53 protein-coding genes (2 of these 53 running past the window's edge) are annotated in these 56,970 nt (G+C 64.0%); 36 read left to right on the plus strand and 17 right to left on the minus strand.

Going from position 1 to position 56,970, the window contains the following annotated elements; translation table 11 throughout:
- The 17 genes from AC1D1F_RS17140 to slmA form a co-directional block, all read left to right on the plus strand.
- Positions 1–496, plus strand: partial view of a glycosyltransferase family 2 protein gene (locus AC1D1F_RS17140; RefSeq protein WP_477676175.1) — the 3' portion only. It extends 251 nt beyond the left edge of the window; the window shows 496 of its 747 coding nt (coding positions 252–747); its start codon lies beyond the left edge, outside the window; its stop codon occupies positions 494–496.
- A gap of 13 nt (positions 497–509) precedes the next feature.
- The gene (locus AC1D1F_RS17145) at positions 510–1,481 is read left to right on the plus strand and encodes a hypothetical protein (RefSeq protein WP_477676176.1); all 972 of its coding nucleotides are present in this window, start codon (positions 510–512) and stop codon (positions 1,479–1,481) included.
- Between the two features lie 2 nt (positions 1,482–1,483).
- Complete coding sequence (locus tag AC1D1F_RS17150; RefSeq protein ID WP_477676177.1) at positions 1,484–2,008, plus strand: hypothetical protein; 525 nt, start codon at positions 1,484–1,486, stop codon at positions 2,006–2,008.
- Positions 2,009–2,100: 92 nt separating this feature from the next.
- Positions 2,101–3,147 (plus strand): glycosyltransferase, encoded by a 1,047-nt coding sequence (locus AC1D1F_RS17155; RefSeq protein WP_477700785.1) that lies wholly within the window; start codon positions 2,101–2,103, stop codon positions 3,145–3,147.
- A complete protein-coding gene (locus tag AC1D1F_RS17160; protein ID WP_477679231.1) occupies positions 3,144–4,379 on the plus strand; it encodes a glycosyltransferase family 4 protein in 1,236 nt (411 codons plus the stop codon). The genes AC1D1F_RS17155 and AC1D1F_RS17160 overlap by 4 nt, the downstream gene beginning before the upstream one ends.
- A gap of 6 nt (positions 4,380–4,385) precedes the next feature.
- On the plus strand, positions 4,386–5,246 hold the full coding sequence (locus tag AC1D1F_RS17165) for a dTDP-4-dehydrorhamnose reductase family protein (RefSeq protein WP_477697530.1): 861 nt from the start codon (positions 4,386–4,388) through the stop codon (positions 5,244–5,246).
- Positions 5,247–5,261: 15 nt separating this feature from the next.
- The gene (locus AC1D1F_RS17170) at positions 5,262–6,272 is read left to right on the plus strand and encodes a polysaccharide biosynthesis protein (RefSeq protein WP_477652862.1); all 1,011 of its coding nucleotides are present in this window, start codon (positions 5,262–5,264) and stop codon (positions 6,270–6,272) included.
- Positions 6,265–7,389, plus strand: a complete 1,125-nt coding sequence (gene wecB / locus AC1D1F_RS17175; RefSeq protein ID WP_477677738.1) for a non-hydrolyzing UDP-N-acetylglucosamine 2-epimerase — start codon at positions 6,265–6,267, stop codon at positions 7,387–7,389. The genes AC1D1F_RS17170 and wecB overlap by 8 nt, the downstream gene beginning before the upstream one ends.
- A gap of 92 nt (positions 7,390–7,481) precedes the next feature.
- Positions 7,482–8,717 (plus strand): hypothetical protein, encoded by a 1,236-nt coding sequence (locus tag AC1D1F_RS17180; protein WP_477700786.1) that lies wholly within the window; start codon positions 7,482–7,484, stop codon positions 8,715–8,717.
- Between the two features lie 13 nt (positions 8,718–8,730).
- A complete protein-coding gene (locus AC1D1F_RS17185; protein WP_477677736.1) occupies positions 8,731–10,176 on the plus strand; it encodes an MATE family efflux transporter in 1,446 nt (481 codons plus the stop codon).
- Positions 10,104–10,730 carry a serine O-acetyltransferase gene (locus AC1D1F_RS17190; protein WP_477697055.1) on the plus strand — a complete coding sequence of 209 codons (627 nt, stop codon included), beginning with the start codon at positions 10,104–10,106 and terminating at the stop codon, positions 10,728–10,730. The genes AC1D1F_RS17185 and AC1D1F_RS17190 overlap by 73 nt, the downstream gene beginning before the upstream one ends.
- A complete protein-coding gene (locus AC1D1F_RS17195; RefSeq protein WP_477677734.1) occupies positions 10,727–12,592 on the plus strand; it encodes an NAD-dependent epimerase/dehydratase family protein in 1,866 nt (621 codons plus the stop codon). The genes AC1D1F_RS17190 and AC1D1F_RS17195 overlap by 4 nt, the downstream gene beginning before the upstream one ends.
- On the plus strand, positions 12,589–13,482 hold the full coding sequence (locus AC1D1F_RS17200; protein ID WP_477677733.1) for an NAD-dependent epimerase/dehydratase family protein: 894 nt from the start codon (positions 12,589–12,591) through the stop codon (positions 13,480–13,482). The genes AC1D1F_RS17195 and AC1D1F_RS17200 overlap by 4 nt, the downstream gene beginning before the upstream one ends.
- A 77-nt stretch (positions 13,483–13,559) precedes the next feature.
- The gene (gene argB, locus AC1D1F_RS17205; RefSeq protein ID WP_477652869.1) at positions 13,560–14,456 is read left to right on the plus strand and encodes an acetylglutamate kinase; all 897 of its coding nucleotides are present in this window, start codon (positions 13,560–13,562) and stop codon (positions 14,454–14,456) included.
- Between the two features lie 121 nt (positions 14,457–14,577).
- Positions 14,578–15,279, plus strand: a complete 702-nt coding sequence (locus AC1D1F_RS17210; RefSeq protein ID WP_436156323.1) for a response regulator — start codon at positions 14,578–14,580, stop codon at positions 15,277–15,279.
- A gap of 106 nt (positions 15,280–15,385) precedes the next feature.
- Entirely contained in the window at positions 15,386–16,816 is a 1,431-nt protein-coding gene (locus AC1D1F_RS17215; RefSeq protein WP_477697060.1) for an ATP-binding protein, read from the plus strand.
- Between the two features lie 161 nt (positions 16,817–16,977).
- The gene (gene slmA / locus AC1D1F_RS17220; RefSeq protein ID WP_477652870.1) at positions 16,978–17,628 is read left to right on the plus strand and encodes a nucleoid occlusion factor SlmA; all 651 of its coding nucleotides are present in this window, start codon (positions 16,978–16,980) and stop codon (positions 17,626–17,628) included.
- A gap of 120 nt (positions 17,629–17,748) precedes the next feature.
- Here the strand turns inward: slmA and manD are convergent, their stop codons facing one another.
- From manD to AC1D1F_RS17255, 7 genes are all read right to left on the minus strand, one after another.
- Positions 17,749–18,960: a D-mannonate dehydratase ManD gene (gene manD, locus AC1D1F_RS17225; RefSeq protein ID WP_477682796.1), complete on the minus strand. Its 1,212-nt coding sequence runs from the start codon at positions 18,958–18,960 to the stop codon at positions 17,749–17,751.
- A gap of 51 nt (positions 18,961–19,011) precedes the next feature.
- On the minus strand, positions 19,012–19,806 hold the full coding sequence (locus AC1D1F_RS17230; protein WP_477678329.1) for an amino acid ABC transporter ATP-binding protein: 795 nt from the start codon (positions 19,804–19,806) through the stop codon (positions 19,012–19,014).
- A complete protein-coding gene (locus tag AC1D1F_RS17235) occupies positions 19,803–20,462 on the minus strand; it encodes an amino acid ABC transporter permease (RefSeq protein ID WP_477678330.1) in 660 nt (219 codons plus the stop codon). Before AC1D1F_RS17235 ends, AC1D1F_RS17230 begins: the two co-directional genes overlap by 4 nt.
- On the minus strand, positions 20,459–21,124 hold the full coding sequence (locus tag AC1D1F_RS17240) for an amino acid ABC transporter permease (RefSeq protein ID WP_477678331.1): 666 nt from the start codon (positions 21,122–21,124) through the stop codon (positions 20,459–20,461). The genes AC1D1F_RS17235 and AC1D1F_RS17240 overlap by 4 nt, the downstream gene beginning before the upstream one ends.
- An 85-nt stretch (positions 21,125–21,209) precedes the next feature.
- Positions 21,210–22,058 carry a transporter substrate-binding domain-containing protein gene (locus AC1D1F_RS17245; protein ID WP_477678332.1) on the minus strand — a complete coding sequence of 283 codons (849 nt, stop codon included), beginning with the start codon at positions 22,056–22,058 and terminating at the stop codon, positions 21,210–21,212.
- A gap of 56 nt (positions 22,059–22,114) precedes the next feature.
- Complete coding sequence (locus AC1D1F_RS17250) at positions 22,115–22,948, minus strand: substrate-binding periplasmic protein (protein WP_477697061.1); 834 nt, start codon at positions 22,946–22,948, stop codon at positions 22,115–22,117.
- Between the two features lie 67 nt (positions 22,949–23,015).
- On the minus strand, positions 23,016–23,756 hold the full coding sequence (locus AC1D1F_RS17255; RefSeq protein WP_477652877.1) for a FadR/GntR family transcriptional regulator: 741 nt from the start codon (positions 23,754–23,756) through the stop codon (positions 23,016–23,018).
- Positions 23,757–23,883: 127 nt separating this feature from the next.
- Here AC1D1F_RS17255 and AC1D1F_RS17260 point away from each other — a divergent pair, with 127 nt between their 5' ends.
- The gene (locus AC1D1F_RS17260; protein WP_477700787.1) at positions 23,884–25,914 is read left to right on the plus strand and encodes an SDR family oxidoreductase; all 2,031 of its coding nucleotides are present in this window, start codon (positions 23,884–23,886) and stop codon (positions 25,912–25,914) included.
- A gap of 4 nt (positions 25,915–25,918) precedes the next feature.
- Here AC1D1F_RS17260 and AC1D1F_RS17265 read toward each other — a convergent pair whose 3' ends face one another.
- The 7 genes from AC1D1F_RS17265 to AC1D1F_RS17295 all read right to left on the minus strand — a co-directional run bounded on the left by AC1D1F_RS17265 (position 25,919) and on the right by AC1D1F_RS17295 (position 33,918).
- Positions 25,919–26,974 (minus strand): malate/lactate/ureidoglycolate dehydrogenase, encoded by a 1,056-nt coding sequence (locus AC1D1F_RS17265; protein WP_477678335.1) that lies wholly within the window; start codon positions 26,972–26,974, stop codon positions 25,919–25,921.
- A gap of 25 nt (positions 26,975–26,999) precedes the next feature.
- Positions 27,000–28,544: a UxaA family hydrolase gene (locus AC1D1F_RS17270; RefSeq protein WP_477697058.1), complete on the minus strand. Its 1,545-nt coding sequence runs from the start codon at positions 28,542–28,544 to the stop codon at positions 27,000–27,002.
- Positions 28,545–28,582: 38 nt separating this feature from the next.
- Positions 28,583–29,977, minus strand: a complete 1,395-nt coding sequence (locus AC1D1F_RS17275; protein WP_477652882.1) for a TRAP transporter large permease — start codon at positions 29,975–29,977, stop codon at positions 28,583–28,585.
- 22 nt (positions 29,978–29,999) lie between these two features.
- Entirely contained in the window at positions 30,000–30,554 is a 555-nt protein-coding gene (locus AC1D1F_RS17280) for a TRAP transporter small permease (protein ID WP_477700788.1), read from the minus strand.
- A 157-nt stretch (positions 30,555–30,711) separates the two neighbouring features.
- On the minus strand, positions 30,712–31,716 hold the full coding sequence (locus tag AC1D1F_RS17285; protein WP_477697151.1) for a sialic acid TRAP transporter substrate-binding protein SiaP: 1,005 nt from the start codon (positions 31,714–31,716) through the stop codon (positions 30,712–30,714).
- 423 nt (positions 31,717–32,139) lie between these two features.
- On the minus strand, positions 32,140–33,102 hold the full coding sequence (locus AC1D1F_RS17290; RefSeq protein WP_477676364.1) for a tripartite tricarboxylate transporter substrate binding protein: 963 nt from the start codon (positions 33,100–33,102) through the stop codon (positions 32,140–32,142).
- 72 nt (positions 33,103–33,174) lie between these two features.
- On the minus strand, positions 33,175–33,918 hold the full coding sequence (locus AC1D1F_RS17295) for a FadR/GntR family transcriptional regulator (RefSeq protein ID WP_477676363.1): 744 nt from the start codon (positions 33,916–33,918) through the stop codon (positions 33,175–33,177).
- A 124-nt stretch (positions 33,919–34,042) separates the two neighbouring features.
- On the opposite strand from AC1D1F_RS17295, the gene AC1D1F_RS17300 reads away from it, so the two are divergent.
- The 13 genes from AC1D1F_RS17300 (at position 34,043) to AC1D1F_RS17360 (ending at position 47,663) form a co-directional block, all read left to right on the plus strand.
- Positions 34,043–34,777, plus strand: a complete 735-nt coding sequence (locus AC1D1F_RS17300) for an SDR family oxidoreductase (protein ID WP_477676362.1) — start codon at positions 34,043–34,045, stop codon at positions 34,775–34,777.
- Positions 34,774–35,520 carry an SDR family NAD(P)-dependent oxidoreductase gene (locus AC1D1F_RS17305; protein WP_477676361.1) on the plus strand — a complete coding sequence of 249 codons (747 nt, stop codon included), beginning with the start codon at positions 34,774–34,776 and terminating at the stop codon, positions 35,518–35,520. Before AC1D1F_RS17300 ends, AC1D1F_RS17305 begins: the two co-directional genes overlap by 4 nt.
- Before the next feature lie 30 nt (positions 35,521–35,550).
- Complete coding sequence (locus tag AC1D1F_RS17310) at positions 35,551–36,402, plus strand: fumarylacetoacetate hydrolase family protein (protein ID WP_477676360.1); 852 nt, start codon at positions 35,551–35,553, stop codon at positions 36,400–36,402.
- Positions 36,403–36,656: 254 nt separating this feature from the next.
- Complete coding sequence (locus tag AC1D1F_RS17315; protein WP_477676359.1) at positions 36,657–37,406, plus strand: TetR/AcrR family transcriptional regulator; 750 nt, start codon at positions 36,657–36,659, stop codon at positions 37,404–37,406.
- Positions 37,407–37,425: 19 nt separating this feature from the next.
- Complete coding sequence (locus AC1D1F_RS17320) at positions 37,426–39,222, plus strand: acyl-CoA dehydrogenase C-terminal domain-containing protein (RefSeq protein WP_477697152.1); 1,797 nt, start codon at positions 37,426–37,428, stop codon at positions 39,220–39,222.
- A 65-nt stretch (positions 39,223–39,287) separates the two neighbouring features.
- A complete protein-coding gene (locus AC1D1F_RS17325; RefSeq protein WP_477676365.1) occupies positions 39,288–39,686 on the plus strand; it encodes a DUF2147 domain-containing protein in 399 nt (132 codons plus the stop codon).
- Between the two features lie 24 nt (positions 39,687–39,710).
- Complete coding sequence (locus tag AC1D1F_RS17330; RefSeq protein WP_477676357.1) at positions 39,711–40,595, plus strand: alpha/beta hydrolase; 885 nt, start codon at positions 39,711–39,713, stop codon at positions 40,593–40,595.
- A gap of 2 nt (positions 40,596–40,597) precedes the next feature.
- On the plus strand, positions 40,598–43,012 hold the full coding sequence (locus tag AC1D1F_RS17335; RefSeq protein WP_477697153.1) for a 3-hydroxyacyl-CoA dehydrogenase/enoyl-CoA hydratase family protein: 2,415 nt from the start codon (positions 40,598–40,600) through the stop codon (positions 43,010–43,012).
- 145 nt (positions 43,013–43,157) lie between these two features.
- Positions 43,158–43,670: a DUF4442 domain-containing protein gene (locus AC1D1F_RS17340; protein WP_477676355.1), complete on the plus strand. Its 513-nt coding sequence runs from the start codon at positions 43,158–43,160 to the stop codon at positions 43,668–43,670.
- A gap of 23 nt (positions 43,671–43,693) precedes the next feature.
- Positions 43,694–44,893: an acetyl-CoA C-acyltransferase gene (locus AC1D1F_RS17345; RefSeq protein WP_477676354.1), complete on the plus strand. Its 1,200-nt coding sequence runs from the start codon at positions 43,694–43,696 to the stop codon at positions 44,891–44,893.
- Positions 44,894–45,087: 194 nt separating this feature from the next.
- The gene (locus tag AC1D1F_RS17350; RefSeq protein WP_477697154.1) at positions 45,088–45,966 is read left to right on the plus strand and encodes an alpha/beta hydrolase family protein; all 879 of its coding nucleotides are present in this window, start codon (positions 45,088–45,090) and stop codon (positions 45,964–45,966) included.
- A 28-nt stretch (positions 45,967–45,994) separates the two neighbouring features.
- Positions 45,995–46,819, plus strand: coding sequence for an acyl-CoA thioesterase (locus tag AC1D1F_RS17355; protein ID WP_477676352.1), 825 nt, complete (start codon positions 45,995–45,997; stop codon positions 46,817–46,819).
- A gap of 46 nt (positions 46,820–46,865) precedes the next feature.
- Complete coding sequence (locus AC1D1F_RS17360) at positions 46,866–47,663, plus strand: enoyl-CoA hydratase (protein ID WP_477700789.1); 798 nt, start codon at positions 46,866–46,868, stop codon at positions 47,661–47,663.
- A gap of 104 nt (positions 47,664–47,767) precedes the next feature.
- On the opposite strand, the gene AC1D1F_RS17365 is transcribed toward AC1D1F_RS17360, so the two are convergent.
- Entirely contained in the window at positions 47,768–48,784 is a 1,017-nt protein-coding gene (locus tag AC1D1F_RS17365; RefSeq protein WP_477676351.1) for a LysR substrate-binding domain-containing protein, read from the minus strand.
- Positions 48,785–48,919: 135 nt separating this feature from the next.
- Between AC1D1F_RS17365 and AC1D1F_RS17370 the strand changes: the two genes are divergently transcribed.
- From AC1D1F_RS17370 to hpaI, 5 genes are all read left to right on the plus strand, one after another.
- Positions 48,920–49,936: a tripartite tricarboxylate transporter substrate binding protein gene (locus AC1D1F_RS17370; RefSeq protein ID WP_477676350.1), complete on the plus strand. Its 1,017-nt coding sequence runs from the start codon at positions 48,920–48,922 to the stop codon at positions 49,934–49,936.
- Between the two features lie 20 nt (positions 49,937–49,956).
- The gene (locus tag AC1D1F_RS17375; RefSeq protein ID WP_477676349.1) at positions 49,957–51,525 is read left to right on the plus strand and encodes a UxaA family hydrolase; all 1,569 of its coding nucleotides are present in this window, start codon (positions 49,957–49,959) and stop codon (positions 51,523–51,525) included.
- A gap of 150 nt (positions 51,526–51,675) precedes the next feature.
- Positions 51,676–52,677: a Bug family tripartite tricarboxylate transporter substrate binding protein gene (locus tag AC1D1F_RS17380; RefSeq protein ID WP_477676348.1), complete on the plus strand. Its 1,002-nt coding sequence runs from the start codon at positions 51,676–51,678 to the stop codon at positions 52,675–52,677.
- Positions 52,678–52,681: 4 nt separating this feature from the next.
- Complete coding sequence (locus AC1D1F_RS17385; protein WP_477696480.1) at positions 52,682–53,641, plus strand: NAD(P)-dependent oxidoreductase; 960 nt, start codon at positions 52,682–52,684, stop codon at positions 53,639–53,641.
- Between the two features lie 54 nt (positions 53,642–53,695).
- Positions 53,696–54,499, plus strand: a complete 804-nt coding sequence (gene hpaI, locus AC1D1F_RS17390; RefSeq protein ID WP_477676346.1) for a 4-hydroxy-2-oxoheptanedioate aldolase — start codon at positions 53,696–53,698, stop codon at positions 54,497–54,499.
- A 23-nt stretch (positions 54,500–54,522) separates the two neighbouring features.
- Here hpaI and amaB read toward each other — a convergent pair whose 3' ends face one another.
- Entirely contained in the window at positions 54,523–56,034 is a 1,512-nt protein-coding gene (amaB, locus tag AC1D1F_RS17395) for an L-piperidine-6-carboxylate dehydrogenase (protein WP_477676345.1), read from the minus strand.
- Positions 56,031–56,970: the 3' portion of an aminotransferase-like domain-containing protein gene (locus AC1D1F_RS17400; RefSeq protein WP_477676344.1), read on the minus strand. It continues 311 nt past the right edge of the window; 940 of the gene's 1,251 nt are visible here — the last part of the coding sequence; its start codon lies beyond the right edge, outside the window; the stop codon is at positions 56,031–56,033. The genes amaB and AC1D1F_RS17400 overlap by 4 nt, the downstream gene beginning before the upstream one ends.

A 56,970-nucleotide genomic window follows, 5' to 3' on the forward strand; every position in this document is an offset into this window, starting at 1 on the left:
CCAGTTTCATTCTTCGGATACGTTGACGAAAATTTTTTCTGTCCCGACTGGAGGCAATACGGTGATCTATGGTGGTGTGGAAATCAGGTATCCGGATTTCAAGCGGATCGAGCAACCCGGAACGCCGGCCAGGCTCTGGCAGGGCATGCAGTTCTCGCATCAGTCGGCGTTTGTCGAGGCCGGCTACCACCGTGAACATTCGTTCAATATCGCGAACCGAATTGCTGCCGACCTGGAGTTTTTTTACCATGCTTACCTTGCGGGTGCCGGTTTCCTGAAGACCGAGCAAATTGTCTCGAGCGTACTGACCGGCGGCTTGTCCGAAGGCAACCGCGTCAGGACGATATTGGCGTCCCGGGATGCCGTGTGCAAGGGGCGGACGCGCCCATTGATCCGCCTTTACTTTTGGGGACGCGTCATCAGTTCGGTGTTCAGGTCGACGATAAAGCGGCTCCTGCCGGCTTCGCTCGTCAAGAAGATGATAATGCTCAAGTGAGCAACGCCCTGCCATGAATAATGCATCCCGATCGGACTGCGAAAGCCAGGAGTTCGTGTGTTTACTGCTGGGTTTCCTGGTCTTCTGCGGAAGCCTAGCCCTCTCCGGTTTTTATACTGAAGCGGACCAGGCCAATTATCACAGCGCTTACAGTATTTTGCCTGGGATGAGTTGGGAGGCCGGCCAGCTAGCATATCAGTCGAGAATATCCGGCGCGGAGGGGGTGCACTACCTGGTTTCCCTATTGGGTAGCACTCTCGAAATCGACAAAAATCTCCTGATGTCGGTATGCAACGGCATCCTGGCGGCATATTCAACGCGGCTGTTTCTGGCCTGGGGTGCCGATATCCGGATTGCCGCCGCAATCGTGGCCACGAACTTCTATGTCTTGGTTCTCTATTTTGCCGCCGAGCGTCTCAAGTTTGGATTTCTGTTGCTGGTTCTGGCGCTGCTGAGCACCGGAAAGCCCGTCCGCATGTTCGTGTTTTCGTTCATGTCGATCTGGTCCCATTTCTCGATGTTCCTCCTATGGCTGGGGGTCTGGTTGTCCGGCTTTTTTGCAAAGGTCGAGAAGGGTGAATTGCATCGGAGTACCTGGCTTAAGCTCGCATTGCCCGTTGGGCTGATTGCAGTGGCCCTCGTATTCAAGTCCAACTACCTGCTCTGGAAACTAAATACCTATATTGCTACGCGCGAGGCATTCAGCTTCACCTCGCTGGTACCCGTCCTGATTCTGTTTGGATTCTCGTGTTTTTATGCGAAAAGGCTGATCGGGCCGATGCTGAGCTTCCTGCCCGTGATGATCGGCATCGCGATCCTGGGCGGCTCGCGCCTGAACATGCTCGGCTACTTCATCTTCCTGTATTACGGACTCAGGGTGAATGGCGGGCTAAACGCCGGCGTCCTGGCAACTCATGTATATCTCGCTTACAAAGCGTTCGGTCTTGTCTCAAACATCATTGTTCATGGCCATGGGTTTCCTTAAAATTGAAATTTCCTGACCTAAAATCACGGTCCCTGTTGGATGTGGCGGCTCTGCTGTCGCTGGTGGTGCTGGTTATCTCCCACCTTCCAGCGGCGTTCGAAAGCCGCCGGATACGCCAGCAAGTGGCCGCCGCGTTGCCATTGGCAGCCAATGTACAGGCGCTGGTGGATAGCAATGCCCTCAAGGGAGTCGCATTCGATGCAACATGGGTGCCGATGGTGCTCAAGAACCAGCTGGCAATCGAGATCGCCGCACCAACAGGAATAATTACATTGACCTTTGCAGAGATCGGTGGCGGAGGGAAAAGCCTGAAGTTCATCCCCATGATTGAAGCGGGCGCGGGGCTGTTGCCGCTCGCCGAGGCGGCAAAGGCGGGCGCTGTCTCATCGCGGAAAATCATTTGGGTCTGCACATCGTCCCTTACACGTTCACGTAACCCCTACGTCATGGCCAACAAGGGCACGCTGGAAAGTAAATACGCGCCTGACGCCTGCCGCCATCGAGCGGCCAGCGCGGACATGCTATGAACATCGACGACCGTCACGTTGCTGAAGCACCGCATCCGCATATCGCAGGTGATGCGTGGCTGCGTGCGCGGTCGCAGGAAGCGTGAACGCAGATGGCTAATCGCCTGATCATTCATGGCCCCAATATCCATGGCGGCGGCGGGAAAACGCTCCTGTCCGCGTTGTTGAGCGCTGTCCGGCCTCCGTTGAATACCGTTGCACAGGTGGATCGGCGCATGGTGCTGCCATCGGGCATGGCTGCCGGCATCGAAGTCCGTAGAGTCCCGCCAACTGTCGCCGGCAGGTTCCTCGCCGAGAAATGGCTCCGATCGAATGCACGCGCGGAGGACGTCGTGCTGTGCTTCGGCAATTTGCCCCCGCTTTTCGCGCTGCGCTGTCCCGTGGTTGTATTTGTGCAGAACCGCTATCTGGTCGAAGCCGTCGGTCTGGGTCGGCTGTCGTTTACCACCCGGCTCAGGCTGCAGTTGGAGCGGCTATGGTTCAAAAGCAAACTTGCCAATGCCGATCTTTATGTTGTGCAGACGGCCTCCATGAAGCGACTCCTGGAGCAGAAGACACGTGGCCGAGTGCCTGTCGAGGTGATTCCGTTCGGCGCAGAGAAAGTCCCATCCGATGTCTTGGCCATGCCGGTTTCTCAGCCGCCTGCGGATTTCGTGTACGTCGCTTCCGGCGAAGCGCACAAGAACCACGGGCGCCTGCTGGAGGCCTGGCGCCTGCTGGCGGAGGAAGGCCTCTTCCCGACATTGCGCCTGACTGTGGATGACGTCGCGTTCCCCAGACTGTGCCGGGAACTGCGCGATTTGTCGACCCGACACGGCTTGCAGATATCGAATATCGGTGCCGTGCCACTCTCTGACACAGATAATCTTTACGTCGGCGCGCGTGCCCTGATCTACCCGTCGCTGCTGGAGTCTTTCGGGCTGCCATTGATCGAGGCGAAACAGCGGGATCTGCCTATCGTGGCCGCCGAGCTCGATTACGTGCGTGATGTGGCCACGCCGCAGCAGACCTTCGACCCGACATCTGCGGTGTCGATCGCGCGCGCGGTGAAACGCTTCCTGGCCGTCTCCGACCTCACTACGCCTCTTCAGACGCCGGAGGCCTTCCTGCGGAACATCCTTGAAACGGCGAAGCGTTGAGAATACTGATCGTCAGCCAGTATTTCTGGCCTGAAAACTTCATCATCAGCGATTTCGTCCGCAAGCTGGCGGAGCGTGGACATGAGGTGGTGGTGGCCACGGGCAAACCCAACTATCCGGATGGCCAGGTATTCCCGGGTTACCGGGCCGGCGGCGTGGCGCGAGAGCGCTTCCTGGACAAAGTGGATGTGGTGCGCGCGCCGATTTGGCCCAGGAGGCGGGGCGGCGGCATCAATCTGACGCTGAATTACCTGTCTTTTGTGGGCTCCGGCCTGTTGTGTTTCCCTTGGCTGTTGCGATCGCGCTCCTTTGACGCCATCCTTGTGTTTGCCCCTTCGCCGATCACCCAGGTGATCCCCGCGATCCTGCTGAAATGGCTGAAACGGGCCCATCTCGCCGTATGGGTGCAGGACATGTGGCCCGAGAGCCTGTCGGCGACCGGTTTTATCCGGAATACCTCGGTGCTAAAGGCTGTTGGCGGGCTGGTGCGCTGGATTTATGCCCGCAGCGACACGCTGCTGCTTCAATCAAGGGCTTTTCAGGAGCCCACAGCCACTTACGCCGACCCCGAAAAATTCGTTTATTTCCCGAACTCCGTGGATCCCGACGTGCCGGCAGGGGCGCCGGACCCGCTGCCGCTGGAACTCTCCAGCCGTTTGGCTCAGAAATTTTGCGTGGTCTTTGCCGGCAACCTGGGAAAGGCGCAGGCGCTCGAAACCGTGGTACAGGCCGCCGTATTGTTGCGGGATGAGCCCCAGATTAGCCTGGTGCTGGTAGGCAGCGGCAGCATGCTGGAGTGGGTCCAGGGCCAAAAAACCCTTTTAAAGCTGGATAATCTGGACTTGCCCGGGCGTTTTCCGGCTGAATCCATGCCGGAACTGTTCCGCCAGGCCTCGGCCCTGCTGGTGACGCTGAAGGGCGGCGGGGTGCTCGCCCATACCGTGCCGAGCAAAATACAGGCCTATCTTGCCGCGGGGCGCCCGATTGTCGCGGCCTTGCAGGGTGAGAGCGGCAAGGTGGTGGAAGATGCCGGGGCCGGCATGGTGTGCGCACCTGAAGATGCGCAGGCCCTGGCCACCTGCATACGCCGCATGCATGCTTTGCCGCTTGCCGCGAGGGAAGCCATGGGGCAAAGGGGGCGGGCTTGGTTCGATGGAAATTTTGATATGAATCGCCAGATTGGACGGCTTGTGGACATACTGCAGGCGCGCCGCTCTGGCTTGAAAGGGTGATGACAGATGCGTGTACTGGTACTCGGCGCAAGCGGCATGCTGGGCAGTGCGGTGTTTCGGGAGTTTGATGGACACGCGCCCCACGAAGTCTGGGGCCTTGTGCGTAACGAAGCCCTCCTGTCCTATTTTTCGCCCGCCCAGCAGCGCCGGATCCTGACCGGTGTGGACGTTCTTGATGAGGCGGCCCTCCGCGCGGCTTTCGAGCGCGTGCGCCCGGACGCGGTCATCAATTGTATTGGCCTGATCAAGCAGAAGGAGCACGTGGAAGACCCCCTGGTGGTGCTGCCCATCAACGCGATGCTGCCCCATCGCCTGGCGTCCTTGTGCGAGCCCGGCAAGGTCCGGCTGGTGCACGTCAGCACGGATTGCGTATTTTCCGGCCGCAAGGGCATGTACACGGAGGACGACCCATCCGATGCCGAGGACTTGTACGGAAAATCCAAATACATCGGCGAGCTGCGCGACGCCGCGCATGCGGTGACCCTGAGAACCTCCATCATCGGGCGTGAGCTCAATTCCAGCCGCGCACTGGTGGACTGGTTTCTGGCCCAGCAGGGTTCGGTTCATGGTTTCAGGCGCAGCATTTTTTCAGGCATGACCGCCATCGAGCTGGCGCGGGTCATGCGCGACGTCGTGTTACCCGATGTTTCGCTGCATGGCCTTTACCATGTGTCGTCCGCGCCCATCAGCAAATTCGACCTCCTGAAACTGGTGGCCGCGCAGTATGGGAAGGCCATCGATGTGCTGCCGGACGACGCGCTGGTGATAGACCGGTCTCTCGATTCATCGCGCTTCCGCCAGGCGACGGGTTACCGGGCGCCTTCGTGGGAAAGCATGGTGCGCGTGATGCATGCGTCGGAAAAATAATATTGAAAGTTTTCCATGTTCAAAAATAAAGTACTTCTGATTACCGGCGGGACGGGCTCTTTCGGCAACGCCGTGCTTCAGCGGTTTCTTGACTCCGATTTCTCCGAAATCCGGATCTTCAGCCGCGATGAGAAGAAGCAGGAAGATATGCGGATTGCGCTGAACAACGACAAAGTCAAGTTCTACATCGGCGACGTCCGCGAATACCAGAGCGTGAACGACGCCTTGAGGGGCGTGGACTATGTGTTCCACGCGGCGGCGCTCAAGCAGGTGCCGTCATGCGAGTTCTACCCGATGGAAGCGGTGAAAACCAACGTGCTGGGCACCGAAAACGTGCTCAACGCGGCCATTGCCAATAACTGCAAACGCGTCGTGGTGTTAAGCACGGACAAGGCGGTCTACCCGATCAATGCCATGGGCATCTCCAAAGCCATGGCCGAAAAACTCACCGTGGCCAAATCGCGCACCATTTCGGCTTCGGGTCCCGTGGTGTGTTCAACGCGCTACGGCAATGTGATGGCGTCCCGCGGATCGGTGATCCCGCTGTTCATCAACCAGATCAAGGCGGGCAAGGCACTGACCGTCACCGATCCCAACATGACACGCTTCCTGATGTCCCTGGAGGACTCGGTCGACCTGGTGCTGCATGCGTTTGAACATGCCCAGCAGGGCGACCTGTTTGTACAGAAGGCCCCGGCCTCCACGGTGGCCGACCTTGCGGCGGCCCTGCAGCAGCTGTTCGGCGACAACAAACCGGTGAAGATCATCGGCACGCGGCACGGCGAGAAACTCTACGAGTCGCTGATTTCGCGCGAAGAAATGGCGAAGGCCGAGGATATGGGGCGCTATTACCGGATTCCCGCGGACAACCGCGACCTCAATTACGACAAGTATTTCGTCGAGGGCGAGGCGCACATTTCCGAGCTGGACGATTACACCTCGCACAACACTGAGCGATTGGACATCGACGGCGTCAAGGCCACGTTGATGAAACTCGCGGAAGTGCGTGAGGCGCTCCATGCTTAAGGTGATGACGCTGGTGGGCACGCGGCCTGAGCTCATCAAGATGAGCCGGGTGATCGCAGAACTGGATGCGCAGGTCAAGCACGTGCTGGTGCACTCCGGCCAGAACTACGACTATGAGCTGAATCAGGTATTTTTCGATGACCTCGGAATCCGCAAGCCCGACCACTTCCTGGAAGTGGCGGGCGAGACGGCCGCCAAGACCATCGCCTCTGTCATTGAAAAGGCCGACGACGTTCTGGTGCTTGAGAAGCCCGATGCGATCCTGCTTTACGGCGACACCAATACCTGCCTGGCCGTCATTGCCGCCAAGCGCCGCAAGGTGCCCGTTTTCCACATGGAAGCCGGCAACCGCTGTTTCGACCAGCGTGTCCCGGAAGAACTCAACCGCAAGGTGCTCGACCATTTGAGCGACATCAACATGGTTCTGACCGAGCATGCCCGCCGGTACCTGATCGCCGAAGGCATACGCCCCGAAACCATCATCAAGACCGGCTCGCACATGTGCGAGGTGCTGGCGCACTACATGCCGCAGATCGAGAAGTCGGACGTGCTGGACCGGCTGGGCCTGAAGGCGCGGGAGTTCTTCGTCGTCAGTGCGCACCGCGAAGAAAACGTGGATACACCGGCAAACCTGCGGGACCTGGTGGATACGCTCAATGCGCTGGCCGGAAAATACAAGATGCCGGTCATCGTTTCCACCCATCCGCGCACCCGCAAGCGGCTGGACCTGCTGGAAGGCGCGAGTTTTGATCCCCTGATCCAATTTTCCAAGGCCTTCGGTTTTTTCGACTACATCAAGCTGCAGATGGGCGCGGCCTGCGTGATCTCCGACAGCGGCACGATCACGGAAGAGGCTTCCCTGCTGAACCTGCCGGCGGTCACCATACGCGACGCGCACGAGCGCCCCGAAGGCATGGATGTGGGAACGCTGGTCATGAGCGGCCTCAGGAAAGAGCGCGTGCTTGAGGCGATCCAGGTCGTCATGTCGCAGCATGCGGACGCGGGTCCCCGTATGCGGGTGGTGGACGACTACCAGACCGGGCCTGTTTCCAAGCAGGTGACGCGCGTGGTGCTCAGCTATGTGGACTACATCAACCGGACCGTCTGGAAAAAATAAGCTGCAGGATTCCTGGGTTCGCGATGGCCCGCGCGCGCGAATTGTTCAGGGCCGTTGATCCCAAAAAAACCATGCCATCCAGAAACAATCCCTTGACTCTCTGGCTTATTGCCATTGCCCTGCTGTTTCCGCTGTTTTTCCAGCTCTCCGGCGGCATTTACTACAACCCGGAAGTCATTACGGACTCGGGTGGTCTGATCAACAAGTTGCCTTTGCCGATATCAATCATCGCCAGCTTGATCGGAATACTCGCCCTTGCGAGGAATTACAAGCAAGCCTTGCCGGCAGCCATGTTCATCGGATCGTTTTCCGCACTGATGCTGGTGTCCCTGCTGTTTGCCGGGGTCGATCAGCCGATGCAACAGAGAAAGGTGCTGATCGCACTGCAATTCCTGCTGCCGACGATGGGGCTGGTTCTCGGGCAATTGGTGACCGACAAGGGGAGCATTGTGCCGAGGGCCTTCATGTGGGTTCTGTTATTGCTTGTGCCAGTGCAGATCCTCGCGGGCTGGTGGCAGAAGACCCTGACCTTGACGCACAACCTCTACCTGTTCAGCATTTACCAGCACTTCCAGTTTGTACCCGTCATTTTTGTGGCGGCGTTCTGTTTCGTCATGGTGCATTTGTGGGACGAGTACCGGGTGGCATTGCGCTTCCTGACAGCGGTCATGGGTATCTATGCCATTGCCAGCGCATCCTTCCTGGCCATCGGGCTTTACAGCGCGTTTGTCATCGTGTTTTTTGTCCGGAAGATGTGGCAACTGAAGACGGGGCGGCTGATTGGCTTCATCCTGTTTGGCGCGGGTATCGTGGCTGCCGGATTGGTAATTGGCCTCTACTACGGCATCGCGAAGAAAAACACCAGCATCATTGATGACAATGGGCAGTACTTGGGGAAATTCCAGACATTGGCCGACGGGAAAATGCCCGTCAATCTGGAACAGCGCCTGGGTGACTGGAAGCTTTTTCGCGACGGGATCAGCGAGAGTAATCACACCATGCTGCTGGGGCATACGGAGCCGCTGCCGCGCGAAGTCAAAACCAGCGCCCACAACTGGTACCTGGATTTTGTCTACAGCTTCGGCCTGGTGCCGCTGGTACCGCTGCTGGCACTGATGGTGTTCACCGCTTGCCTGCTTTACCGCTCCCGAAAAACGCTGCCTGGGCAAACCTGGTGGCTTGCTGCATTGGTGGCGTTCATGGTGCTGGTGGACAGCAATTTCAAGGTGACCTTGCGGCAGCCCTACCCGGGAATTTTTGCGTTCTTTATTTGGGGCCTATTGCTGACGCGCCTGCGTTCGCATTCGGCACCGCAGCGTGGCGGCTGACGCCGGCGCGCCCATGAGCACGCCCTCTCAAAGCCTCAGGGGCGGAATCCTGATCAGCACGGCGGGCGTGTTCGGCTCGGCCTTTTTGTGGCTGCTCAGCTTCAAGGCCGTTGCGCTGTGGATGGGGCCGGAAGGTGTCGGGCTTTTCTCGCAGCTCAGGCAGATGGCGCAGGCTGCCACGGTGGGGGCGACGTTTGGCGGCACGAATTCCGTCGTCCAGGGCTTGTCTGAGCGTTCGGAAGAAGCGGCCCGCAGGCAATTCCGCGCGACGGCGGCCCGCCTTGTCGGTGTGTCCGGCGTCATGGTGGTGCTGGCAATACTCGCCGCCGCGCCTGCGCTGACCCAGTTTTTCCTGTCGTCCAGTACGCCCGCGCTCGTGGCCACGGTGCGCTGGCTCGCGCTGGCCGTGCTGCTCAATGTGGCCGGGACCTATGCGCTGGCGGTGCTCAATGGCTATCGCTCCTATCCCTATCTTGCCCTGGCGCAGATAGCCGGGCCCGCGGCACTCGTGATGCTGCTGGCGCTTGCATGGTGGTGGCGCTTGCCGCCCGATCCCTTTGTGCTGTCCATGTCTTTTGTGGTGTGCTTCGGTATCACCTGTCTCGCGGGCCTGTTCGGGATCTCGCGTTTGCCCCGGCTTGCCGCCGCATTGCCGCCGCTGGCCAAGGCCGAAAGCCGTGTCTTTCTGAGGTTCGCGTTGTCCAACCTTGCGGCGGCGCTTTCCACCACCCTGGCATTGCTGTTGATCCGGTCCTGGGTGATCGAGGCGCGCGGGCTGGCCTTTGCCGGCCTGTTCGATGCGGGGTGGACATTGACCTTTAACTACACCACGCTGTTCCTGACCGCCTGCAGCGCGATTTACCTTCCGCTGCTGACCCGGGCCACCGACGCGCAAAGCCAGAAGGCCTGCATGCTCAAAACCGCCTACCTGGTCATGGCCGGTGGTGTGCTGGTTTGTTATGGCATGGTCCTTTTGAAAGCTCCGCTGATCAAGCTGCTGTACAGCGCGGAGTTCCAGCCGTCCGGGCAGGTCCTCGCCGTGCTGGTGGTCGCGGTGCTTTGCCGCAGTATTTCATGGGTCTATGGAACCATGATTCTTGCCACCCGGAATTCACGCGTATTGCTTCTCTCCGACCTGGCGCTCAACCTCAGCCTCCTCGCGACCGTCAAGTTCGCGCTTGTGGGCTTTTCTTCCCTGGCGGCGCTGGCCTGGGCATTCGTGCTGCCGAACTTTCTTTACCTGGTGTTTGTGGTGGAATATGCGGGATACAAAAACCCGTTGATGCGGCGCAGGCAGATCTGGCCTTTTCTGCTGGCGGCAACCCTTCCCCTGGTGGCACTGGCGTTGACGGGTGCGGGGGCCGCGCAGGACTGGACCATTGCGCAATGGTGTTGCCTGCTGGTGGGGCCGGCGGTGGCCGCCGCATCCCTGGTTGCTTACAAAAGGGTGGTGTTGTGAAAAATCTACGGGCGGACATCGAGCGTTACCAGCGATTTATCGGACATACCGGGCCGGTTTCCACCCTCAGGCTGGTCGGGAGTTGCTTCAACCCGCGCATGGCGCCGGTGGTCTTGATCCGCCTGGCGGAATTTTTCTTTGAGCGGCGGCTGGGGGTGGTGGCCAAACTGTTCACCATGGCCAATGTCGCCATTTTCGGTATCGAATCATCCCCTCAGGTGAGGATAGGCGGCGGGCTGTTTTTGCCGCATACCGTGGGGACCGTGCTGGGCGCCGAAAAGATTGGCGACAATGTCACCATCCTGCAAGGCGTCACCCTGGGCACGGCGGAGCCGGACAACGGTTTTACCGTATCGCTGCGGCCGGTCATCGGCAACCATGTGGTTCTTGGCGCGGGAGCCAAAGTGATTGGCCGCGTCACCATCGGGGACCACGCCAAAGTCGGTGCCAATGCCGTGGTATTGCAGGACGTGCCTCCCCATGCGATTGCGGTTGGCGTTCCCGCCAGAATCATTCTCCGTACTGAAGCAGACAGCGCCCAGGAAAAAAATTGACACGTCTTTCTCTAAGCGCCTCGCTGGTGCTCTACAAACCGGATCTGGCAACACTGGAGCGCACCCTGTTCGCCTTGCAGGAAGCCGGGCGTGTGGCCAGGGATGATCGCGACCTGTCGCTGGAGCTGACGCTTGTCGACAATTCCTGCGACGCTGCCCTGCACCAGCATCTTGGCCAGTGGCTCGAGGCACGCCGCGCCGCCATGCCCGACTGGACGGTGCATCTGCTGCGCTCGCCCGGTAATGTGGGATACGGAAGGGGCAACAACCTCGTCATTGAAGAAGTCCGTTCGGACTATCACCTTGTGGTGAACCCGGATTTGTTTCTGGCACCCGACGCGCTGCGGGAAGCATTGCGTTTCCTAGAAGACAATCCCGAGACGGGACTGTTGACCCCGGCGGTATTCGGCGAAGACGGGGAGCGGCACTTCCTCTGCAAGCGCCATCCCACTTTGCTGGTGATGTTCCTGCGGAGCTTTTCCCCCAAATGGCTGCAATCGTGGTTCAAGCCGACGCTTGCGGAATTTGAGATGCTGGACTGTGACTATGACAAGCCGATCTTTGACGTGGAGTACCCGACGGGTGCCTGCATGTTTTTCCGAACCAGCGTGCTGCGGCAAATCAGGGGGTTTGACCCGGACTACTTCCTGCATTACGAAGATGCGGATATAGGCCGCAGGGCGCTGCAGGTGGCGCGCGTCATCTATGTCCCCAAGGTCAGGGTCGTGCATCAATGGGCACGGGACACCCATCGTTCATGGGGCTCAAGGCTGGTGACCGTCCGCTCTGGTTTTCTTTACTGGCGCAAGTGGGGCGGCGTATTCAGCAGCCGGCCTGATACCGGGCTCGACAAGAGAACCGTGGCAGCCGGCACGGCCCGGCCTGCCGCGCCGGCAGGGACGGGGAAGACTGTTCTGGTGACCGGGGCCAACGGTTTTATAGGAACGGCTGTCTGCCCTGATTTGGCAGCGAGGGCTTATCGGGTGCGCGGAGTTGCGCGGCACAAGCGTGTTGCCTCCGTCGACGGATTCGAATTCCTGTCAATGGACGAAATTGACGAGAATACGGATTGGGCCGAGGCGCTGGATGGCGTGGACAGCGTGGTTCATCTTGCGGCGCGTGTCCATTTGATGCGAGAAGTCGCAGCGGATCCTCTGGCTGAATTTCGCCGGACCAATGTGGCCCTGACCTTGAACCTGGCGCGGCAGGCCGCGGCTGCGGGGGTGCGGCGTTTTATTTTTATCAGTTCCATCAAGGTCAATGGCGAGGTAACGCCTGTGGGCCAGCCTTTCTCCGCTGACGATGTGCCGCATCCCATCGATCCTTATGGCATCTCCAAGTATGAAGCTGAACAAGGCTTGTTAAAGCTCGCCGCCGAGACCGGCCTGGAAGTTGTGATTATCCGCCCTGTGCTGGTATATGGACGGGGGGTGAAGGCCAACTTCCAATCCATGATGCATTGGCTGGTCAAGGGATGGCCCTTGCCGCTGGGCGCTCTGCCCAACCGGCGCAGTTTCCTGGCACTGGACAACCTGGCGGACCTCATCGCGATTTGTGTGCAGCATCCCGCCGCCGCCAACCAGGTGTTCCTGGCCAGCGACGGGGAAGATCTTTCGATCTCAGGGCTGCTGCGCCGCGCAGGGGTGGCGTTGGGCAAGCCCGCCAGGCTTATTCCGGTGCCGGTCATGATGCTCAGGGGCGGTGCCCGGCTGGTCGGCCAGGAGGCCGTCATGCAGCGGCTGTGTGATTCGCTGCAGGTGGACATTTCGAAAACGCAACGCGTCCTGGGATGGATTCCCCCCGTGGGTGTGGATGATGCGCTGAAAGAAACCGCCCGGTATTTCCGGCAGGGCCGCACATGACAAACGCCGCATCGCATGCCGTATTTCTGACGGGACGCACGAGTACCATCGGATCGCTGCTGCTTGCCTTGTTGCTGCAGCGCGGCTTCCAGGTGTGCGCCTTGGGGCGCCAGCCTTTGGCCCAGGAAGATCGCGTGCCGGGTCTGGCCTGGTTCGAGACGGATCTGGCCAAGCCTGAGCAGGAGTTGCCTCCCGTCGAGGCCGGCACCCTGATCCACACCGCCAGCCTGTGGCTGCTGCCGGGCTGGCTCGAGAAGTTCCACGCGCGCGGTGTGCGGCGCGTGATTGCCTTCAGTTCGACCAGCCGCTTCACCAAGCTGGCCTCGGCCAGCCCGTATGAGCTGGAGGTCGTCAACAAGCTCATCGCGGCCGAAGAGCACTTGATGGCGGAATGCGGGCGCCTGGGCATGGCCTGGACGATCTTCCGGCCCACGCTGATTTACGGCGGCGCCGGCGGGGACCGCAACGTGGCCGACATCGCGCGGCTGATACGCCGCTTCGGCTTTTTCCCGCGCTTCGGCCAGGCCCTGGGCCGCCGCCAGCCGGTGCATGCGCGCGACCTGGCGCTGGCCTGCGTGCAAAGCCTGGACGCGCCCGCGAGCTACAACAAGGCCTACAACCTCAGCGGCGGCGAGACGCTTGCCTATGTCGACATGGTGCGGCGTATCTTTGAAACCCTGGGCCGCAGCCCGGTGTTCATCCCCGTCCCGATCTGGGCCTTCCGCATCGCCGTGCGGCTGGCGCGCCTGCATCCGCGCTTTGCGCACCTGACGGCTGACATGGCGCTGCGCATGCAGGCCGACCTGGTGTTCGACCACCAGGATGCGACGACCGACTTCGGCTACCGGCCCGGCCGCTTCGACCCGGCCTACCTGACCACCCTGCGCTGACCCGCCCCGGGTGCCGGCAATGCTGCACAATTGCGCCATCCTCCCTTTTTAGACCTTTGGCCATGAGCGACACTCCCATGACTGATCCTGACCTTTCCCACGTCGGCCCGCGCGACAAGGCCGAAATCCTGGCCCAGGCGCTGCCCTACATCCGCAAGTTCCACGGCAAGACCCTGGTCATCAAATACGGCGGCAACGCCATGACGGACCCGGCCCTGCAGGCGGACTTCGCCGAGGACGTGGTGCTGCTCAAACTGGTGGGCATGAACCCGGTGGTGGTGCACGGCGGCGGCCCGCAGATCGAGGCGGCGCTGAACCGCCTGGGCAAAAAAGGCCACTTCATCCAGGGCATGCGCGTCACCGACGAGGAAACCATGGAGGTCGTCGAGTGGGTGCTGGCCGGCCAGGTGCAACAGGACATCGTCGGCCTGATCAACCAGGCCGGCGGCAAGGCCGTGGGCCTGACCGGTCGCGACGGCGGCCTGATCCGCGCGCAAAAGCTCAAGATGGTCGACAAGGACGACCCGAACAAGGAGCACGATATCGGCTTTGTCGGCGACATCGTCAGCATAGACCCCAGCGTGGTCAAGGCGCTGCAGGACGACGCCTTCATCCCGGTGATCAGCCCCATAGGCTTCGGCGAGGAAAACGAAAGCTACAACATCAACGCCGACGTGGTGGCCGGCAAGCTGGCCATAGTGCTGAAAGCTGAAAAGCTGGTGCTGCTGACTAACACGCCCGGCGTGCTCAACAAGGCCGGCGAGCTGCTCACCGACCTGAGCGCCCGCGAGATCGACGAACTCTTCGCCGATGGCACGATTTCGGGCGGCATGCTGCCCAAGATCGAAGGCGCGCTGGACGCGGCCAAGAGCGGCGTGAACTCGGTCCACATCATCGACGGCCGGGTGCCGCACGCCATGCTGCTGGAAATCCTGACCGACCAAGCCTACGGGACCATGATTAGATCGCACTAGACACCTCGTGACTACATCCCCAGACTCTTCGCAAGCAGCCACCGTGGAACCGGCTTTGCCGGGCCAGTGGTGGCGCCCCCTTGAGGGGGAGGCGCCGAAGGCGCCTCGGGGGGGAGCGTAGGTGCGACTTCTTTTAGTTGAAGACGACGTGATGGTGGCCAGCGGCATCAAGCTGGGGCTCAGCGACGCCGGTTATGCGGTCGACTGGGTCGGCAGCGCCGAACGCGCCGAGGAAGTCCTGCAGGGCGAGACCTTTGACGCCGCCATCATCGACATCGGCCTGCCGCGCATCGACGGCCTGGAGCTGACCCGGCGCTTGCGCCGCGGCGGCCTGACCATGCCGGTGCTGATCCTGACCGCGCGCGACGCGCTGCAAGACCGCGTGCAAGGGCTGGACCTGGGCGCCGACGACTACATGGTGAAGCCCTTCGAGCTGCCCGAATTGCTGGCGCGCCTGCGCGCGCTGCTGCGCCGCTCGCAGGCCGCCACCAGCGCCACCCTGAGCTTCGGCGCGCTTGAACTCGACACGGCCAACCGCGAGGCCCGCGCCAACGGCCAGCTGATAGAGCTCGGCCCGCGCGAGTGGACGGTGATGGAATACCTGTTGATCAACGCCCCCAAGCCCGCCAGCAAGGACAAGCTCCTGCAGGCCATGACCGGCTGGGACAAGGAAATCACGCCCAACGCCATCGAGGTCTACATCTCGCGCCTGCGCGGCAAGCTCGAGCCGCACGGCATCGCCGTGCGCTCGATTCGCGGTTTTGGCTACCGCCTGGAACTGACGGAAGCCGCGCCCGGCATGCCCGGCGCGGGCGCCGAGTAAGCGCCGGCGCATGGACGCCCCCGGCCGTCCCTGGGCCGACCGCCTGAAGGCCCGCCTGGCCGCCCTGGCCACTCGAACCGGCAACAGCCGCCTGGTGCCGCCGGCCATGAAGTCCGGCCTGCAGCGCCGCCTGCTGCTGCTGTTGCTGGTGCCGCTGGGGATTTTTGCGCTGATCAGCGTGTACTTCGATTACCAGACCGCCGGCAACGTCGCGCTGCAAAAAGACCAGCAGCTGGCGCGGCTGATCCCGTTGCTGGCCGATTCCGTGGTGGGGCCCGGCATCACGCCCGGGGGGCGCGAGCCCCTGCTGCTGCTGGCGCCGGCGGTGGACGATTTCCTCAAGGCCCGCACCGGTTCCGCCGGCTTCCGGATTTCCGACGCCCAGGGCGAATTCATGGCCGGCGAGGCCTGGATCCCCGACCTCCTGCCGGCCACACATGAGACCGAATTCCACAGCATCGAACACAAGGGCGCCACCTACCGTATCGCGGCCCAGCGCGTCAATACGGCTGCGGGTGAGCTGATCGTGCAGCTGGCCGACGGCTCCGACCCGCGCCAGCAGTGGGTGCGCTCCGTGCTGATCAAGGTGCTGCTGCCCAACCTCATCCTGGTGCTGGCCGCAGGCTTCGCGCTCAACTGGGCCGTCACGCGGGCGCTCAAGCCGCTGATCGAGCTCAAGGATGCGGTGGAGCGCCGCAGCCCGCGCGACCTGAGCGCCATAGACCCGCAGACCACGCCCGCCGAGGTCCAGCCGCTGGTCAGCGCGCTGAACCGGCTGTTCAGCCTGGTGAACGACCAGGCCGAGGGCCAGCGCCGTTTTGTGGCCGACGCCGCGCACCAGCTGCGCACTCCGCTGGCCGGGCTGCAGGCGCAGGTCGAGGCCTGGGCGCAGGCCGCCAAGGTCGCGCAAGCCGCGGGTTCGGATGGCGCCGTCACGCTGTCGGCCGAAAAAATCATCAAGCTGCGCAACGCGACCCGCCGCACCTCGCAGCTGGCCAACCAGCTGCTGGCGCTGTCGCGCGCCGACGCCTCGGCGGCCGCCGCCCAGCCCATGCAGCGGGTGGACCTGAAGGATTTGTGCGAATCCATCCTTCCGCTGCACCTGGACGCCGCCGCCCGCAAGGGCATAGACCTGGGGCTGGAGGCCCAGCCCGCCCAGGCCACGGGTTACGAATGGCTGCTGCGCGAACTGCTGGGCAACCTGGTGGACAACGCCGTCAAGTACACGCCGGCCGGCGGCACCGTCACCATACGCTGCGGCCCCGGCGCGCCGCCGGACGACAAGCTGGACCCCGGCCAACGGCGCTCCGGGGTGTTCCTGGAGGTGGAGGATGACGGCCCCGGCATCGCGCCGCACGAACGCGCCAGGGCCTTGCAGCGCTTTTACCGGGTCCAGGGCACGGAGGGCGAGGGCAACGGCCTGGGTCTGGCCATCGCCAGCGAAATTGCCCGGGTCCACCATTCCCAGCTGGAGTTGGGCGACGGCGGTACCGAGGCCTCCGGCCCGCGCGGATTGCGGGTCCGCCTGAGTTTGTAGTCCGCCCGCCACAGTGAGCGCTCGCTGTTACGAAAGAGAACGTTGTAGCTTCGCCTCACGCAGTAAAACCCAGGCATCGCAAGCCCTGATCCGTCACTTCCCTGTGCGAGAATCAATTGCAACGATTTCCGGTTTTTTGAAACATTCTCCATCCATCGCCTATGTCCGACTTAGCGTCTGAATCCGAACTGAGCCCCCAGGCCACGCCAGCATCCGCCGAGCCTGCGGTGCGCAAGCGCCCCAAACCGGGGGAGCGCCGGGTCCAGATCCTGCAGGCCCTGGCGACCATGCTGGAGCAGCCGGGCGCCGAACGCATCACCACCTCGGCCCTGGCTGCCAGGCTGGAAGTGAGCGAAGCCGCGTTGTATCGCCATTTCGCCAGCAAGGCGCAAATGTTCGAAGGCCTGATCGAATTCATCGAGCAAACCGTTTTCACCCTGATCAACCAGATCGGCGAACGTGAACCCGACCACTCGGTCCGCACCCGCAAGCTGGTGGTCATGGTGCTGCAGTTCGCCGAAAAAAATCCCGGCATGACCCGCGTCATGGTCGGCGATGCCTTGGTGTTTGAAAACGAGCGCCTGCAGGAACGCATGAACCAGTTCTTCGACAAACTGGAATCCAGCCTCAAACAAAGCCTGCGCGACGCGGCAGCCGCCAGCGGCGCCGCCACCCCCACGGTAGACGCCCAGGTCCGCGCCTCGGTGATCGTCGCCTTTATGGTCGGCCGCCTGCAGCGTTTTGCCCGCTCAGGCTTCAAGCGCTTGCCATCCGAGCACCTGGAAGCCAGCCTCGCAACGATCCTGGCCTAACCCCGCGATTCTTATCTATTAGGGGCCGCGGAACGGGCTTTGCTAGGCCGCAGGCGCCCGTCCCCTGGAAGGGGAAAAGGCGCTACAAGAAGTGAGCGTCCGATAGGGGTAAGTCAATCCCTACCAATTCCACAAAGTGCCGTCGTGCTGCAGCCGGTTCACCGGCAGGTAAGCGCGCTGGTACGGGTATTTGGCGGCCAGCTTCTCGTCGATCTCCACGCCGTGGCCTGGTGTCTCGCCGCAGTGCATGAAACCCTTGTCGAAGCGGTAGCTGTGCGGGAAGACCTCGTCGGTCTGCTCGGTGTGGCGCATGTATTCCTGCACCCCGAAGTTGGGCACCCAGGTGTCGAAGTGCAGCGCCGCGCCCATGCACACCGGTGACAAATCGGTCGCGCCGTGGCAACCGGTGCGCACCTGGTGCATGGAGGCGAAGTCGGCGATGCGCCGCAAATGCGTGATGCCGCCGGCATGCACGACAGTCGCACGGATGTAGTCGATCAGCTGGTTCTGGATCAGGTCCTTGCAATCCCAGATCGTGTTGAAGATCTCGCCCACGGCCAGCGGCGTGGTGGTGTGCTGGCGGATCAGGCGGAAAGCCTCCTGGTTTTCGGCCGGCGTCGCGTCCTCCAGCCAGAACAGGTGAAAAGGCTCCAGCGATTTGCCGAGCCGGCCGGCTTCGATGGGCGTCAACCGGTGATGCGCGTCGTGCAGCAGATGGATGTCCGGGCCCACGGCCTGGCGCACCGCGTCGAACAGTTTCGGCGTGTGCAGCAGGTATTTTTCGCTGCTCCAGTCGTGCTCGCTGGGCAGGTTGCCGTCGGCCGGCTCGTAAAACATGCTGCCCTTGCCCACACCGTAGACTTTTTCGAGGCCCGGCACGCCGCTCTGCGCGCGTATCGCCTGGTAGCCCATTTCCTTGTAGCGCAGCACCTCGTCCACCGTGTGGGCGATGTCGCTGCCGTTGGCGTGGCCGTAGACCATCACGCCGTTGCGGCTGCGTCCGCCCAGTAGCTGGTACAGCGGCAGGCCGGCGGCCTTGGCCTTGATGTCCCAGAGGGCGGTGTCCACCGCGGCGATCGCGCTCATGGTCACCGGGCCGCGCCGCCAGTAGGCGCCCTTGTAGAGGTATTGCCAGATGTCCTCGATCTGGTGCGCGTCGCGGCCAATCAGGCAGGGGATGACGTGTTCGGTCAGGTAGCTCACGACGGCGAGTTCGCGCCCATTGAGTGTGGCGTCGCCGATGCCGGTCAGGCCTTCGTCGGTTTCAATCTTGAGGGTGACGAAGTTGCGGCCGGGGCTGCAGACGATGACGCGGGCGTTGGTGATTTTCATGAAAAGTCAGGGGGTAAGAAAAGAAAAAATGCGGACAAGGGGGGATGGTGCTCAGCCGTTCCATCCCAGATGGCCGAGGAAGTCGCGCGTGCGCGCGACCGTGGGGTTCTCGAAGATCTGCGCGGGCGGGCCTTCTTCCAGGATGGCGCCGTTTTCAAACACCACCACCCAGTTCGCCACGCGCTGGGCAAAACTCATTTCGTGCGTGACGACGATCATGGTCATGCCTTCCTGGGCCAGCTTCTTCATCACGTTGAGCACTTCGCCCACGGTTTCCGGGTCCAGTGCCGAAGTCGGCTCGTCGAACAGCATCACCTCCGGCTCCATTGCCAGCGCGCGGGCAATTGCCACGCGCTGCTGCTGGCCGCCCGAGAGATTGGCCGGGAAGTTGCCGGCCTTGGACTCCAGCCCGACCTTCTCGAGCAGCACCATGGCGCGTTTGCGTGCGTCGGCCTCGCTCATGCCCAGCACGGTGATGGGGCCCATGGCCACGTTGTCCAGCGCCGTCTTGTGCGGGAACAGCTCAAAGCTCTGGAACACCATGCCCATGCGCTGGCGCACCTTGCGCACCTCGGTTTCACGCGTCGGCAGCGGGATGCCGTCCAGCAGCACGCGCCCGCCGTTCAGGGTCTCGAGCGCATTGGTGCAGCGCAGCAGCGTCGACTTGCCCGAGCCCGAGGGCCCGATCAGGCACATGACCTCGCCCTTGTTGACCTGCAGCGAGACGCCGTTGAGCGCCACAAAATCGCCGTACAGCTTGCGCACGTTTTCATAGACCAGCACGGGCGGCTGGTCCGCCCCTTTGCGCGGGGCCGCGGTGATGTCTTGTGGGGTAGCTGATGTCATTCCTTGACTCCGTATTTTTTGTGGATCCAGTCCACGAGTTTTGCCTGGGGGTAGCCCATCAGCCAGTAGATCGCGGCCATGGCGGTCAGCATCTCCAGCACCCGGAAGGTCTGGGCGCGTATCTGCATCGAGGTGTAGGCCAGCTCGCTGACGGCGATCACCGACACCAGCGAGGTGTCCTTGAACAGCGAAATCCAGGTGCTCGCCAGCACCGGCAGGATGCGGCGCGCCGCCTGCGGGATCACCACCTTGAACATGGCCTGTCGGCGCGACATGCCCATGGCCAGGGCCGCTTCCATCTGCCCCTTGCGGATGGAGTTGATGCCGGCGCGGAAGGTCTCGGCGTTGTAGGCCGAGATGTTGAGCACCAGCGCGACCAGCGCCGTCGTGAGCGCGGAGAACTGCACGTCGAAGGCGATGGGCATCACGTAGAAGGCCCAGTAGATCACCAGGATCAGCGGCAGGTTGCGGAAAAATTCCACGAAAGCCAGCGAGGCCGAACTCAGCAGCTTGTTCGACGACAGGCGCATCAGCGCCAGCAATATGCCGCCCGGCACGGCCAGCAGCATGGTCAGCACCGTCAGGCCCACGGTCATGAGCGCGCCGTCCCACAGCGCGCCGCGGTGCGTCCAGATGACGTTCCAGTCGAAGTTCATGAGCGCCCCAGGTGTGCGAGTTTTTGGTACATGCGGTCGACGACGCGGGTGACCGGGAACAGCACCAGGAAGTACAGCACCATGACGGCCGTGAACACCTCCACCGGCCGGTAGCTCTGGCCGGCCACGGTTTCGGCGCGGTGCATCAGCTCGGGCACGGCGATCACGGTGGCGATGGCCGTGTCCTTGATGGCCATGGTCAGCACCGAGCCGAAGGCCGGCAGCATGCGGATGGTGGCCTGCGGCAGGATGATTTTGCGCAAAATCTGCGCGCGCGACATGCCCAGCGCCAGCCCGGCGCGCGTCTGCCCGGGCCGTATCGATTCAATGCCGGCGCGGATGATCTCCGAGGCATAGGCCGCGATGTGCAGCGTCAGCCCCACCAGCGCGGCCCAGAAGGGCGGAAAGGTCACGCCGGCCAGCAGCGGGAAGGCGAAGTAGATCCAGACCAGCACCACCAGGATGGGGATGGCGCGCATGGTGTCGACGTAAAAAACCAGCACGGTGCTGAGCCAGCGTGGGCCGTAGAGACGCAGCAGCGCGATCACCAGCCCCGACAGGATGCTGGTCACCGCGCTGACCACGCTGAGCAGCACGGTGATGCCCAGCCCGCTGGCGAAGAAACGCCAGTTCTCGATGATCGGTGAAAAGTCCACGTCCATGAAAGGTCCGTCCGGGTTGAATGAGGAAGGGCGGCCCGCCTGCCAGGGCAGCGGGCCGCGCTGGCGGCACGGGGCCGGGCCGGATTTACTTGAGGTTCTGCGTCATGCGCACTTCTTCGGCCTGCAGCTGCGGCTCCATGCGTTTTTCGACTTCACGCAGCCAGTCCAGGTAGACCTGCTCGTTCTTGTTCACGCCCATGCCGGTCTTGATCTCGAAGATCTTGCTGTCCTGGCAGTTGTTTTCTTTCGGGAAAACCGCCAGGCCCTTGACCTTTTTGTTGATGTTGGGCCAGAGCATGCGGTTCAGCGGCGCGACGTCCGAGCGGCCGGCCAGCACTTCCTCGATGGGCGCGACCGAGCCGGAGTTGGCGACGCCGCGCAGCTTGGCTTTGGAGAACTGCTCGCGCACCAGCGGTTCCTCGCCGGCGCCCGAGAAATAGGCCATGGTGATCTCGGGCTTGTTGAAGTCTTCCAGCGTCTTGGCGTTGGTGAACTTCGGGTTGTCGGCGCGGCCGAACATGCAGACGCCGGTGCTGGAGAAGGTCACGAAGTCGATGATCTTGGCGCGCTCGGCATTCTGGTTCAGCGGGCCGATCATGATGTCCATCTGGTTGGCGATCAGCGCCGGCACCTTGGTTTCGTGGCTGACCGGGACCGGCACGACCTTCACGCCCAGCAGCTTGGCGAACTCCTTGCCCAGCAGCCACGACGGGCCGGACCAGGGCTCGCCTTCGCCGGTGGTGTTCTGGGCGAGCCAGGGCGGGTTGTTGACCACGCCGACACGCAGCACGCCGGCCTTGCGGATCGCGTCTATGCGCGGGCTGGCGCCGGGCGCGGGCGGCGTCTGGGCGAAGGCGGCGGCCGATACGCCGGTGGCGACGGCGGCCAGCGCGAGATGCCGGCACAGGCGCAGGGAGGAGGTGATGCGGTTCATGGTTTGTCTCTTTCTCTTGGGTGAATGGGTGGCGTTTGCCGGTGCTTTTCCGGTGCTTACTTGAGTGACTCGATCACGCGCTTTTCTTCCGCGGCGAGCTTGGGTTCCAGTGTTTTTTCAACAGCGCGCAGCCAGTCGATGAAGGCTTGCTGGTTCTTGTCGACGGCCAGGCCCACGGGCGAGGCTTTTTCCTTGCTGCCCTGGCAGTTGTTCTCATGCGGGAACACCGTCAGGCCCTTGACCTTCTGGTTCAGGTTGACCCAGGGCACGCGGTTGATGGGTGCCGCGTCGGCGCGTTTGGCCATGATTTCTTCCACCGGCGCGGTGGCGCCTGAACTCGCGACGGCGCGGAATTTGGCTTTGGGGAAGCGTTCCTTGACCCAGTTCTCCTCGGCGCCGCCCGTGAAGTAGGCGATCGTGATGTCGGGGCTGTTGAGGTCGTCCACCGACTTCACCTTGGCCAGCTTGTCATTGCCCGCGCGGCCGAACATGCAGACGCTGGTGGTGGAATAGATCACGAAGTCCACCACCTTGAGCCGCTCCGGCGTTTCGCCCAGTGGGCTGATGGTCATGTCGACCTGGTTGGCGGCCAGCACCGGCACCTTGGTCTCATGCGACACCGCCACCGGCACCAGCTTGACGTTCAGCAGGCGCGCGTATTCGTTGGCCAGCGTCCAGGCCGGGCCGCTCCAGGCCTGGCCGCCACCCGTGGTGTTCTCGAGCAGCCAGGGCGAGTTCTGCAGAACGCCCACACGCAGCTCGCCGGATTTTTTGATCGCGTCTATGCGGGGGCTGGCGCCGGCCGGCGGTGGCGTCTGGGCCAGCAGCGCGGCGCCCGACAGGCCCAACAGCAGGCCGGCCAGGGTGGCTTTGGGTTTCAGTTTTGGCATGTTCATCTTGTCTCTCTTTGTGTTGTTGGGGGGAAGAACTGTCGGGGCTAAAAGCGTGGGGCCGTATCTAGCGCCAGGCTTGGGCGAACTCGCTGATCACGCGCTCGAGATGGGCGCGCATGGCGGCCCGGGCGGCGATGGGGTCGCGCGCCAGCAAGGCCTTGAAGATGCGCTGGTGGTCCGCGTGCGAAGCCAGGCGCAGCTCGGGCGTGTGGAAGTGGTGTTCGATCTTGGTCCAGACCGGGCCCTTGGCCTGGGCCCACATGGCGCTCACCATCTGCAGCAGCACGCTGTTGCCGGTGGATTCGGCGATGCGCAGGTGGAACAGCTGGTCGGCCGCCTCGTTTTCTTCCTTGTTGTCGATGTGCTCGCGCATGTCGCTGAGCGCCGTGAAGATGCGGTCCAGGTCGCCGTCCTTGCGGGTTTCCGCCGCGACCGAGGCGATTTCCGATTCGATCAGGCAGCGTGCGCGCAGCAGTTCAAACGGGCCGGGGCCGGTTTCCGACATGAAAGGCGAGGAGGCAGGGTTGCCGCGCACCTGCGTCACATAAATGCCCGAGCCGCCGCGCACCTCGACCACGCCCTGCAGCTCGAGCGCGATCATGGCTTCGCGCACCGAGGTACGGCTCACGTCAAACCGCTCGGCCAGCGCGCGCTCCGAGGGGAGCCGTTCGCCGAGCTTGAACTCGCCCTGGGCGATCAGCGCCAGCAGCTGCGTGGCCAGGCGCTGGTAAGAGCGGTCGGACAGTGCCCGGGGTGGGTTGGACGCGTCGTCCGGGGAGGCCGGCTGGATGAGTTGAAGTGCCATGGTGGCTCCAAAGTGGTTGGACCAATTATGGGATTTCAAGGCAATAAAGGCCAATAGTGGTTTACCACTATGGCTAACTGGTTGGTCCAGTTGTTCAATAAAGTCCTTTCATCGGCTGACACTAGGCATGCGCTCACTCTCTCAAACCGTGCTGGATAACGGGGCGGTTCCACCTTCCCTGCATCTCCCCGATTACCCGCGAAGCGCCCTGGCACCCGGCGTGCTGCACCTCGGCCTGGGCGCGTTTCACCGCGCCCACCAGGCGGTGGTCTTCGACGCCTTGCTGCAGGCCGGCGACCCGCGCTGGGGGGTGCTGGGCGTGGCCATGCGCAGCACCGGGCTGGCCGATGCGCTGGCCCGCCAGGACGGGCTTTACACCCTGCAAATCGCGAGCGCGGAAGGGCGGCGCTGGCAGCTGGTCGGCTCGGTGCTGGACACCTGTGTCGCGGCGCGCGAGCCGAACCGTGTCACCGCCGCCCTCGCCGCGCCGGCCACCCGCTGGGTCACGCTGACCGTGACCGAAAAAGCCTACGGCGCCGAGCTCGCGGCGCAACTCGTGGCCGGCCTGGCCGCGCGCCATGCGGCGGGCCTGAGCGGCCTGACCATCGCCTCCTGCGACAACCTGAGCGGCAACGGCGGCAAGCTGCGCCAGCTGTGCCTGGACGCCGCGGCGGCGCAGGACACCGTGCTGGCGCAGTGGATAGAGGACAGCTGCGCCTTTCCCAATAGCATGGTGGACCGCATCGTCCCCGCCGCCACCGCGCAGCACCGGGATGACGCCGCCCGCGTGGCCGGCCTGGACGACGCCTGCGCCCTGGGCACCGAGGCCTTCTGGGAATGGGTGATAGAACGCCACTTCGTGGACCCGGCCGACGGTGCCGCGCTGGCGGCCGCGGGCGTGCAGGTGGTCGAGGACGTCAGGCCGTTTGAAGAGGCCAAGCTGCGCATGCTCAACGGCAGCCACACCGCCATTGCGCTGATGGGCGCTGTCATGGGCCTGCCCACGGTGGCCGATTGCGTGGCCAACGCCGACATCCGCTGGTTCATCCATCACCTGATGACCGACATCGTGATGCCGCAGCTGCAGCGCCCCGGCCTGCCGGCCTACCGCGATGCGCTGCTTGCGCGTTTCGCCAACCCGGACCTGCACCACAAGGTGCACCAGATCGCCTCGGACAGCTCGCTGAAGATTCCCTTGCGCTGGCTGCCCACGCTGCAAACCCGGCTGGCGGCCGGCGCCGACGTCGAGCCGCTGGCCTTCGCGACCGCTGTCTGGATGCGCTACCTGCTGGCCGAAGACGGGCAGGGCCGGCCTTATGCGATTTCAGACCCGGCCGGCGAGCGCCTGCAGGCTCCGGGCACGCGCCCAAACCTCAACCCTGAACACGGAAACATTTCAACCATGATCCCCCAACATCCTCCCATCCGAGATCAGGTCGCCCTCGTCACCGGCGCCAATGCCGGCATGGGCCTGGCGACCGTGCGCGCGCTGCTCGACGCGGGTTACCGCGTTGCGGCAACCGACCTGCGCACGGAAGCTGTGGCCAGCGAACTGGCCCACCACGGCGACCGGCTGGCCTGCTTTGTCATGGACGTGAGCGACTATGCCCAGGTGCATTCGGCCTGCGATCAGATCGAAAAGCATTTCGGACGCATCGACGTTTGCGTCAACAACGCGGGTTTTTTGCAGTACGCCAACTGCGAGCAGACCACACCCGAGCTCTGGCATAAAACGCTGAGGATCAACCTGGACGGCGTGTTCTACGTGAGCCAGCGCGTGGCCCCGGGCATGAAGGCGCGCGGCTTCGGCCGCATCGTCAACATCTCGTCTTTCGGCGCAAAGACCGGCGGCCTGTCGCCGCTGCCCGCCTATGCGGCCAGCAAGGGAGGCGTCACGTCCCTGACCTTCAGCTTTGCGCGTGAATACGCGCCCTTCGGCGTGACCTGCAACGCGCTGGCCCCCACCTTTGTAAAAACCCAGATGCTGACCGAACAGGTCAGCGCCGAGCGCCAGGCCGAGTTGCGGCAAAAAATCCCGGTGGGCCGCTTCTGCGAGCTCGAGGAGCTGGCCCACAGCGTGCTGTTCCTGGCCCATCCGCTGAGCGGCTTCATCACCGGCGAAGTACTGGACTTGAACGGCGGCCTGCAGTTCGACTGAGGCTTCAGTTCGCCAGGCCGACCTTGGCGGCGGCGCCGACGATTTCTTCCCAGGTGCTGGCGTCGATCTCGATGCCATCCCGTTCGCGCTCCACGCGCGCGCGGCGTTCGGGTTCTCCGGCGATCTGCACGGCTTGTATGCCGTCGGCCGGCGGGCTTTTGCGCAGCCATTCGACAAAGGCCAGGGCCTCGGTTTCCATCGCCGATTGTGTGCCCAGCTTGCCGGGGTCAATCAGGATGGTCAGCATGCTGTTGTAGACGGCGCGTGTGCCCACTGTCGGGTGGTGCCAGGTGCCGCCGCCGGTCAGCGCGCCGCCCAGCAGCTCGCAGGCCACAGCCAGGCCGTAACCCTTGTGCTCGCCGAAAGGCATCAGCGCGCCAAAAAAACCATTGGCCTGCGGCACCACCACGACGCCCGGGTCGGTGGTCGGCTGGCCGTGCTCGTCGATCAGCAGGCCGGGCTGTACTGACTTGCCCTGGTTGTGCGCGACGCGCATCTTGCCCTGGGCCACGCGGCTGGTGGCGAAGTCCAACACAAAGGGCGGGCTGTCTTTCAGCGGTATGCCGATGCAGCAGGGGTTGGTGCCGTAGCGGCCGTCGGCACCGCCCCAGGGCGCGACCACCGGCCGCGTCATGACGTTGACGAAGTGCAGCGACACCAGGCCCTGGGTCACGGCCATCTCCGCGAAATGGCCTATGCGCCCCAGGTGGTGCGATTCGGCCAGCGCCAGGATGCAGCTGCCTTGTTCCTTCGCGCGGGCCATGCCCAGCAGCATGGCCTGCTCGCCGACCACCTGGCCGTAGCCGCGCTGGCCGTTGAGGCTCAGCAGCGCGCCGGCATCAAGTACCGTCTTGACCTGCGCGTTGGGCGTCAGGCCGCCCTCGAGCACCGCATCTACATAGCGCGGCAGCATGCCAACGCCGTGCGAGTCATGGCCGCTGAGGTTGGCCATCACCAGGTTGGAGGCGACTTTTTCGGCTTCTTGCGCCGAGCTGCCGGCAGCGGCAAGGATGCGGGCGCAATGGGCCCGCAGGTCTGAGGCTTGGATGTTTTTTTGCATGGGGCTGCGGGGATGGGAAGGAGGTTTACATCACGGCGCCGACTTGCCAGGGCACGAACTCGTTCTGGCCGTAGCCGTGTTTTTCGCTCTTGCTGGGTTCGCCCGAGGCAGTGGCCAACACCATGTCAAAAATGCGTTGCCCCATCTCCTGCACTGACACGCCGCCGTCGATGATCTCGCCGCAGTTGATGTCCATGTCCTCTTCCTGCCGCTTCCACAGCGCCGAGTTGGTGGCGAGTTTGAGCGAAGGCGAGGGCGCGCAGCCGTAGGCCGAGCCGCGGCCGGTGGTAAAGCAGATGATGTTGGCGCCGCCGGCCACCTGGCCCGTGGCACTGACCGGGTCGTAGCCGGGGGTGTCCATGTAGACAAAACCGTGCGCACCCACGGGCTCTGCGTATTCGTACACCGCCTCGAGGTTGGAGGTGCCGCCCTTGGCGACTGCGCCCAGCGATTTTTCGAGGATGGTGGTCAAACCGCCGGCCTTGTTGCCCGGCGAAGGGTTGTTGTTCATTTCGCCATCGTTGATCTGGGTGTAGTGCTCCCACCATTTGATGCGCGAGATCAGTTTCTCGGCGATCTCGGGGCGTACCGCGCGCCGCGTGAGCAAATGCTCGGCGCCGTAGATCTCCGGCGTTTCGCTGAGGATGGCGGTGCCGCCGTGAGCCACCAGCAAGTCCACCGCCGCGCCCAGCGCCGGGTTGGCGCTGATGCCCGAATAACCGTCGGAGCCGCCGCACTGCAGGCCTATGGTGATGTGGGCGGCGCTGCAGGGCTCGCGCTTGACGGCATTGGCCTGCGGCAGCATTTCCTTGATCATGGCGATGCCCTTGGCCACGGTCTTGGCCGTGCCGCCGGTGTCCTGGATGCTGAAGACGCGCAGGGTTTCGCCCTCGCGCAGGCTGCCGTGGGCCAGCCAGGCGTTGATCTGGTTGGATTCGCAGCCCAGGCCCACCACCAGCACGCCGGCGAAGTTGGGGTGCGTGGCATAGCCCGTCAGCGTGCGCTGCAGGATCTGCAGGCCCAGGCCGTCGCTGTCCATGCCGCAGCCCGTGCCGTGCGTGAGCGCCACCACGCCGTCGACGTTGGGAAAGTCTTTCAGCGCCGACGGGTTGTTCTGCCGCGAAAAATGGTCGGAAATCGCGCGCGCGGCCGTGGCCGAGCAGTTCACGCTGGAGAGGATGCCGATGTAGTTGCGCGTGGCCACGCGGCCGTCGGGCCGCTTGATGCCCATGAAGGTCGCCTCCCGTTTGGCCGGCGCCGGCTTCACGTCGGCGCCGAAGGCGTAATCGCGCGCGAAGTCGCCCTTGTCGGGGCCCATGTCCAGGTTGTGCGTGTGCACATGCTCGCCAGGCGCGATGGGCTTGCTCGCGAAACCGATGATCTGGTTGTAGCGCCGTATCGGCTCGCCGGCGGCCAGCGCCCGCGTGGCGATCTTGTGGCCGGCGGGGATCAGGCCGCGCACGGTGATGCTTTCTACCTGGGTGCCGCCCACCAGCTGGGCGCGGGCAATCAGGACGTCATCGGCGGGATGCAAGCGGATAAAGGGCGTGGCGGGGGTCGTGGTCGTCATGGAAGTCATCGTGAAGTTATGGGACGGTTGTACCCCAATCAATAAAACATCTTCGGTAGCCAGAGTACTGCTTTCGGGAAGTAGGTGATGATGCCCAGGCTTAGCAGCAGCGGCACCAGCCAGGGCAGGATGGCGATGGTGGTGCGTTCCACCGACAGGTTCGCCACGCGCGCCAGCACAAACAGCACCATGCCCATGGGCGGGTGCAAGAGGCCGATCATCAGGTTGAGCACCATGACCAGGCCGAAATGCACCGGGTCTATGCCCAGTTGCGCGGTGATGGGCAGGAGGATGGGCACCAGGATGGTGATGGCGGCGGTGGGTTCCAGGAAGCAGCCGACGAAGAGCATCAGCAGGTTGGCCAGCAGGAGGAACACCCAGGGGCTCTGGGTAAAGCCGAGCACCCAGGCGGCGATCGCCGTGGTCACGCCGGTGGCCGTCAGCATCCAGCCGAAGATGGACGCGGCCGCCACGATGAAGAGCACGGTGGAGGTGGTTTCAACCGTATCCAGGCAGACCTTGACGAACATCTTGAATTTGAGCGCCTTGTACCAGAAGAAGCCCAGTACCATGGCCCAGACGCAGGCCGCAATCGCGCCCTCGGTGGGCGTGAAAAGGCCTGTCGTCATGCCGCCTATCAGCAGCACCGGCGTCATGATGGGCAGCACGGCCTCGAATTTAAAAATCTTGTCGAGCACGAACAAGGCGATGAGCCCGGCAATCACCGTGACCTGCGCCGGTGCGCCGGCCTTGCTGATCAGCAGCCACAGCACCAGCGGCCAGGCCGCGACCACGCCGAGCTCTATCAGGGCTTTGCCCAGCTTGCTGGCCGAGAACTTGATATCGGCGCCCCATTTGTTCTTATGCGCGAAGTAAGCCACGGTCAGCATCATCAGCACGGCCATCAGCAGGCCTGGCAACAGGCCGGCCAGGAACAGCGCGCCAATCGACACGTTGGCCATCATGCCGTAGATCACAAAAGGCAGGCTGGGCGGGATGATGGGGCCCAGCGTGGCCGATGCCGCCGTCACGCCGACGGCGAATTCCGAGGAGTAGCCGTGCTCCTTCATGGCCTTGATCTCGATGGTGCCCAGGCCGGCCGCGTCGGCGATCGCCGTGCCGCTCATGCCGGCGAAGATCACCGAGCCCAGCACGTTGACGTGGCCCAGGCCGCCCTTGAGCCAGCCCACCAGCGCCAGCGCGAAGTTGTAGATGCGGGTGGTGATGCCGGCGTTGTTCATCAGGTTGCCGGCCAGGATGAAGAAGGGCACGGCCAGCAGCGGGAAGCTGTCTATGCCCGACACCATGCGGTGGATCACCACGAACGGCGGCAGGTTGCCGGTGACCAGGATGTAGACCAGCGAGGCGCCCGCCATGGCGATGGCGACCGGGATGCCGGCGCCCATGAAGATCAGGAAAAATATTTTGAGCATGATGGTGAGGGGTGCTTCGCGTTCAGCGGTCTTCCATGGTGGATTCGGGGCGTTCCAGCACGCTGTAGCCGCGGCGGTAATGAATCAGGGCGACCTGCAGCGAGCGCACCAGCATGGCGGCAAAACCGAGCAGGCACAGGCCGTAAACGATGTTCATGGGCAGGTCGACGATGGTCATGCGGGTCTGGTTGCCGATTTTTTCCATCATCTGCACGGTCATGAACACGGCCGCGCCGTAAAAGGCGATGCGCAGCACGTCCGTCACGGTCGACATGACGCGGCCCATCTTCGCCGGCATGTGGCGGTAGAAAAAATCCACCTGGATGTGGTTGTTCTTGGCCACGCCGATGGCCGCGCCTATGAACACCACGGCGATCAGCTCGTAACGCGCGATCTCCTCAGTCCACGCGGCCGAGTCGTTGAAAACATAACGCGTGATGAACTGGTACAGCACCGTGGCGCCCAGCACCCAGAAAAACGCCAGGGCCAGCCAGCCCTCGACGGTGGTGGAAGACAGGTCCACCGCCTCATCCTCGGTGTGGAATGAACCGTCGTCGCTGATGATTTTTTCAGTCATCGTGTCTCCTTCATTTTTGTATTCAGCAAGGCGCCGGTAGTCGCCCGAAAAGCGTAGCGAGCGGTCCGAGGTCGCGTCGAGAAGCGCAGTCGTACTCCGGTACGGCGAGCATCACAGGCGCGAGATCGGGCCGCGCAGTAGCTTTACGGGCGGCTACTTACTTGAGGTTGATGATGCGGTCGTAATCGGCCTGGCGGTAGCCCTGGTCAGCCGGCGAGGTGTTCTTCAGCACCGCCGCGCGGAAGGCGTTCTTGTCGACCGTGATCACGTTGTTGCCTTTTTTCTTGAACTCCTCGACCAGCCGGGCTTCCGAGGCGATGATTTCGCGGCCGGTTTTTTCGGCGGCTTCCAGCATCACGTCGCTGAAGATCTTTTTCTCGTCGGCGCTGAGCTTGCCCCAGAGCTGGCCCGAGACCACGGTCAGCAGCGAGTCGACGATGTGGCCGGTCAGCGAGATGTTCTTCTGCACCTCATAGAATTTTTTCGCCTCGATGGTGGGCAGCGGGTTCTCCTGCGCGTCCACCGTGCCGTTTTGCAGCGCCAGGTAGACCTCGGCGAAGGCAATCGGGGTCGGGTTGGCGCCCAGCGCCCTGGGGAAAGCCATATAGGCCGGTGCGTCCGGCACCCGGATCTTCAGGCCCTTCATGTCTTCCGGTTTGGTGATGGGGCGCGCGGCGCTGGAGGTCACGTGGCGCGCGCCGTAGTAATTGAGCGCGGTGATGTGGTTGCCGCTTTTCTGGTCGTAGCCGGCGGCGAGTTCCCTGAACACATCGCTGTTGGCGAACTTGAGCTGGTGCTCGGCGTCGCGGAAGATGAAGGGGAAATAGCCGATCGCCAGCGGCTGGTAGGTGCGGCCGGCAAAACTCGCGCCCGTGAGGATGATGTCCACCGTGCCCAGGGTCAGGCCCTGGTTGATGTCGGCTTCCTTGCCCAGCGTGGAGGCCGGGAACACCTGGATCTCATACTTGCCGTTGGTGCGCTTCTTGATCTCGTCGCCGGCCCAGACCGACCACTTGTGGAAGGGCTCGGAGGTTTCATAGACGTGCGCCCATTTGAGCTTGGTCTGCGCCGAGGCAATGCCGGAAAAGCCCAGGGCCCCCGCCATCAGCGCGCAGGCGGCGATGGCTTTGACGGCGAATCGTTTGTTGTGGAATGCATTCATGGTTGTCTCCTCAAAGGGTGTTGCTGGCATGAAAAGGGAAAACCGGCGCGCGCGCCAGCACGCACGCCGTGAAGCCGGGGTCTAAGAGCCTGTTCAATGTCTAAACGAGGCCGCGTTGGGATGCAATCGGGATGAGTGGGCCGACCGGGCACGCCGCATGGGCTCATGCCCATGCAAGTGACCGGGTGGCTCAATCGCCCGACCGCCCAGCCGGCCGGCTGGGCGTCGTGCAGCTGCCCCAAGGGGGATGCAAACGCGACCGCGTTTGCGTCATCCCAACCCGTAGGGCAAGTGCCTTCTCGGGCGGTCTGCGTCGTTGCGGCGCTAGCCCATAGCCGGGCTATGGGCGTCGCACCGCGCCTTGCATCCCATCCCGAGAAGGTACTTGCGCGGCCTCGTTTAGACATTGAACAGGCTCGTCGCTCAGTTCTTCAGGTTGAGCTTGGTCACGAGTTGCTTGAAGGTGTCGTTGTCGCGCACCATCTGCGCCTTGAAGGCGGGGCCGTCGGCATAGGCGTAGCCCAGGTTGAGCTTGTCCATGACCTCGCGCATGATGGGTTCGTCGGCGGCCTTCTTGCTGAAGGCCCGGATGGTTTCCACGACTTCAGGTGGCGTGCCCTTGGCCACGCCCAGGCCGCGCCAGGTGCCTATGGACAGGTCTATCTTGCGTTCCTTCATGGTCGGCACGTTCTCGAAACCCTTGACGCGCTGGTCGGCCATCACGCCGAGGATCTTCAGCTTGCCGGCGGCCACGTGCACCGCGACTTCGGCCGGGCTCACGCCCACGGCGTCCACATGGCCGCCCAGCAGGGCCAGCACGGCGGGGCCGGCGCCCTGGAAGGGGATGTGGTTGAATTTGGCGCCGGTTTTTTCTTCCAGCGAGGCGGCGGCCAGGTGCCAGATCGAGCCGTTGCCGGCATTGCCGACCTTCACGTCGCTGCCGGTCTTTTTGGCGGCGGCCAGGAAGTCTTCAATCGTGTTGTAGGGCGAGTCCGCTTTCACGGTGATGGCGGCCGGGTCGGCGTTGAGGCGGGCGATCGGGATGAAATCGTCCTGCGTGATCTTGGTGATGCCCATGTGCGGCAATATGGTCACCTCGACGAAGAGCATGGCGATCTTGTAGCCGTCGGGCTTGGCATTCACCACGTCGGCCAGGCCGATGGCGCCGCTGGCGCCCGGCTTGTTGTAGACCACCAGCGATTGTGTGGTGTATTTTTTGGCCGCCTCGGCGTAGGCGCGCGCCAAAGAGTCGGTGCCGCCGCCGGGCTGGAAGGCCACCATCACTTCGATCGGCTTGTTCGGATAGGGCTGGGCCCAGGCGCCGCCGCAGAGGCCGGTGAGCAGCAGGGCCGCGGCCAGCCGCTTGGTGTGGGTCAGGAAGTTCATGCGTGTCTCGCTTTCTTTTTTGTAAGGGTCAAGTTGCTGTTGAGGGAAATCTCGGGTTCGGGATGCTTCTTCTTATTTTCTGGGTGCTTTTGATTGTTTGGTGGTCCGGCGCCAGCTCACGCTGAAGCGCTTGTGCGACTGGTCCATGTGTTCGTGCATGGCGGCGCGCGCGGCGTCGGGATTGTGGTTGCGCACCGCCTCAAAAATCGCTTCGTGCTCCGCGATCGCCGAGCGCCAGGAGTCCACGGTCTCAAAATGGCCGCCCAGGCGCTCGAACAGCGGGCCGCGCCGCGAGTCCCAGAAGCGCTGTATGGTTTCAATCAGCACCACGTTGCCGCAGGACTCGACGATGGCGCTGTGAAAGGCGCGGTCGCCATTCAGCGGCAGCACGCCGCGGTCGGCATCCAGCTTCATGCTGGCGATGGCCTTGTCCATGGCGTCGATATGCTTGCGCTTGGCCTGGGTGGCTGCCATGGCGGCGACCTCGCCTTCGACCACGCGGCGGGCGCGTATCAGCTCCAGCGGGCCCCATTCATCGGGCGGGACCTGCTCGGCGCGGCTGTTGGCATGGCTGGGCGCGCCGCTGCGGTCCAGCACGTAGACGCCGGAGCCGGTGCGCACCTCGACCCAGCCCTCGACCTCCATCGCGATCAGCGCTTCGCGCACCGAAGGCCGGCTCACGCCCAGCTGCCGTGCCAGGTCGCGCTCGGCCGGCAGGCGCGCGCCCACGGCCCATTCGCCGGCGGAGATCAGCGTGCGCAACTGCTCGGCGATCTGGCGGTACAGGCGTTGCGGTTCGACGGTCTGCAGGGGCATGGGTGGAAAAAGCGGAGGGGAGGAGCGGCTTAAGGGTTAGCCAGAATTGGACAAGTGGTCAGGCCAATTGATAATCCCATGAAACCCCCGGGCCAACATCCGGCAAAACCCTGTAGGAGCACTGATGAGACTTGAAGGAAAAAAAGCACTGGTCACCGCGGCGGGCCAGGGCATTGGGCGCGCCAGCGCGCTGGCGCTGGCGGCCGAAGGCGCGCAGGTCTGGGCCACCGACCTGAACCCCAAGCTGCTGGAAAGCTACCAGGGCGTGGCCAACATCACCGCGTTGCCCTTGAATGTGCTCGACAAGGCCGCCATCCACAAACTGGTGGGCGGCCTGCCGGCGCTGGACGTGCTGTTCAATTGCGCGGGTTTTGTGCACGGCGGCACGGCGCTGCAGGCCACCGACGAAGACCTTGAATTCGCCTTCCAGCTCAATGTGCGCGCGCAGTTCTGGATGATCCAGGCCGTGCTGCCGAAAATGCAGGCCCAAAAACGCGGCAGCATCATCAACATGGCCAGCGTTTGCGGCAGCATCAAGGGCCTGCCCAACCGTTTTATCTACGGCACGACCAAGGCCGCGGTGATCGGCCTCACCAAAAGCGTCGCAGCCGACTTTGTGGCCGACGGCGTGCGCTGCAATGCGATCTGCCCCGGCACCGTCGACACGCCCTCGCTGCAAGACCGCATCAACGCCAACGAGGACCCGGTGGAGGCGCGCAAGGCCTTTATCGCGCGCCAGCCGCTGGGGCGCCTGGCCCAGGCGCATGAAATCGCGCCGCTGGTGGTGTTCCTGGCCAGCGATGAAGCCGCCTTTGTGACCGGCCAGGCCTACAACATCGACGGTGGCATCACCATATGAACCAGCTTGACCTGAAGGGGCGGCACGCCGTCGTGACAGGTGGTGCTGTGGGCCTCGGCTTTGCGGTTGCGCAGCGCATGCTGGCCTCGGGCGGCACGGTCACCTTGTGGGACATCAATCCCGAAGCGCTGGCCAAGGCCAAAGAGGCGCTGGGTGCGGGTGTGCACACCGTGGCCGTCGATGTCAGCAGCCATGCCAGCGTGGTGGAAGCGGTCAAACAGACGGTTGCCCACAACCCGGCCATTGATGCCCTGGTCAACTCGGCCGGCATCACCGGCCCCAACGTCAAGCTCTGGGACTATCCGCCCGAGCAGTGGATGCAGGTGCAGCAGGTCAACCTCAACGGGCTGTTCTTCTGCTGCCGCGAAGTGGTGCCGCACATGCGCGCGCGCAACTACGGGCGCATCGTCAACATCGCCTCGGTCGCCGGCAAGGAGGGCAACCCGAATGCCAGCGCCTACAGCGCCAGCAAGGCCGCGGTGATCGCCCTGACCAAATCGTTGGGCAAGGAACTCGCCGACACTGGCGTGAGCGTCAACTGCGTCACGCCGGCCGCCGTCAAGACGCCGATTTTTGAGCAGATGACGCCGGAGTTCATACAGTTCATGCTGTCCAAAATCCCCATGGGCCGCTTCGGCACGCCCGATGAGGTGGCCGCCATGGTGAGCTGGCTTTGCACCGAAGAGTGCTCTTTTTCCACCGGCGCCGTCTTCGACCTATCGGGCGGACGTTCTACTTATTAACCTTCACCTGATTCATCAAAAGGAAAAACCATGAAACTCGTTCGTTATGGCAACCCCGGCAAGGAAAAGCCCGGCCTCATCGATGCCAATGGCAAGCTGCGCGACCTGAGCGCCGTCATCAAGGACATCGGCCCCGAGCAGCTCGGCGACGCCGCGCTGGCCAAGCTCGGCAAGCTCAAGACCGACAAGCTGCCGCTGGTCAAGGGTTCGCCGCGCTACGGCAGCCCGGTCACCGGCACGCGCAAGTTCATTGCCATCGGCCTGAACTACGCCGACCACGCCGCCGAATCGGGTTTGCCGATTCCGGCCGAGCCCGTGGTCTTCATGAAAGCCACCAGCTGCATCCAGGGCCCCAACGACCCCATCATGCTGCCCAAGAATTCGGTCAAGACCGACTGGGAAGTCGAGCTCGGCGTGATCATCGGCAAGCAGGCTCGCTACGTTTCGCAAAAAGAAGCGCTCAACCACGTGGCCGGCTACTGCACCATCAACGACGTCAGCGAACGCGAATTCCAGATCGAGCGCGGCGGCACCTGGGACAAGGGCAAGGGTTGCGACACCTTTGGCCCCCTGGGCCCCTGGCTGGTCACGCGCGACGAAGTGCCGAATCCGCAAAAATTGTCGATGTGGCTGGAAGTCAACGGCAAGCGCGTGCAGAACGGCAGCACCAAGACCATGATCTTCAGCGTTGCCAAAATCATCAGCTACGTGAGCCAGTTCATGACCCTGGAACCCGGCGACGTCATCACCACCGGTACGCCTCCCGGCGTTGGCCTGGGCATGAAGCCGCCGGTTTTCCTGAAGAAGGGCGACACCATGTCGCTGGGGATTGAGGGGCTGGGCGAGCAGCACCAGACCGTGATCCCGTTCAAGCTTAAATAGAGCCCCCACGCTCCCCCACTGCGTGTGGGTCGCTGCCCCCCCGAGGGGGCCGCTGCGCCTGCGGCCCGGCAAAGCCGGTTCCGCGGCCCCTGCTGGTGGGGAAGGAGCGCCTCTGCGGCCATCCGTGGGTGGGTTTACCCTATCCACGGTTAGAACTGGGTCCCTATAAGCAGGCAGCCAACAACCCCGGCTTGCCCATGGTCATCAAAGTGTTGCAAAATAGAACGACCGTTCGTTTTATTTTGTAGCACCCCATGCCCGTCACAGAACTCCCCGCCAAAGCCGCCCGCGTCCTTGCCGCGGGCAGCGCCGTGGCCAAAAGCCAGCAAAAAGGCCAGCAGACCAAGGCGGCCATTGTGGATGCGGCCCTGGGCCTGGCGACGCAGATCGGGCTGGAGGGCCTGAGCATAGGCGCGCTGGCCGAGGTCATGCGCATGAGCAAGTCCGGTGTGTTCGCCCATTTCGGCTCGCGCGAGGAACTGCAGATCTCGGTGATCCGCGAATACCACGTGCGTTTCGAGGAAGAAGTCTTCTTCCCGGCGCTGCAGCAGCCGCGCGGCCTGCCGCGCCTGGCGGCGCTGTTCCACAACTGGATGAAGCGCACTTCGCTTGAAATCGACTCAGGCTGCCTTTACATCAGCGGCGCTGTCGAGTTCGACGACAGGCCGGGCCCGGTCCGCGACGCGCTCGCGGGTTCGGTACGCACCTGGCTGGCCGCCATGTACCGCGCCGTGGTACAGGCCAAGGAGGCCGGCCACCTGCGGCCCGACGCCGACGAGCACCAGATGGCCTTTGAAATCCACGGCCTGATCCTGGCGCTGCACTACGAGGCCCGCTTCCTGAAGACGCCGGGCTCCATGGACCGCGCCAACACGGGTTTTGCCAACATCCTGGGGCGTTACGGCGCTGACGCCGCCGCGCCTTTCACCTCTTCCAACTCTTCCACCTCTTCCGCTTCGCCCAAAAAAGCTTCGGGCAAAGCTTCCTCTTCCAAACCGGTTTAACGCTAAAGGACCCACCCCCATGCCACAGTACAGCCCGCCCCTGCGCGACATGCAATTCGTCATGCACGAAGTGCTCAAGGTCACCGACGAATTCAAGGCCATCCCCAAGCACGCGGACGTCGACGTCGACACCATCAACGCGGTGCTCGAGGAAGCCGGCAAGTTCGCCGCCGAGGTGACCTTTCCGCTGAACATCAGCGGCGACGAAGAGGGCTGCAAACTCGACAAGACCACGCACGAAGTCACGCCGCCCAAGGGCTTCAAGGAAGCCTATGCGCAGTACGTCGAAGGCGGCTGGGCCGCGTTGAGCTGCGACCCCGAATACGGCGGCCAGGGCCTGCCCTTTGTGCTGAACCAGTGCTTGTACGAAATGCTGAACTCGGCCAACCAGGCCTGGACCATGTACCCGGGCCTGTCGCACGGCGCCTATGAGGCCCTGCATGCCCACGGCACCGACGAGCAGAAAAAGCTCTACCTGCCCAAACTCACCAGCGGCGAATGGACCGGCACCATGTGCCTGACCGAGCCGCATTGCGGCACCGACCTGGGCCTTTTGCGCACCAAGGCCGAACCGCAGCCCGACGGGACTTACCGCCTGACCGGCAACAAGATCTTCATCAGCGCCGGTGAGCACGACATGGCCGCCAACATCGTGCACCTGGTGCTGGCCCGCCTGCCGGATGCGCCCCAGGGCAGCAAGGGCATCAGCCTGTTCGCCGTGCCCAAGTTCAACATCGGCAAGGACGGCGCCCTCGGTTCGCGCAACGGCATCTACTGCGGCGGCCTGGAGCACAAGATGGGCATCCACGGCAACGCCACCGCGCAGATGGTGCTCGAAGACGCCGTCGGCACCATGGTGGGTGCGCCCAACAAGGGCCTGGCCGCGATGTTCGTGATGATGAATGCCGCCCGCCTGGGCGTGGGCAACCAGTCGCTGGGCCTGACCGAAGTGGCTTTCCAGAATGCGCTGGCTTATGCCAAGGACCGCATCCAGATGCGCTCGCTGTCCGGCGTCAAGGCCAAGGACAAGCCCGCCGACCCGATCATCGTGCACCCCGATGTGCGCAAGATGCTGCTGACGGCCAAGGCCTATGCCGAAGGCGGCCGTGCGCTGGCGATCTACTGCACGCTGCTGCTCGACAAGGAACTGAACCACCCCGACGAGAAGGTGCGCAAGGACTCCGGCGAAATCGTCGCCCTGCTCACGCCCATCGTCAAAGCTTTCCTGACCGACAACGGCCACATCGCCACCAACGCCTGCATGCAGGTCTTCGGCGGCCACGGCTTCATCAAGGAATGGGGCATGGAGCAGTTCGTGCGCGACAACCGCATCAACATGATTTACGAAGGCACCAACACCATCCAGTCGCTGGACCTGCTGGGCCGCAAGGTGCTGGGCAACAACGGCGCCACGCTGAAAAAATTCGGCAAGGTGATTGGCGCGCTGATCGCCGAGGAAGGCGTCAACGAGAAGATGGCCGAGTTCATCAACCCGCTGGCCTACCTGGCCGACCAGATGACCAAGTTCACCACCGAGCTGGGCTTCAAGGGCTTCCAGAACCCCGACGAAGTGGGCGCCGCCGCCGTTGATTACCTGCGCGTGGCCGGCCACCTGGTGTTCGGTTACTTCTGGGCGCTGATGGCACAAACCGCACTGCGCGAGATCGCCGCCGGCAACACCGACAAGTTCTACGTGGCCAAGCTGCAGACCGCGCGCTTTTACTTCGCCAAGCTGTTTCCCGAGACCGCTACGCTGATGCGCACGGCGCGCGCCGGCAGCAAGGCACTGATGGAAACCGACGAAGCGCTGGCTTGATTTTTTTGAACAGGACAAGGGGAGACACCGTGAAACACCCACTGCTCGCATTGACCCTGGGCTTGATGGCCATTCCGGCGCTGGCCCAGAACACGCCGGTCGGCCTGTGGCGCGGCTTCGACGAAAAAACCGGCGAGCCCAAATTCGAGGTCCGCATCGTTGAGAGCAGCGGCGTGTTGAACGGCAAGGTCGAAAAGCGGCTGTCTCCCGGCGTCAAGCCGGACGATGTCTGCACCGAATGCACCGACGACCGCAAGGACAAGCCGCGGCTGGGCCTGGAGATCATTCGCGGCGCGAAGAAGTCGCCCGACGCCGACGTCTGGGAAGGCGGCAAGATCCTGGATCCGGAAAACGGCAAGAGCTACAACCTCAAGATGACCCCGGTTGAGGGCGGCAAGAAGATGGACGTGCGCGGCTCTTTTGGTCCTTTCGGCCGAACCCAGACCTGGACGCGTCTGCAATGAACGCAACGCACATGAGGGCCAGCCATGGGTGAAGCGATTTCCCGTCTGTGGTCACGGCCCTTTGGCGCCAGTGGCAGCATCCCGCCGGCCGCACGCCGCTGGTACGGCCACCATCTGCTCAAGAAGCCGTTTTTCGGCCGCTTCATGAAACCCTGGCGCTGGCCGGCGGACGTGCCGCAAGAAGGCTGGGAACGGGTGCGTATCGACAGCCGCAGCAGCAGCCGGCTTGAAGCCATCGTGGCACGCACGCCGTTGGCCCCGCGCGGTGTGGTGGTGTGCGCCCATCCCATGGGCTTTGCCTGCAAAGGGTTCTGGTTGCGCCACGGCCATGCCCAGGCGCTGCTCGATGCGGGCTTTCATGTGGTGGCTTTCGATTTCAACGGCTTCGGTGAAAGCCCCTCGACCAATTTCGACTTTCCCGGCGACGCACTGTCGGTAGGCCTCTGGGCGCGCGCCGCGTTCGCGGGCCTGCCGGTGCATGCGCTGACGGCGTCTTTCGGCGCCATCAACACGCTGAGCGCCATCGCCGAAGCGGATTTCCCTTACGACAAAGTGGTGGCTGAAGGCTGCCCGCCCACGCTGCCCGATTTCTGGAAGGCTTATCCTTTTGCCCATGCGGTGCTCAATGTGATCCGGCGCATCAGCCCGCAAGGCGAGTTGCATCTGCGGCCCGTCCACCACCTCGCCAATATGCGCGACGTGGACGTGCTGCTGATCCACAGCCGGGGCGACCGCTGGACGCCGGTGCATTTCGGCGACGCGCTGCAGCAGGCCGCCTCGAGGCCCGAGCGCATCCAGCGCGTGATCCTCGACAAGGCCGACCACACCCACGGCATGCGCGACGAGCCGCAGCGCTACTGGAACGCGGTGCTCGAATTTTTCAACCAGTCATCTCCCACAAGGTCTTAACCATGTCACGATTCCAAGTCAAAAAAGTCGCCGTGCTCGGCGCCGGCGTCATGGGCGCGCAGATCGCCGCCCACCTGGCCAACGTCAAGGTGCCGGTCATCCTGTTCGACCTGCCGGCCAAGGAAGGCCCGAAGAACGGCATCGTCATCAAGGCGGTCGAAGGCCTCAAGAAGCTCAAGCCGGCACCGCTGGGCGTGCCCGAAGACGCGGCACTGATCCAGCAGGCCAACTATGAAGAAAACATGGAGCTGCTGCGCGAATGCGACCTCGTCATCGAGGCCATCGCCGAGCGCATGGACTGGAAGACCGACCTGTACCACAAGATCGCGCCTTTCATCGCCGAAGGCGCCATCGTCGCCAGCAACACCTCAGGCCTGTCCATCACCAAGCTCAGCGAGGCGCTGCCTGAATCCATCAAGCCGCGCTTCTGCGGCATCCACTTTTTCAACCCGCCGCGCTACATGACGCTGGTCGAACTGATCAACACGCCGACCACCGAACCCAAGGTGCTGGACGACCTGGAAGCTTTTGTCACCAGCGCACTGGGCAAGGGCGTGATCCGCGCCCACGACACACCCAATTTCATCGCCAACCGCGTCGGCATCGCCAGCATGCTGGCCACCATCAAGGAAGCCGAAACCTTCAAGCTCAGCTACGACGTGGTCGACGACCTGACCGGCAAGAAGCTGGGCCGCGCGAGCTCGGGCACCTTCCGCACCGCCGACGTGGTGGGCCTGGACACCATGGCCCACGTCATCAAGACGCTGCAGGACAACCTCGGCCCCGGCAAGGTGGAAGACCCGTTCTCCGACATCTACGGCACGCCGCCCGTGCTGGCCAAGCTGCTGGAATCCAAAAGCCTGGGCCAGAAGACCGGCGCTGGTTTCTACAAAAAACAGGGCCGCGACATCCTGCGCCTGGACCCGGAAAGCATGGAATACGTGCCGGCGGGCGCCAAGGCCAATGAGGTCGTGGGCCGCATGCTCAAGAAGCCCGCGGGCGAGCGTCTGAAGCTCTTGCGCGAAGCCGAGGGCGCCGAAGCGCGCTTCCTCTGGGCCATCCTGCGCGACCAGTTCCACTACGCCGCCGTGCACCTGGAAAGCATCGCTGAAACCGCGCGCGACATCGACTTCGCAATGCGCTGGGGCTTTGGCTCCAAGCAAGGTCCCTTCGAGCTGTGGCAACAGGCCGGCTGGAAACAGGTCGCGACCTGGATCCAGGAAGACATTGACGCCGGCAAGGCGCTGTCCAAGGCGCCGCTGCCCGAGTGGGTGTTCAAGGGCCCGGTGGCCGACGCCGGCGGCGTGCACACCGAGCAGGGCTCGTGGAGCGCATCCGCGAAGAAATTCATTCCACGCCGCAAGCTGCCGGTCTACGAGCGCCAGTTCTTCCCCGAGGACGTACTGGGCTCGAAAGCGCCGGCCTTTGAAACGGCGGGCACCACCTTGCATGAAGACGACGCCATCCGCCTCTGGACGCTGGGCGGCGCGAACGACGACGTGCTAATCGCCAGCATCAAGACCAAGATGCACGCCATCAGCCCCGACGTGGCCGAAGGCCTGGCCATGGGCGTGGACCTGGCCGAGAAAAGCTACAAGGGCATGGTCATCTGGTCCAACGACGAGATGTTCTCGGCCGGCGCGGACCTGCAGGCCATGCTGCCCGCCTTCATGATGGGCGGCGCCAAGGCGATCGAGGGGGCAGAGGCCGAACTGCAGAATGTGATGCTCAAGCTGCGCTACGCGGCCGTGCCCGTGGTGTCGGCCATCCGCGGTATCGCGCTGGGCGGTGGCTGCGAAATGGCGGTCTACTCGGCCAAGCGCGTGGCTGCGATGGAAAGCTACATCGGCCTGGTCGAAGTCGGCGTGGGCCTGGTGCCCGGCGCCGGCGGCCTGACCTATATCGCGCGCCGTGCCGCGGAAAATGCGAGCACGTCGACCAACAAGGACATCCTGCCCTTCCTGACCGAAGGCTTCACGGCCGCCGCGATGGCCAAGGTCGGCACCAGCGCGATTGAAAGCCGCAAGATCGGCTATTTGCTCGACAGCGACGTGATCGTGCCGAACAAGGATGAGCTGCTCTTCGTCGCGCTCAACGAGGCGCGTGCGCTGTTCAACTCGGGCTACCGCGCACCGCACAAGCGCCAGTTCCCCGTTGTCGGCCGCAACGGCTGGGCCACCATCAAGGGCCAGCTGGTCAACATGCGTGACGGCGGCTTTATCAGCGCCCACGACTTCCACATCGCAGGGCTGATCGCGGGTGTGGTCTGCGGTGGTGACGTGGATGCGGGCACGCTGGTAACGGAAGAGTATTTGATGACCTTGGAGCGCAAGGCGTTCTGCTCTCTTCTTGAGCATCCAAAAACTCAGGAACGCATCATGGGCATGATGAGCACCGGCAAACCGGTTCGTAATTGATAAAGCTACTGCGGAGCCACCATGCGTCGTTGCAGCCCAAAGAAAATCCTCACGACCTTCAAGGTCGCTCCGGTTTTCTTCGGGCGCCCGCGCCTAGCCTGATGGCTCCTCGCTACGCTTTCTCAATCACGAACCCTTTATCTTTATGACCACCTCTACCCATACCCCCAACCGCCTGGAGCGGCAACTGGAACGGCTCACCGAAGTGCCGGCCTTTGCGCGCCCCTGGTTCCGCAATGTGGTGCTGCGCCGAGCCGTTCCGTTCACCGGTACCGCCGGCCTGGAGTTCGTCGAGATGACGACGGGCCGGGTCGAGATCGGCATCCGGAACGAGAAAAGGGTGCAGAACCACATAGGCGGCGTGCATGCCTCGGCCATGAACCTGCTGGCGGAAACCGCCACCGGCATGGTGGTGGGCATGAACGTGCGCGACGACTGCATCCCGCTGGCCAAGGAATTAAAGATGGCGTTCAAGAAGCGCGCCACCGGGGCCCTGCGCGCCGTGGCCATGCTGAGCGAGGCTCAGCGCGCGGCCATGCTGGCCAGCGACAAGGGTGAAGTCACCGTGCCGGTCACCGTGACCGATGAAGCCGGTGTGAACCCGGTGGAATGCGAATTTGTCTGGGCCTGGATTCCCTCCGGCCCACGGAAAAGTTAACCGAGAAATTGAAGGAAACCATCATGGCCAAACAAGTCCAGGAAGCCTACATCGTCGCCGCCACCCGTACGCCCATCGGGCGATCGGGCCGCGGCTATTTCCGCAACATGCGGCCCGACGACCTGCTGGTCAAGGCGCTGCAGGCCGCGCTTGCGCAAGTGCCGTCGCTGGACCCCAAGGCGATTGAAGACATCATTTGCGGCTGCGCGATTCCCGAGGGCCCGCAAGGCCTGAACGTGGCGCGCATAGGCGCGGTGCTGGCCGGCCTGCCGACCAGCGTGGGCGGCATCACCGTCAACCGCTTCTGCGCTTCGGGCCTCTCGGCCATCCAGATGGCGGCCGACCGCATCCGCGTGGGCGAGGCCGACGTGATGGTTGCCGCCGGCACCGAGAGCATGAGCATGGTGCCCATGTCGGGAAACTCGCCCTCGCTCTCGCCCAGCATGTTCATGAACGACGAGAACGTCGGCATCGCCTACGGCATGGGCCTGACGGCCGAGAAGGTGGCCCAGCAGTGGAAGGTCTCGCGCGAGGCGCAGGACCAGTTCGCGCTCGAGTCGCACCTCAAAGCCATCAAAGCCCAGCAGGCCGGCGAGTTCAGCATGGAGATCACGCCGGTCGAAGTGACCGACCGCACGGCCAACCTGGAAACCGGCGAAGTGGTCGCCAAGACCCGTACCGTGAGCCTGGACGAGGGCCCGCGCCCCGACACCTCGCTCGAAGGGCTGGCCAAGCTCAAGACGGTGTTTGCCGCGCGCGGCTCTGTCACCGCCGGCAACAGCTCACAGACCTCCGACGGCGCGGGCGCGCTGGTGCTGGCCAGCGAAAAAGCGGTCAAGCAGTTCGGCCTCAAGCCGCTCGCACGTTTTGTGAGCTATGCCGCCAAGGGCGTGCCGCCTGAAATCATGGGTATAGGCCCTATCGAGGCGATTCCCGCGGCCCTTCGTTACGCCGGCCTCAAGCAGGAAGACATCGACTGGTTTGAACTGAACGAAGCCTTTGCCGCGCAGTCGCTGGCTGTCATCAACACGCTGAAGCTGGATGCCTCCAAGGTCAACCGCATGGGCGGCGCGATCGCGCTGGGCCATCCGTTGGGGGCTACGGGTGCGATCCGGGCGGCTACGGTGATTCATGCGCTGCACAGGCATCAGCTCAAGTACGGCATGGTGACGATGTGTGTAGGGATGGGACAAGGCGCAGCCGGCATCTTCGAGCGGGTGTAGTCATTGGCTACTGCGCGGGCGATCTGCGGCGTTGGTCCGGTGCTCCCCATCCTCACGTACCTGAAGTACGTTCCGGTGGGTCCGCTCCGTCCGCCTTGCATCTCATCCCGCTCGCTACGCCCTTGAGGCCGTTGTGGCTGGGGCCGTGACCGGGTTAGTTGATGGTAATTGCTGATAACTTTCAGGAGGCATCCATGCAGATCCAGACTCTCGATACCGGCACGGCGCAGCTCTCGCTGCGGGTTTATGACGCAACCCTGGCTGCCCACACCAGTGTGGTGATTGGCGGGGCCATGGGGGTGCGGCAGCATTACTACGCGTCTTTTGCGCAGTGGCTGTCGAGCCAGGGCTTTCGGGTCACCACTTTTGACTACCGCGGCTCGGGGGATTCGTTGCCGGGAACGGCCAAGGGCGGCCTGCGCGGCTTCAAGGCCGACCTGCTGGATTGGGCCAGTGACTATGAAGCCGTCGTCGATGCCGCCAAGGCGGCCTTGCCGGATGCACCCTTGTATTTGTTGGGCCACAGCCTGGGCGCGCAACTGCCGGGCTTCCTGAAGAACCAGGAGAAGATCAACGGCCTGGTCAGCATCGCGGCGGGCAGTGGCTACTGGCGCGACAACGCGCCGCAACTGCGGCGCATGATTTTGTATTTCTGGTACGTGCTGGTGCCGCTGGCAACGCGGCTCTTCGGCTATTTCCCGGGGCGCAGCCTGCGCAAGGTCGGCGACCTGCCGGCCGGCGTGATGATGCAGTGGCGCAAGTGGTGTTTGCACCCGCAGTACAGCGTGGGCGCCGAAGGCGAAAGCGCGCGCCTCAGTTATGGGAAGGTCAGCTTCCCGGTCACGGCGCTGTCCATCACCGACGACGAACTCATGACCTGGCGCGGCACGCAAAACCTGATCAACCTCTATACCAATGCGCCGCGCAGCTTTGAGCGCATCGCGCCGGCCGACCTCAAAGTCAGGCGCATCGGCCATTTCGGTTTCTTCCGCGAGCAGTTCAACAACACCCTGTGGCCGCGTGCCCAGCAGATCATCGAAGGCATGGCCGGCGTCGCCAGGAAGACCGCCTGAACCGCAAAGCTGCTGCACACTTGCCGACATGAGCAACCCCCACTCCTTTGACCAGGCGCTGCGGCTCGAAGCCGCCGGCGCCGACAGGCCCGACACCTGGCTGGGCCACAGCAGCCCCGATTACTGGAATATGGTGGGGCCCTTCGGCGGCACCACGGCGGCCACGGCCTTGCGCGCCATCCTGCTGCACCCGGCCCTGCTCGGCGAGCCGGTCGCCCTGACGGTCAACTATGCGGCGGCCATGGCCGAAGGGCCGTTCAGCGTCACGGCCAAACCCGTGCGCACCAACCGCTCGACACAGCACTGGACGGTGGAGCTGTCGCAGGGCGGCGACACCGGCGGTGCCGTGATGACAGCCACCGCTGTGACCGCCGTGCGCCGCGAGACCTGGAGCCTCAACGACACGCCCATGCCCGCAGTGACGCTGGCCGATGCGACGGGCCGGCTGCGCTTTGCCACCTCCGCCTGGACGAATCGTTACGACATGCGGCCGGTGCGCGGCGTGATCCCGCAGGTCTGGGACGGTAGCGGGGTGGACAGCCTCACCCAGCTCTGGGTGCGCGACGACCCGCCGCGTCCGCTGGACTTCCCGGCGCTGGCCGCCATGTCCGACGTGTTCTACCCGCGCGTCTGGCTGCGCCGCGCCACGCGTGTGCCGGCCGGCACGGTTTCCATCACGACTTATTTCCATGCGGACAGCCGGCAGCTCGCGGAATGCGGCGAGGGGTTTTTGCTGGGACAAGCGAAGGCGCAGGCTTTTCGCAACGGATTTTTCGACCAGAGCGCGCAGCTGTGGAGCGAGGCCGGCGTGTTGCTGGCCACCAGCACGCAGATCGTTTATTACAAGGAATGAGAACGCCTCGCAGGCCCCTACACTTGGCGTCTCAACGGAAAACACCATGAACACTCCCACCCCAATTTCCACCGGCAGCATCCCCGAAATCCTGAGCCACATCGACGCGGGCGTGATGACCATCACACTGAACCGCCTGGACAAGAAAAATTCCATCACCTCCGCCATGTACGGCGCCCTGGCTGACGCACTCGAATCGGCGAATCACGACGCGGCAGTGCGCGCGGTGGTGATACAGGGCCATGAAACGATTTTTTCGGCCGGCAATGACATTGCCGATTTCCTGAACAAGCCGCCCGCAACCATGGACTCGCCGGTGTTCCGCTTCCTGCGCGGCATCAGCAGCTTTCCCAAGCCGCTGGTCGCCTCGGTGTGCGGCCCGGCCGTCGGCATAGGCACCACGCTGCTGCTGCACTGCGACCTGGTGTATGCGGGCGACAACGCCGCGTTCTCGATGCCCTTTGTGAACCTGGGCCTGTGCCCCGAGGCGGCGTCCAGCTTCCTGGTGCCGCAGCTCATGGGCTACCCGCGCGCGGCCGAAGCGCTGTTGCTGGGCGAGCCTTTCATGGCCGAAACGGCACTGGAGATCGGCCTGATCAACCGCATCGTGCCGCCCACCGAAGCCAATGCGCTGGCACAAAGGCAGGCGCAAAAACTGGTGGCCAAGCCCCTGAGCGCGCTGATGGAAACCAAGCGGCTGATGAAAAAAGGCAATGCCACCCTCGTGGCCGAACGCATGGCCGAGGAGGGCGCGAGCTTCGGCCGCATGCTGGGTGAACCGGCCGCGAAAGAGGCCTTCTCGGCCTTTATGGACAAGCGCCGGCCGGATTTCAGCGCAGTCTGAAGGACGTTGAGCTTCTTGCTCCTTCCCCCGCTGGGGGAAGGCTGGGATGGGGGCCTCGGCTTTATTTTGAGCCGCGATGATTCGTACGCCGCGGGCCCCCATCGCTACCTTCCCCCAGCGGGGGAAGGAGTCACACGCACTTGCACCGGCTTGCGGTTCTTGCGAATCTTGGGCTGTGGATCAAATTGCCGCGTGGATTCCGCCGTCAGGCGCAGGCAGGCCATCAGCTGCTCGCTGCTGGGTGTCAGCCGCCGTCCCCGCACGGTGATGAGTCCGACAGGTGGCAGTTCAATCGGAACCTCGATCGGCAGGACATCCAGCAGGCCTTCCCGCTGGAAGTGCAGGCCGACCGAGCGCGCCAGGAAGCCGGCCGCGTCGCGTTGCTGCACAAAGGTGCTGAGCGCCAGGAAAGACGATGTCTCGATGATGTCGCTGGGCGGATTCAGGCCATGGCGAAAGAAGGTCTGCTCTATCTTCACGCGCAGCGATGCCCAGGGCGGGGGCAGCACGCAGGGTATTCCGGCCAGATCGTTCCAGCCTGGATTCTTTTTGCGCATGAGCGCGTGGCCGTGCTTGACCACGACCACCATGGGTTCGTCGAACAAGGCTTCCGTCACCAGGTCGGGAGCTGCATAGCCGGGCTCCAGGCGGCCGACGAACAGGTCCAGCTCGCCCATGCGAAGCCGGGGCAAAAGCCGCGTCAGGTCGCCTTCCTCCACCAGCACCGTCGCCAGGGTCGAGCGCTGCTTGAGCAGTTTGACGGCGCCCGCCAGCAGCACCGGCATCGCCACCACCATGGAGCCCACGCGCGTGCGTCCCGCCGCGCCGCTGGCCACGGCCGAAATTTCGTCGCGTGTGCGTTCGTACTCGGCCAGCACCGAACGGGCAAACCGGACGATGGCTTCGCCGCTGGAGGTCGGCTCGGTGCCGCGGGTGGAGCGGTCAAACAGGGCCAGCCCCAGCATGCTCTCGACTTCGGTCAGCATTTTCGACACGGCGGGCTGGCTGACCGACAGGAATTCCGCGGTTCGGCCCAGGTGGCGGAACTGGTCGAGCGCCACCACCAGTTGCAGGTGGCGCAGCTTGATGTTGGAACGCAGGACACGGTCGATCTGGGTCATGCTTCATGTTAACCCAGAGGCTATGAAGCGATTCCAATAATCGATTAGGTTGTTATGAAGAAGCTGGCAAGAATCGGGGAACAAGAAATGCGGCAAAGCCGCAGCACGGCATCCACCCAGAGGCAGACAAACCCCATGACAACTTCCCCCCAGGTTCCCAATTTTCCTTTCAACGCCGGGCGCCGCAGCCTGCTCATCGCAGGCGCCGTGGCCGGTGCCGGCGCATTGGCAAACCCTTTGCGCGCGCTGGCCCAGGGCTATCCCGAACGCCCCATCACCTTCATCTGCCCCTGGCCCGCGGGCGGCACCGCCGACCAGTCCATGCGCGCCCTGTGCCAGGTCGCCTCGCGCGTGCTGGGCCAGTCGATCGCGGTGGAAAACAAGGCGGGTGCTTCCGGCATGATAGGTACCCGGGCCCTGGCTTCCGCCAAGCCCGACGGCTACACCATCGGCCAGATTCCCATTTCCGTCACGCGCTTTTCGCAGCTGGGAACCCTGCAACTCGACCCGCTCAAGGACCTGACCTACCTGGCCCGCACCTCGGGCCAGACTTTCGGCATGGCCGTCCCAGCGGACTCGCGCTTCAAATCGTTGCAGGAGCTTGTGGCCTTTGCCAAGGCCAATCCCGGCAAGGTGACTTATGCGCACGCGGGCGTCGGCGGCGCCACGCACGTGGGCATGGAAGAGTTCGCGCTTGCCGCCGGCATCCAGTTCAACCATGTCCCCTACAAAGGCGGCGCCGAGGCGCTGCAGGCCGTGCTCGGCGGGCATGTGGACCTGCTGGCCGATTCCAGCTCCTGGGCGCCGCATGTCGATGCGGGCAAGCTCAGGCTGCTGGCCACTTGGGGCGAACGCCGCGCCTCGCGGTTCAAGGACGCGCCCACGCTCAAGGAGCTGGGCTACAACGTCGTGGTGGATGCGCCCAATGGCATAGGCGCACCCAAGGGCCTGGACCCGGCCGTCGCGATGAAGCTGCGCGAGGCCTTCCGTGTGGCCGTGGCCAGCCCCGAGTTCAAGCAGGTGGCCGACAGGATCGATGCGCCGGTGCTTTACCTGGACGGCCCCGACTATGAGAAATACGTCGCCGCCATGTACCAGAAAGAAACCACCCTGATCGACAAGCTCAAGCTCAAGGAGCTGATGAAGAGCTAGGACCTGACCTGAACGGAACCATGACCGCCATTACCACCGCCACTACCACAGCCTTCACGGCATCCCCTGCCGCCAGCCCCCTGATCCGCCTGCACGCCAACGACAACGTGCTGGTCGCCAAAACCGCGCTGTCGCTGGGCCAGGAACTGCCCGGGACCGGCGCACGCGCGCGAGCGCAGGTGCCGGCGGGGCACAAGGTCGCGGCCTGCCGCATCGCGCAGGGCGAGCGCATCCTGAAGTACGACACGGTGATCGGCATGGCCGCTCGCGACATCGAGGCGGGCGACTACGTGCATTCGCACAATATGGCGCTGGTGGACTTTGAGCGCGACCCGGCCTTCGGCCGGGACGTGCGGCCGGTGGACTATGTGCCGGAAGCCGAGCGCGCCACCTTCATGGGTTTTGTGCGTCCGGACGGCCGCGTGGGCACCCGCAATTTCATCGGCATCCTGTCGTCGGTCAATTGCTCCGCCACCGTCATCAAGAACATCGCGGCCCACTTCACGCCGGAGCGGCTGGCGGCTTTCCCCCACGTGGACGGCGTGGCGGCTTTCGCGCAAACCAGCGGCTGCGGCATGTCTTCCCCCAGCGAACATTTCGACGTGCTGCGCCGCACCCTGGCCGGCTATGCGCGCCATCCCAACCTGGCCGGCGTGCTGATCGTCGGTTTGGGCTGCGAGCGCAACCAGGTCTCGTCGCTGGTGGAGTCGCAGGGCCTGGAGACCAGCAAACTCATGCGCACCATGGTGATGCAGGAGGTCGGCGGCACCCGCGCCACGATTGAAGCCGGCATTGCGGCCGTGCTTGAGATGCTGCCCGAAGCGAATGCGGCCAGGCGCCGGCCTGTGCCGGCGAGCCACCTGAAGATCGGCCTGGAGTGCGGCGGCTCGGATGGTTTTTCGGGCATCACGGCCAACCCGGCGCTGGGCGCGGCCATGGACATCCTGGTGTGCCACGGCGGCACCGCAATCCTGTCGGAGACCCCTGAAATCCACGGCGTCGAATACATGCTGACCCGCCGCGCCGTCACGCCCGAAGTGGGACAGAAGCTGCTGGACCGGCTGGCCTGGTGGGAAAAATACACGGCGGGCCACAACGCCCAGTTCAACGGCGTGGTCGGGCACGGCAACCAGGCGGGCGGGCTGGCCAACATCTTCGAGAAGTCCCTGGGCTCGGCCATGAAGGGCGGCACCACGCCGCTGCAGGCGGTCTACGAGTATGCAGAGCCGATCACCCAGAACGGTTTTGTCTTCATGGACTCGCCCGGCTACGACCCGGTGGCTTCGACCGGCCAGATCGCCAGCGGCGCCAACCTGATCTGCTTCACCACGGGCCGGGGCTCCATGTTCGGCTCCAAGCCGGCGCCCACGATCAAGCTGGCCAGCAATACACCCATGTTCAAGCGCCTGGAAGAAGACATGGACATCAACTGCGGCGCCATCCTGGACGGCGAGCTGGACGTCGCGCAGATGGGCCGGCGGATTTTTGAGGAGATCCTGCGCCATGCCTCCGGCGAGCCGACCAAGAGCGAGGCGCTGGGCCTGGGCGACCACGAATTTGTGCCCTGGCACCTGGGCATCGTCAGCTAGGGCCTTGAAACAAGCGCTGTTGGTGCTGGGCCCGCGCACCAGGTATCTCTGCCCGGGCCAGCCCGGGTGATCGGCCCGAAAAGGCCCTCAACGCTCTCGACCGCTTGAACCGTTTGAACCGTTTGAAAAATACATAAGGAGACAATGACCATGCCAACTTTTCCTCCCACCATTCGGCGGGCCACCCGCCGGATACTGCTGCTTGCCGCCCTGGCAGCTTGCGGGCTGAGCCCCGCGGCCTATGCGCAAAGCGACTATCCCAACAAGCCGCTGACCCTGCTGGTGCCTTACCCGGCCGGCGGCGCCAACGACGCGGTGGCGCGCCTGGTGGGGCTGAAGATGGGCGAGATCCTCAAGCAGCCGGTCATCATCGACAACCGCCCGGGCGCCGGCACCACCATTGGTACGGCGGCGGCGGCCAAGGCGGCTCCCGACGGCTACACGCTGGTGCTGGGCTCGCTGGCGAGCCACGCGGTCAGCCCTCACCTCTATGCCAAGCCCGGCTATGACGCCATCGCCGACTTCACCCCTGTGGGAACCATCGGTGTCGTGCCCATGGTGCTGATCGTCGCCAAAGAATCGCCTTATACCGACCTGCGTTCGCTGGTCGACGCCGCACGGCGCCAGCCGAACGCACTGAACTATGGTTCCGCCGGTAACGGCTCCCCGCTGCACCTGGCGGCCGAGCTGTTCAAGCAAAGCGCGAATATCCAGATCAACCATGTGCCCTACAAAGGCGGCAATGCCCACACCATGGACCTGATGGGCGGCCGGCTCGACATGATCCTGGATACCTTGACCAGCGCCGCGCCGCTGATCAAGGGCGGCAAGGTCCGGGCCCTGGCCGTCGCGGCATCCGCCCGGCTGTCCGAGCTGCCAGGCGTCCCCACCTTTTCGGAGGCGGGCTATCCCGGCTTTGAAGTCAACGCCTGGTATGCGCTGTACGCGCCCGCCAGGACCAGCAAAGAAGTCGTCGGCCGCCTCAATGCGTCGCTGGTGGCCGTGCTCAAACAGCCCGACGTCCTGGAGAAGTTCGGCAACCTGGGCGTGCGGACCCAGCCCGGCTCGCCGCAAGACCTGGCCCGCTTTACCCAGGACGAATGGAGCCGCTATGGCAAGGTCATTGCCGCCAACGGCATCCGCATAGACTGAAGGCATGGACTCCATTTTCCAGGTTCTCGTCACCGCTGCCCACTGGGCCCCGTCCGCGCAAGACATCGTGCGCGGCGCGGGCGGGCAGATCACCTTTTTACCCGACCCTGTTACCGAAGACGTGCTGGCCGCGCAACTGGCGGACACAGGCGCGCAGGCCGTGGTGTTGCGGGGCTCCAAGCCCATTTCGGCACGCGTTCTGGCTGCCGCCCCGGCGTTGAAGATCGTCGCCAAGAATGGAGCGGGCGTGGACAGCGTGGACCTGGCTGCCGCCCGCCAGCGCGGCGTGGCCGTCGCCGTGGCGCCCGCCGCCAATGCCGATGCCGTGGCCGAGCACGCGCTGGCGCTCATGCTCGCACTCACGCGGCAGTTGCCTTTGCTCGACGGCATGGTGCGCGGCGGCCGCTGGGCCGACAGCAGCTGGCAAGGGCGTGATTTCCGCGGCGCCGTGGTCGGCATTGTGGGTTACGGCAGCATAGGCCGCAGCACGGCGCGGCTCGCCGTCGCGCTGGGCGCCCGGGTGCTGGTGCTGCGCCCTCACGGGCAGGCCGACAGCCATGCGACCGAGCCCGACCTGGACCGCTTTCTGGCGCAGCTCGACATCCTGAGCCTGCATTGCCCGCTGACCGAACGCACGCGCGGCCTGATAGGCCGGCGCGAGCTGTCGCTCATGCGGCGCGGCAGCCTGCTCATCAACACGGCGCGCGGCCCCGTCGTGGACGAAGCGGCGCTGCTGGAGGCCTTGCAATCCGGCCACCTGGAGGGTGCCGGGCTGGACACCTTCGATACCGAGCCCCTGCCGGCCGGCCACCCGCTGCTGGCGCTGGCCAATGTGCTGCTCACGCCGCATGTCGCGGGCGTCACCCGCAACGCGGCGGCGCAAGTGGCCAACATCACCGCGCGTAACATCGTGGACTACCTGGCCACCGGCACCTTGCCCGCCCACCATCTGGTGGCGGGCTGAGCCGGCCCGGCGACTTCCTCTTTCATGGACTCTCCTGGACCCAACACTTGCGCCATGCCCGCCAATAATCCCTTCAAAACCGCTCTCGCCGCCCGCCGGCCCCAAGTCGGCTTGTGGCTTTCCATGGCCGATCCCTATCTGGCCGAGGTCAGCGCCACGGCCGGCTTCGATTGGCTGCTGATCGACGGCGAGCATGCGCCCAACGATTTGCGCAGCACGCTGGCTTCGCTGCAGGCCGTGGCGCCCTATCGCGCGCAGCCCGTGGTGCGCGCGGTGGCCGGCGAAGTGCCGCTGATCAAGCAGTTGCTGGACATAGGCGCGCAAAACCTGCTGATCCCCATGGTCGACACGGCCGAACAGGCACAGGCCATGGTCAGCGCTACGCGCTATCCGCCGCTGGGTATTCGCGGGGTCGGCAGCGCCGTGGGGCGTGCTTCGCGCTGGAGCGCGCGCACCGACTACCTCGATACGGCCGACGGCGAGGTCTGCCTGCTGGTGCAGGCGGAAACCGTGACTGCCCTGGGCAACCTGGAAGCTATCTGCGCGGTGGAGGGGGTGGACGGCGTTTTCATCGGCCCCGCCGACCTGGCCGCTTCCATGGGCCACCGCGGCAAGCCCGGCCACCCGGAGGTGCAGGCCGCGATCGAGCAGGCCATGAAAACCATCATCGCTTCGGGGAAGGCGGCCGGCACGCTGACTTCCGACCCGGCGCTGGCCAGGCGTTACCTCGCCCTGGGCTGCACTTTTGTGGCCGTCGGCGTTGACGTCCTGGTCTATGCCAACGCCGCCAGGCGCCTGGCTGCAGACCTTGTGCCCTCCGGTGCCGCGCAGCCGGCAGCACCCGGCGCGGCCTACTGAGGCCGCCCCTTGGGTTCTGACGCCTAGATCTCGAAGCGGATTCCCTGCGCCAGCGGCAGGCTGGATCCGTAGTTGACAGTGTTGGTGGCACGGCGCATATAGGCTTTCCAGGAATCGGATCCCGATTCACGTCCGCCGCCGGTTTCTTTCTCGCCGCCGAAGGCGCCGCCGATCTCCGCGCCGCTGGTGCCGATGTTGACGTTGGCAATGCCGCAGTCCGAGCCGCGCGCCGAGGTGAAGATTTCGGCCTCGCGCAGGTCCTGCGTGAAGACGGCCGACGACAGGCCGTGCACCACGGCGTTGTTCATCGCGATGGCATCCTCGAAATTGTCATAGGGCACGACGTAGAGGATGGGCGCGAAGGTCTCGTGCAGCATGGGGCCGGCCTGTTCCTTCAATTCCACGATGGCGGGGCGCACATAGTGGGCCGAACCTTCGCCGGGCTGTTTGTCGCCGAAGTGCACGGTGGCGCCCAGCTTCTTGGCTTCGGTCAGTGCCGACTGCATGGCCTCAAACGCGCGGCCGTCGATCAGCGGACCGACCAGCGTGCCGTCTTTGAGTGGATTGCCGATGGGCAGGCGTTCAAACACAGAGACCAGGCGTTTGACCAGCTCAGGATAAATGGAGCGATGCACGATGAGGCGGCGCAGGCTGGTGCAGCGCTGGCCGGCGGTGCCGGCCGCCGCGAAGGCCGCGCCGCGCACCACGAGTTCCAGGTTCGCCGAAGGGCAGACGATGGCCGCGTTGTTGCCGCCCAGTTCCAGCAGCGAGCGCTTGAACAGGCCGGCGCAGGCGATGGCCACGTTCTTGCCCATGGCGGTGGAGCCGGTGGCGCTGACCAGCTTGACGTGCGGATGTTTCACCAGCGCCTCGCCGGTGGCGCGTTCGCCGATCAGCAGCTCGCTGAGGCCTTGCGTCGCCAGGCCCAGCTCTTTGGCCGTCTGCAGCAGCAGGCCGTTGAGCGCGATGGCCGACAGCGGCGTCTTTTCCGAAGGTTTCCAGGCCAGCGTGTTGCCGCAGACCAGCGCCAGCGCGGCATTCCAGGCGAACACCGCCATCGGGAAGTTGAAGGCCGAGATGATGCCGACCACGCCCACGGGGTGCCAGGTTTCCAGCAGCTTGTGGTCGGGGCGCTCGCTGGCGATTGTCAGGCCGTAAAGCTGGCGCGACAGGCCGACCGCGAATTCGCAGATGTCGATGACCTCCTGTACTTCGCCCAGGCCTTCCTGCAAAATTTTTCCGGTCTCCAGCGAGATCAGCTGGCCCAGTTCGGCCTTGTGGCGGCGTACGGTTTCACCGAAGGCGCGCACCAGTTCACCGCGTTTGGGCGCGGGCACGTTGCGCCACTCAAGGAAACGCTGGTGCGCAGCGTTGAGCGCGCTGTCCACCTCGGCGGCGCTGTGCACGGCCACACGGGCCAACTGGCTGCCGTCGATGGGCGTGGCCACCGAGATGGCCGCGGTTGCCTTGCTGCCCAGCTCGGCGCTGAGGCCCAGGGCCTTGAAGAGGGATGAAACGTCGTTGGCGTGACTCATGATGAAGTCCTTTCGTGGGTGTCTTGAAATCCGTGTTGGGTGGCGAGTTGGCGCAGTCCGCGGCCCAGGCGTTCCGCGCCTTGCCGCAGTGCGTCCGGCGTGGGGTTGGCAAAACTCAGGCGCAGCCAGGGCTGAGCGCTGTTGCTGATGCTGAAGGCGGCGCCCGGCACCACCAGCACCTGGTGTTGAAGGCCGAAGTCCACCCAGGCCTGCGTGGGCAGCAAGGGCAGGGCGGCGCTGAGTTTTGCCCATATGAACATGCCGCCTTGCGGCTTGTCAAACTCAAGCAGGCCATCGCAGTGCGCGCGCAAGGCCTGGTCCAGCGCCCTGCCTTTGGCGGCATAGGCTGGGCGCAGATCCGCCAGGTGCGATGCCAGACGACCGGAAGCCAGCATGGCCGCCAGCGTCAATTGCTCCAGCGAACCGCTGTGCACGTCGGCCGCCTGCTTGGCCAGCACCACACCGCGCGCGATCTCGGCCGGCGCGAGCAGCACGCCCAGGCGCAGGGCCGGCGCGACCACCTTGGAGTAGCTGGTCATATACGCGACCTGTGCGGGCGAGCCGGCCTGCTGGTTCAATTGCGCAAGCGAAGGCGGCGGCGCTTCCTCAAACCAGAGTTCGCCATAGGGATCGTCTTCGATGAGGGTGACGTCGTACTGCGCGGCCAGTTCCAGCAGGCGCAGGCGCCGCGCCAGCGGCATCACGGCGCCGGTCGGGTTCGCGAAATTGGGCACGACGTAGAGCACGCGTGGGCGGTCGGCCTGCAGGATGGCTTCGAGCTTGTCGATGTCCATGCCTTGCGCATCGGTCGGCACTTCGACGAGGCGCGCGCCAGCGAAACGGAAGGCCTGCAGCGCCGCCGGGTAGTTGAAGGATTCCACCGCCACGCCTTCGCCGGGTTCAACCAGCACGCGCGCGAGCAAGTCGATGGCCTGC

This window comes from Polaromonas sp. P1_H6, from assembly GCF_056405195.1.

Coding starts and splice junctions, on each gene's coding strand:
- AC1D1F_RS17145 (WP_477676176.1), top strand. CDS start 510: ATGAATAATGCATCCCGATCGGACTGCGAAAGCCAGGAGTTCGTGTGT.
- AC1D1F_RS17155 (WP_477700785.1), top strand. CDS start 2,101: ATGGCTAATCGCCTGATCATTCATGGCCCCAATATCCATGGCGGCGGC.
- AC1D1F_RS17165 (WP_477697530.1), top strand. CDS start 4,386: ATGCGTGTACTGGTACTCGGCGCAAGCGGCATGCTGGGCAGTGCGGTG.
- AC1D1F_RS17170 (WP_477652862.1), top strand. CDS start 5,262: ATGTTCAAAAATAAAGTACTTCTGATTACCGGCGGGACGGGCTCTTTC.
- wecB (WP_477677738.1), top strand. CDS start 6,265: ATGCTTAAGGTGATGACGCTGGTGGGCACGCGGCCTGAGCTCATCAAG.
- AC1D1F_RS17185 (WP_477677736.1), top strand. CDS start 8,731: ATGAGCACGCCCTCTCAAAGCCTCAGGGGCGGAATCCTGATCAGCACG.
- AC1D1F_RS17190 (WP_477697055.1), top strand. CDS start 10,104: ATGGTGTTGCCTGCTGGTGGGGCCGGCGGTGGCCGCCGCATCCCTGGT.
- AC1D1F_RS17200 (WP_477677733.1), top strand. CDS start 12,589: ATGACAAACGCCGCATCGCATGCCGTATTTCTGACGGGACGCACGAGT.
- argB (WP_477652869.1), top strand. CDS start 13,560: ATGACTGATCCTGACCTTTCCCACGTCGGCCCGCGCGACAAGGCCGAA.
- AC1D1F_RS17215 (WP_477697060.1), top strand. CDS start 15,386: ATGAAGTCCGGCCTGCAGCGCCGCCTGCTGCTGCTGTTGCTGGTGCCG.
- slmA (WP_477652870.1), top strand. CDS start 16,978: ATGTCCGACTTAGCGTCTGAATCCGAACTGAGCCCCCAGGCCACGCCA.
- manD (WP_477682796.1), bottom strand. CDS start 18,960: ATGAAAATCACCAACGCCCGCGTCATCGTCTGCAGCCCCGGCCGCAAC.
- AC1D1F_RS17230 (WP_477678329.1), bottom strand. CDS start 19,806: ATGACATCAGCTACCCCACAAGACATCACCGCGGCCCCGCGCAAAGGG.
- AC1D1F_RS17235 (WP_477678330.1), bottom strand. CDS start 20,462: ATGAACTTCGACTGGAACGTCATCTGGACGCACCGCGGCGCGCTGTGG.
- AC1D1F_RS17240 (WP_477678331.1), bottom strand. CDS start 21,124: ATGGACGTGGACTTTTCACCGATCATCGAGAACTGGCGTTTCTTCGCC.
- AC1D1F_RS17245 (WP_477678332.1), bottom strand. CDS start 22,058: ATGAACCGCATCACCTCCTCCCTGCGCCTGTGCCGGCATCTCGCGCTG.
- AC1D1F_RS17250 (WP_477697061.1), bottom strand. CDS start 22,948: ATGCCAAAACTGAAACCCAAAGCCACCCTGGCCGGCCTGCTGTTGGGC.
- AC1D1F_RS17255 (WP_477652877.1), bottom strand. CDS start 23,756: ATGGCACTTCAACTCATCCAGCCGGCCTCCCCGGACGACGCGTCCAAC.
- AC1D1F_RS17260 (WP_477700787.1), top strand. CDS start 23,884: ATGCGCTCACTCTCTCAAACCGTGCTGGATAACGGGGCGGTTCCACCT.
- AC1D1F_RS17265 (WP_477678335.1), bottom strand. CDS start 26,974: ATGCAAAAAAACATCCAAGCCTCAGACCTGCGGGCCCATTGCGCCCGC.
- AC1D1F_RS17270 (WP_477697058.1), bottom strand. CDS start 28,544: ATGACGACCACGACCCCCGCCACGCCCTTTATCCGCTTGCATCCCGCC.
- AC1D1F_RS17275 (WP_477652882.1), bottom strand. CDS start 29,977: ATGCTCAAAATATTTTTCCTGATCTTCATGGGCGCCGGCATCCCGGTC.
- AC1D1F_RS17280 (WP_477700788.1), bottom strand. CDS start 30,554: ATGACTGAAAAAATCATCAGCGACGACGGTTCATTCCACACCGAGGAT.
- AC1D1F_RS17285 (WP_477697151.1), bottom strand. CDS start 31,716: ATGAATGCATTCCACAACAAACGATTCGCCGTCAAAGCCATCGCCGCC.
- AC1D1F_RS17290 (WP_477676364.1), bottom strand. CDS start 33,102: ATGAACTTCCTGACCCACACCAAGCGGCTGGCCGCGGCCCTGCTGCTC.
- AC1D1F_RS17295 (WP_477676363.1), bottom strand. CDS start 33,918: ATGCCCCTGCAGACCGTCGAACCGCAACGCCTGTACCGCCAGATCGCC.
- AC1D1F_RS17300 (WP_477676362.1), top strand. CDS start 34,043: ATGAGACTTGAAGGAAAAAAAGCACTGGTCACCGCGGCGGGCCAGGGC.
- AC1D1F_RS17305 (WP_477676361.1), top strand. CDS start 34,774: ATGAACCAGCTTGACCTGAAGGGGCGGCACGCCGTCGTGACAGGTGGT.
- AC1D1F_RS17310 (WP_477676360.1), top strand. CDS start 35,551: ATGAAACTCGTTCGTTATGGCAACCCCGGCAAGGAAAAGCCCGGCCTC.
- AC1D1F_RS17315 (WP_477676359.1), top strand. CDS start 36,657: ATGCCCGTCACAGAACTCCCCGCCAAAGCCGCCCGCGTCCTTGCCGCG.
- AC1D1F_RS17320 (WP_477697152.1), top strand. CDS start 37,426: ATGCCACAGTACAGCCCGCCCCTGCGCGACATGCAATTCGTCATGCAC.
- AC1D1F_RS17325 (WP_477676365.1), top strand. CDS start 39,288: ATGGCCATTCCGGCGCTGGCCCAGAACACGCCGGTCGGCCTGTGGCGC.
- AC1D1F_RS17330 (WP_477676357.1), top strand. CDS start 39,711: ATGGGTGAAGCGATTTCCCGTCTGTGGTCACGGCCCTTTGGCGCCAGT.
- AC1D1F_RS17335 (WP_477697153.1), top strand. CDS start 40,598: ATGTCACGATTCCAAGTCAAAAAAGTCGCCGTGCTCGGCGCCGGCGTC.
- AC1D1F_RS17340 (WP_477676355.1), top strand. CDS start 43,158: ATGACCACCTCTACCCATACCCCCAACCGCCTGGAGCGGCAACTGGAA.
- AC1D1F_RS17345 (WP_477676354.1), top strand. CDS start 43,694: ATGGCCAAACAAGTCCAGGAAGCCTACATCGTCGCCGCCACCCGTACG.
- AC1D1F_RS17350 (WP_477697154.1), top strand. CDS start 45,088: ATGCAGATCCAGACTCTCGATACCGGCACGGCGCAGCTCTCGCTGCGG.
- AC1D1F_RS17355 (WP_477676352.1), top strand. CDS start 45,995: ATGAGCAACCCCCACTCCTTTGACCAGGCGCTGCGGCTCGAAGCCGCC.
- AC1D1F_RS17360 (WP_477700789.1), top strand. CDS start 46,866: ATGAACACTCCCACCCCAATTTCCACCGGCAGCATCCCCGAAATCCTG.
- AC1D1F_RS17365 (WP_477676351.1), bottom strand. CDS start 48,784: ATGACCCAGATCGACCGTGTCCTGCGTTCCAACATCAAGCTGCGCCAC.
- AC1D1F_RS17370 (WP_477676350.1), top strand. CDS start 48,920: ATGACAACTTCCCCCCAGGTTCCCAATTTTCCTTTCAACGCCGGGCGC.
- AC1D1F_RS17375 (WP_477676349.1), top strand. CDS start 49,957: ATGACCGCCATTACCACCGCCACTACCACAGCCTTCACGGCATCCCCT.
- AC1D1F_RS17380 (WP_477676348.1), top strand. CDS start 51,676: ATGCCAACTTTTCCTCCCACCATTCGGCGGGCCACCCGCCGGATACTG.
- AC1D1F_RS17385 (WP_477696480.1), top strand. CDS start 52,682: ATGGACTCCATTTTCCAGGTTCTCGTCACCGCTGCCCACTGGGCCCCG.
- hpaI (WP_477676346.1), top strand. CDS start 53,696: ATGCCCGCCAATAATCCCTTCAAAACCGCTCTCGCCGCCCGCCGGCCC.
- amaB (WP_477676345.1), bottom strand. CDS start 56,034: ATGAGTCACGCCAACGACGTTTCATCCCTCTTCAAGGCCCTGGGCCTC.